The sequence below is a fragment of the Streptomyces sp. NPDC057474 genome (assembly GCF_042802555.1).
GTDB lineage: Bacteria > Actinomycetota > Actinomycetes > Streptomycetales > Streptomycetaceae > Streptomyces.
Map to the genome: position 1 here is coordinate 1 of NZ_JBHVDX010000078.1, position 40,521 is coordinate 40,521.

The 40,521-nt window shown below is 68.6% G+C and carries 35 protein-coding genes and 2 pseudogenes; 18 read left to right on the forward strand and 19 right to left on the reverse strand.

All coding sequences use genetic code 11. The features are described 5' to 3' along the window. The first annotated feature begins 180 nt into the window (after positions 1 to 180). The 4 genes from ACFU53_RS22320 to ACFU53_RS22335 are packed head-to-tail and all read left to right on the forward strand — an operon-like array spanning position 181 to position 4,635. Positions 181 to 1,254: a hypothetical protein gene (locus tag ACFU53_RS22320; RefSeq protein WP_383995030.1), complete on the forward strand. Its 1,074-nt coding sequence runs from the start codon at positions 181 to 183 to the stop codon at positions 1,252 to 1,254. A gap of 21 nt (positions 1,255 to 1,275) precedes the next feature. After that, positions 1,276 to 2,454 (forward strand): toxic anion resistance protein, encoded by a 1,179-nt coding sequence (locus ACFU53_RS22325; RefSeq protein ID WP_383995033.1) that lies wholly within the window; start codon positions 1,276 to 1,278, stop codon positions 2,452 to 2,454. Positions 2,455 to 2,474: 20 nt separating this feature from the next. After that, positions 2,475 to 4,046 carry a substrate-binding domain-containing protein gene (locus ACFU53_RS22330; protein WP_383995036.1) on the forward strand — a complete coding sequence of 524 codons (1,572 nt, stop codon included), beginning with the start codon at positions 2,475 to 2,477 and terminating at the stop codon, positions 4,044 to 4,046. A 4-nt stretch (positions 4,047 to 4,050) separates the two neighbouring features. Next, positions 4,051 to 4,635 (forward strand): hypothetical protein, encoded by a 585-nt coding sequence (locus tag ACFU53_RS22335; RefSeq protein ID WP_383995127.1) that lies wholly within the window; start codon positions 4,051 to 4,053, stop codon positions 4,633 to 4,635. A 16-nt stretch (positions 4,636 to 4,651) separates the two neighbouring features. On the opposite strand, the gene ACFU53_RS22340 is transcribed toward ACFU53_RS22335, so the two are convergent. From ACFU53_RS22340 to ACFU53_RS22370, 7 genes are all read right to left on the reverse strand, one after another. Further along, complete coding sequence (locus ACFU53_RS22340; protein WP_383995039.1) at positions 4,652 to 5,812, reverse strand: hypothetical protein; 1,161 nt, start codon at positions 5,810 to 5,812, stop codon at positions 4,652 to 4,654. An 82-nt stretch (positions 5,813 to 5,894) separates the two neighbouring features. Continuing rightward, the gene (locus tag ACFU53_RS22345; protein WP_383995042.1) at positions 5,895 to 6,683 is read right to left on the reverse strand and encodes a PP2C family serine/threonine-protein phosphatase; all 789 of its coding nucleotides are present in this window, start codon (positions 6,681 to 6,683) and stop codon (positions 5,895 to 5,897) included. 1 nt (position 6,684) lies between these two features. Continuing rightward, a complete protein-coding gene (locus ACFU53_RS22350; RefSeq protein WP_383995047.1) occupies positions 6,685 to 7,125 on the reverse strand; it encodes a hypothetical protein in 441 nt (146 codons plus the stop codon). Further along, entirely contained in the window at positions 7,104 to 8,093 is a 990-nt protein-coding gene (locus tag ACFU53_RS22355; protein ID WP_383995050.1) for a hypothetical protein, read from the reverse strand. Before ACFU53_RS22355 ends, ACFU53_RS22350 begins: the two co-directional genes overlap by 22 nt. A gap of 177 nt (positions 8,094 to 8,270) precedes the next feature. After that, positions 8,271 to 8,807 carry a hypothetical protein gene (locus ACFU53_RS22360; RefSeq protein WP_383995053.1) on the reverse strand — a complete coding sequence of 179 codons (537 nt, stop codon included), beginning with the start codon at positions 8,805 to 8,807 and terminating at the stop codon, positions 8,271 to 8,273. Beyond that, the gene (locus tag ACFU53_RS22365; RefSeq protein WP_383995056.1) at positions 8,794 to 9,783 is read right to left on the reverse strand and encodes a serine/threonine-protein kinase; all 990 of its coding nucleotides are present in this window, start codon (positions 9,781 to 9,783) and stop codon (positions 8,794 to 8,796) included. Before ACFU53_RS22365 ends, ACFU53_RS22360 begins: the two co-directional genes overlap by 14 nt. Before the next feature lie 392 nt (positions 9,784 to 10,175). Further along, entirely contained in the window at positions 10,176 to 12,002 is a 1,827-nt protein-coding gene (locus ACFU53_RS22370; RefSeq protein ID WP_383995059.1) for a phosphoenolpyruvate carboxykinase (GTP), read from the reverse strand. Between the two features lie 350 nt (positions 12,003 to 12,352). On the opposite strand from ACFU53_RS22370, the gene ACFU53_RS22375 reads away from it, so the two are divergent. The 4 genes from ACFU53_RS22375 to ACFU53_RS22390 all read left to right on the forward strand — a co-directional run bounded on the left by ACFU53_RS22375 (position 12,353) and on the right by ACFU53_RS22390 (position 16,201). Continuing rightward, the gene (locus ACFU53_RS22375; RefSeq protein WP_383995062.1) at positions 12,353 to 13,111 is read left to right on the forward strand and encodes a hemolysin III family protein; all 759 of its coding nucleotides are present in this window, start codon (positions 12,353 to 12,355) and stop codon (positions 13,109 to 13,111) included. A gap of 119 nt (positions 13,112 to 13,230) precedes the next feature. Further along, on the forward strand, positions 13,231 to 14,805 hold the full coding sequence (locus ACFU53_RS22380) for a DHA2 family efflux MFS transporter permease subunit (protein ID WP_383995065.1): 1,575 nt from the start codon (positions 13,231 to 13,233) through the stop codon (positions 14,803 to 14,805). Positions 14,806 to 14,809: 4 nt separating this feature from the next. Beyond that, positions 14,810 to 15,442, forward strand: a complete 633-nt coding sequence (locus tag ACFU53_RS22385; RefSeq protein ID WP_383995068.1) for a TetR/AcrR family transcriptional regulator — start codon at positions 14,810 to 14,812, stop codon at positions 15,440 to 15,442. 33 nt (positions 15,443 to 15,475) lie between these two features. After that, entirely contained in the window at positions 15,476 to 16,201 is a 726-nt protein-coding gene (locus ACFU53_RS22390; protein WP_383995071.1) for a Mut7-C RNAse domain-containing protein, read from the forward strand. Positions 16,202 to 16,212: 11 nt separating this feature from the next. On the opposite strand, the gene ACFU53_RS22395 is transcribed toward ACFU53_RS22390, so the two are convergent. From ACFU53_RS22395 to ACFU53_RS22405, 3 genes and pseudogenes are all read right to left on the reverse strand, one after another. Then, positions 16,213 to 16,965: a hypothetical protein gene (locus tag ACFU53_RS22395; RefSeq protein WP_383995074.1), complete on the reverse strand. Its 753-nt coding sequence runs from the start codon at positions 16,963 to 16,965 to the stop codon at positions 16,213 to 16,215. 290 nt (positions 16,966 to 17,255) lie between these two features. Then, positions 17,256 to 17,351, reverse strand: a pseudogene (locus ACFU53_RS22400) (GNAT family N-acetyltransferase); the annotation flags it as partial. A 548-nt stretch (positions 17,352 to 17,899) separates the two neighbouring features. Further along, positions 17,900 to 19,278 (reverse strand): annotated as a pseudogene (locus tag ACFU53_RS22405) (IS1380 family transposase). A 782-nt stretch (positions 19,279 to 20,060) separates the two neighbouring features. On the opposite strand from ACFU53_RS22405, the gene ACFU53_RS22410 reads away from it, so the two are divergent. From ACFU53_RS22410 to ACFU53_RS22420, 3 genes are read left to right on the forward strand one after another with little or no spacing between them, the layout of a single operon-like run. After that, positions 20,061 to 20,852 (forward strand): TIGR04255 family protein, encoded by a 792-nt coding sequence (locus ACFU53_RS22410; RefSeq protein ID WP_383995077.1) that lies wholly within the window; start codon positions 20,061 to 20,063, stop codon positions 20,850 to 20,852. Beyond that, entirely contained in the window at positions 20,852 to 21,439 is a 588-nt protein-coding gene (locus ACFU53_RS22415) for a hypothetical protein (RefSeq protein ID WP_383995079.1), read from the forward strand. Before ACFU53_RS22410 ends, ACFU53_RS22415 begins: the two co-directional genes overlap by 1 nt. A 30-nt stretch (positions 21,440 to 21,469) precedes the next feature. Further along, positions 21,470 to 21,886, forward strand: a complete 417-nt coding sequence (locus ACFU53_RS22420) for a hypothetical protein (protein ID WP_383995082.1) — start codon at positions 21,470 to 21,472, stop codon at positions 21,884 to 21,886. A 518-nt stretch (positions 21,887 to 22,404) separates the two neighbouring features. Here the strand turns inward: ACFU53_RS22420 and ACFU53_RS22425 are convergent. Next, positions 22,405 to 23,220, reverse strand: a complete 816-nt coding sequence (locus ACFU53_RS22425) for a class I SAM-dependent methyltransferase (RefSeq protein WP_383995085.1) — start codon at positions 23,218 to 23,220, stop codon at positions 22,405 to 22,407. 52 nt (positions 23,221 to 23,272) lie between these two features. Beyond that, positions 23,273 to 24,037, reverse strand: coding sequence for a GntR family transcriptional regulator (locus ACFU53_RS22430; protein ID WP_383995087.1), 765 nt, complete (start codon positions 24,035 to 24,037; stop codon positions 23,273 to 23,275). A gap of 133 nt (positions 24,038 to 24,170) precedes the next feature. Here ACFU53_RS22430 and ACFU53_RS22435 point away from each other — a divergent pair, with 133 nt between their 5' ends. The 4 genes from ACFU53_RS22435 (at position 24,171) to ACFU53_RS22450 (ending at position 25,271) form a co-directional block, all read left to right on the forward strand. After that, positions 24,171 to 24,422, forward strand: a complete 252-nt coding sequence (locus ACFU53_RS22435; RefSeq protein WP_383995089.1) for a hypothetical protein — start codon at positions 24,171 to 24,173, stop codon at positions 24,420 to 24,422. A 71-nt stretch (positions 24,423 to 24,493) separates the two neighbouring features. After that, positions 24,494 to 24,808: a hypothetical protein gene (locus tag ACFU53_RS22440; RefSeq protein ID WP_383995092.1), complete on the forward strand. Its 315-nt coding sequence runs from the start codon at positions 24,494 to 24,496 to the stop codon at positions 24,806 to 24,808. Then, positions 24,808 to 25,011 carry a hypothetical protein gene (locus ACFU53_RS22445; RefSeq protein ID WP_383995095.1) on the forward strand — a complete coding sequence of 68 codons (204 nt, stop codon included), beginning with the start codon at positions 24,808 to 24,810 and terminating at the stop codon, positions 25,009 to 25,011. The genes ACFU53_RS22440 and ACFU53_RS22445 overlap by 1 nt, the downstream gene beginning before the upstream one ends. Next, a complete protein-coding gene (locus tag ACFU53_RS22450) occupies positions 25,008 to 25,271 on the forward strand; it encodes a hypothetical protein (protein ID WP_383995098.1) in 264 nt (87 codons plus the stop codon). Before ACFU53_RS22445 ends, ACFU53_RS22450 begins: the two co-directional genes overlap by 4 nt. 68 nt (positions 25,272 to 25,339) lie before the next feature. Here ACFU53_RS22450 and ACFU53_RS22455 read toward each other — a convergent pair whose 3' ends face one another. From ACFU53_RS22455 to ACFU53_RS22475, 5 genes are all read right to left on the reverse strand, one after another. Further along, the gene (locus ACFU53_RS22455) at positions 25,340 to 27,793 is read right to left on the reverse strand and encodes a galactose oxidase-like domain-containing protein (RefSeq protein WP_383995101.1); all 2,454 of its coding nucleotides are present in this window, start codon (positions 27,791 to 27,793) and stop codon (positions 25,340 to 25,342) included. After that, positions 27,790 to 29,016, reverse strand: coding sequence for a glycosyltransferase (locus tag ACFU53_RS22460; RefSeq protein WP_383995104.1), 1,227 nt, complete (start codon positions 29,014 to 29,016; stop codon positions 27,790 to 27,792). Before ACFU53_RS22460 ends, ACFU53_RS22455 begins: the two co-directional genes overlap by 4 nt. After that, positions 29,013 to 30,704 carry an ArnT family glycosyltransferase gene (locus ACFU53_RS22465; RefSeq protein WP_383995107.1) on the reverse strand — a complete coding sequence of 564 codons (1,692 nt, stop codon included), beginning with the start codon at positions 30,702 to 30,704 and terminating at the stop codon, positions 29,013 to 29,015. Before ACFU53_RS22465 ends, ACFU53_RS22460 begins: the two co-directional genes overlap by 4 nt. After that, positions 30,701 to 31,963 carry a glycosyltransferase gene (locus tag ACFU53_RS22470; RefSeq protein ID WP_383995110.1) on the reverse strand — a complete coding sequence of 421 codons (1,263 nt, stop codon included), beginning with the start codon at positions 31,961 to 31,963 and terminating at the stop codon, positions 30,701 to 30,703. The genes ACFU53_RS22465 and ACFU53_RS22470 overlap by 4 nt, the downstream gene beginning before the upstream one ends. 213 nt (positions 31,964 to 32,176) lie before the next feature. Continuing rightward, a complete protein-coding gene (locus ACFU53_RS22475; RefSeq protein WP_383995112.1) occupies positions 32,177 to 34,219 on the reverse strand; it encodes a thioredoxin domain-containing protein in 2,043 nt (680 codons plus the stop codon). A 267-nt stretch (positions 34,220 to 34,486) separates the two neighbouring features. Between ACFU53_RS22475 and ACFU53_RS22480 the strand changes: the two genes are divergently transcribed. Further along, on the forward strand, positions 34,487 to 37,798 hold the full coding sequence (locus ACFU53_RS22480) for a tetratricopeptide repeat protein (protein WP_383995115.1): 3,312 nt from the start codon (positions 34,487 to 34,489) through the stop codon (positions 37,796 to 37,798). Positions 37,799 to 37,898: 100 nt separating this feature from the next. Here ACFU53_RS22480 and ACFU53_RS22485 read toward each other — a convergent pair whose 3' ends face one another. Next, positions 37,899 to 38,141, reverse strand: coding sequence for a hypothetical protein (locus ACFU53_RS22485; protein WP_383995118.1), 243 nt, complete (start codon positions 38,139 to 38,141; stop codon positions 37,899 to 37,901). 21 nt (positions 38,142 to 38,162) lie between these two features. Next, positions 38,163 to 39,014, reverse strand: a complete 852-nt coding sequence (mca, locus tag ACFU53_RS22490) for a mycothiol conjugate amidase Mca (RefSeq protein ID WP_383995130.1) — start codon at positions 39,012 to 39,014, stop codon at positions 38,163 to 38,165. A 249-nt stretch (positions 39,015 to 39,263) separates the two neighbouring features. On the opposite strand from mca, the gene ACFU53_RS22495 reads away from it, so the two are divergent. After that, positions 39,264 to 39,662 carry a DUF4307 domain-containing protein gene (locus ACFU53_RS22495; protein WP_383995121.1) on the forward strand — a complete coding sequence of 133 codons (399 nt, stop codon included), beginning with the start codon at positions 39,264 to 39,266 and terminating at the stop codon, positions 39,660 to 39,662. A 219-nt stretch (positions 39,663 to 39,881) separates the two neighbouring features. Continuing rightward, positions 39,882 to 40,382: a transcription elongation factor GreA gene (greA, locus tag ACFU53_RS22500; RefSeq protein WP_383995124.1), complete on the forward strand. Its 501-nt coding sequence runs from the start codon at positions 39,882 to 39,884 to the stop codon at positions 40,380 to 40,382. Positions 40,383 to 40,521: the final 139 nt, after the last annotated feature.

A 40,521-nucleotide genomic window follows, 5' to 3' on the forward strand; every position in this document is an offset into this window, starting at 1 on the left:
CCCCTGAAAAGCAGGGGCCGTTGCTTTTAGGGGCGCGGGGAACTGCGCGAGCAGCCCCCACTCACCCGCAGACGAACACGCACCCCGGAAAAGCGCCCCGTTGTGTTCCGGGACCACCACTTCACCCCCCGTTCACCCGCGACGACGAGGAACGTTGGGTTCCGGGAGCACTCTCCCCGTGTGAGACGAATCGCAGGAATCGTCCTCGCGGTACTGCTGATCGGCGGCGTGGTGGCAGCCGTCGTGGCGGGCCGGGAAACCGGGGACACGGGCACGGCAACGAAGACCGTGCGAGGAGTGATCGGGTCGGAGAAGGCGGAGTTCTTCGCCGACCCGGAGGTGGTGAAGGCCCTGGCCGCCAAGGGCTACACCGTGAAGACGGAGACGTCGGGATCCTGGGCCATGGACGGCCTGGATCTAAATGGGTACGACTTCGCGTTCCCGTCCAGCAAGGCACCCGCCGACGAGCTGGCCGCGAAGTACGAGGTCCGCGAGCCGCTGCCCCGCCCCTTCTACTCGCCCCTCGTCGTGGTCGCCCACCGGAGCGCCGCCGAGGTGCTGCGGAAGAACGGGCTCGCCACGCTCGACGAGGGCCGGGGTGTCCTCGACATGAGCGCGTATCTGAAGGCCGCCGAGGACGGCCGGACGTGGCAGGACCTCAAGGGGTCCGAGAAGTACGGGGAGTTGATGGGGCTCCTCTACATCGCCACCACCGACCCGACCACCTCCAACTCGGGCGCGCTCTACCTCGCCGCCGCATCCAACGTCGCCAACGGCGGCCGTGTGGTGGCGAGCAAGGCGGACCTGGACCGGACCGCGCCTCTCATGCACGAGCTGATCAGCGTCCAGGGCGCCCAGCAGCCGAGCACCGACGCGACGTTCCGTGACTTCGTCAGCGGGGTCGGCAATCCGCTCGTGCTGGTCTACGAGTCACAGGTCGCCGCGATGCTCACGGAGGGCCAGAGCATCGACGACCTGGTCGTCCTCTACCCGGACACCACCGTCTTCAGCGACCACACCGTCGTACCGGTCACGGACGAGGGCCGCGCGCTCGGTGAACTCCTCGGCACCGACCCGAAGTTGCGCGAACTGGCCGCCCGGCACGGGTTCCGGCCGCAGGGCACGGCCACCGAGTTCACGTCGGCGACCGCCGACCACACCACCTATCTGATGCAGAAGCTGACCGTCCGGCAGGCGCCCGTGCCCACCTCCGAGGTGCTGCACGAGATGGCGCGCCGGGCCCGGGGCCAGTAGGACTACGGGGGATCGACGAACATGACCATCGAAGACAGCAGCGGCGACAGCGCCTTCACCCTCACCCCTCCCGAGCCGGTCGCGGCCGTGCCCCGGGAAAAGGCGGGCGGGCTCGTGCCGGTCGAGGAGTCCGTGCGGACGGACATGGCCCGCAAGGCCGAGGAGTACGTGCGGGGCCTCGCCGTCCTCGACGCCCGCTCCCCGGAGTTCGCCGGCCGGGTCGGGGAGATCACCTCGCTCGGCGCGGGCGAGATGCGCACCGCCGCCGCGCAGTCCAACCGGATGCTGGAGCGGACCGTGCGCAGCCTGCCGAGCAAGGGCGGGGACGCACAGTCGCAGGTCGCGGGCTCGCTCGTCGAACTCCGGCGGGTGGTGGAGGACCTGGACCCGCGTGATCTGCAGGCGAGCAAGGGGCGCAAGTTCCTGTCCCGGCTGCCGGGTGGCAACAAGCTGCGCGACCACGTCGCCAAGTACGCCTCGGCACAGGGGACGTTGAACAGGATCGTGGGCTCGTTGCGCGGCGGGCAGGACGAACTGCGGCGCGACAGCGCCGCGTTGCAGACCGAGCGCGTCCGGCTGTGGGAGACCATGGGCAAGCTCCAGGAGTACGTGGTCCTGACGGAGGCCCTGGACACGGCCGTCGAGGAGCACATCGACGGGGTCGATCCGCAAGCGGGCGACACCCTGCGCGCCGACGTCCTCTTCCCCGTCCGGCAGAAGCACCAGGACCTGCTCACCCAGCTGGCCGTCTGCGCCCAGGGCTATCTGGCCATGGACGTCGTACGGCGCAACAACGAGGAGCTGATCAAGGGCGTCGACCGGGCCGCCACGACCACGGTCTCGGCGCTGCGCATCTCCGTGATGCTCGCCTCCGCCCTGGACAACCAGAAGAAGGTCGTCGACCAGGTGAACGCGTTGCGCGGCACCACGGAGGACCTGATCCGGGGCAACGCCGAGATGCTCGCCACCCAGAGCGGCGAGATCCAGCGCATCGCCGCCGACCCGGCCGTCGGCGCGGAGACGCTCCGCTCGGCCTTCCAGCAGATCTACCGCACCCTCGACGCCATCGACACCTACAAGGTGCAGGCCACGGAGACCATGGCCGCCACCGTCGAGTCCCTGACCTCCGAACTCCAGAACGCGACCCAGTACCTGGAGCGGAGCCGGAACCAGGGCGCACTGGAAGGGGGCCTCGGATGAGAACACCGATGAGAACGCGGATGAGAACGCGGACGAGAGTGCGTACGACGATGGCCGTCGCCGCGGCGACCGCCGCCACCCTCCTGGCCGGCGCCTGCACCGCCGCGGACCAGGGGCTACCCGATCCGGCCGAGGCGACCAAGTACATCCCCGGCACCCTCCGTGTCCTCGCCTCCAGTGAACTCGCCGACATGAAGCCGGTGTTGGACCAGGTCGAGAAGGACACCGGGATCAAGGTCCGGCCCACCTACATGGGCACGCTCGACGCGGTGGACCTGCTCAGCGAGTGGCATGCGAAGGGCTCGTACGACGCGGTGTGGCTGTCCTCCAACGACTACCTGCGGCTCCGCCCGGACGCGGCCGAGAAGGTCGTGTCGGAGACGCCGGTGATGTCCAGCCCGGTCGCGATCGGCGTGCGGAACGAGACCGTACGGACGCTGGGGTGGAAGCCGGAGAACGTCACCTGGTCGGACATCGAGAAGGCGGTGGCGGACGGGAAGCTGACGTACGGCATGACCGACCCGTCCCGCTCCAACTCCGGTTTCTCGACGCTCGTCTCGGTGGCGTCGGGGCTCTCCGACGCGCAGTCCGCGCTCACGGACGCGGACGTGACGCGGGCGACGCCCCGGCTGAAGGAGTTCTTCACGGGCCAGAAGCTGACGTCGGGGTCGTCGGGCTGGCTGGCGGCGGCGTACGACCGGCGCGGTGACGTCGACGCCCTGCTCAACTACGAGTCGGTGCTGAAGGGGAAGAAGGGCCTGACGGTGATCCGGCCGCGCGACGGGGTCGTCACCGCCGACTATCCGCTCTCCTCGCTCGCCTCCACGAGCAAGGAGGTCCGGGACGACGTACGCCGTCTCACGGACGCCCTGCGCACCCCGGACATCCAGCGGCTGATCACCGAGAAGACGCTGCGCCGCCCGGTCGTCGCCTCCGTGCCGCCCGCGGCCGGCCTCGACACCACGCGCCGGCGCGAACTCCCCTTCCCGGGCAGCCGGTCCGTCGCCGACGGACTCCTCGACGCGTACGAGAACGAGCTGCGCCGCCCCTCCCGGACCGTGTACGTCCTGGACACCTCGGGCTCGATGGAGGGCGACCGCCTCGACCGGCTGAAGACCGCGCTCACCGAGCTGACCGGCGACTTCCGGGACCGGGAGGAGGTCACGCTGATGCCGTTCGGATCCGACGTGAAGAGCGTGCGGACGCATGTCGTGCAGCCCGAGGACCCGAAGGCCGGGCTCGAAGGCATCCGCGCCGACACCCGGGAACTGTCCGCCAGCGGCGACACCGCCATCTACACCTCGCTACGGAAGGCGTACGAGCACCTCGGCACCGCCGACCGGGACACCTTCACCTCCATCGTGCTGATGACGGACGGCGAGAACACCGAGGGCGCGAGCCCCGCCGACTTCGACGAGTTCTACGGTGGACTGCCCGCCGCCGAGCAGCAGATCCCCGTCTTCCCGATCCTCTTCGGCGACTCCGACAAGGGCGAACTGGAGCACATCGCCGACCTGACCGGTGGCCGCCTCTTCGACGCCCAGCAGGGCTCGCTGGACGGCGCCTTCGAGGAGATCCGTGGCTACCAGTAGATTCATGAAGTACGTCGAGTCCCGCAAGAACCTCACCGGCAGCGCCCTCGGGATCGCCGGGCTCGGCCTGACCTTCGCGGGTATCGCTGGACCGTACTGGCCGGTCGTGGTCGTCGGGCTGTACGGCGCGGGCGCCCTGATCGCCCCGCCGGAGCGCCCCCCGCTGCCGGACTTCCCGGACCCGTCCGCCCAGCTCGACGAGTTGCGCACCGACTTCGGCACCCTCCGCGAGTACCTCGCCGGCATCGAGCTGCCGCCCGCCGCCGGCGGCCGCCTCACCGAGCTGACCGAACTCCTCACGGCGCTCCTCGACCCCGGCTGGGTCGCCGAGGTCCTCGCCCGCGACCCCGAGGGCATCCACGCCCTCTCCCGGGCCGTCCGGCAGGACGTCCCCGAGGCTGTCGACACCTTCGTACGCACCCGCTGGTGGACCCGCCTGACCCCGGGCACGGAACCGCCGGAACGCCACCTCGAACGCCAACTCAGCCTGTTGCAAGAGGAGTTGGGGGGTCTGGCGGCAACCCTGCGCGACGCCGAGGCCCGCCGGCAGGAGTCGCACACCCGGTACCTGGAGGACCGGTCGGGCTGACCGCGCGCCGACTGCCTCAGCCGAGGTTCGTCAGGATCACGATCAGCAGCACCACCCCGAGCACCACGGCCAGCACCTTCAGCCCGGCGTACGGGGACGGGGGCCGGCCGGGCGGGGGCGGTGGGACCGGGACCGACGTGGGCCGGGGGCCGTTGAACACGTCGTGGCCGGTGACCGCGGCCCGGGTGCACCAGGGGCAGGTCGGCAGGTGGGAGCCGTAGGTGTGCAGGGGCCGTACCGTGCAGGCGCGCACCTGGCCGCGTTCCTTGTCGAGGGCGCGGAGCCAGGCCTCGGCCGGGGGACGGGCCGCGGGTTCCTCGACGCCGGGGCCGAAGGCGGCCTTGGCGAGGGTGAGGAGTTCGGACGGCAGGACGGACGGGTCGATCGTCCCGCGCGGGATGGTGACCCGCTCGGGGCGGACGACATAACTGCAGCTCGCGGCGATGTTGTCCTTGACGGTCGACTCGGAGGCGCTCTCGTGCGGGACCCCGCCGAAGGGATGGTTGCCCGCGGTGAGCAGCTGGTAGACGAGGACGGCGAGAGCGAAGTCGTCGCTCTGCCGGGTCGCGGGGCCGCCCGCCTGCCGCTCGGGGGACGAGTAGTCGGTGGTGTGCATCAGGCACGGGAAGAGTTCGCCGGTGACCGGGTCGGTGAAGGCGATGGAGTCGCAGTCGAGGAAGGTGACGAAGCCGTTGGCGTCGACGACGACGTTGCTGCTGGAGAAGTCGCCGATGACGAGGTTGTCGTAGTGCATACGGGCCGTCATGAAGGCGAGGTTCCAGGCGACGCCCAGCAGGAACCGCCAGTCGGCCCGGTCCGGGAAGAGCTTGAGGCGCTGGACGCGGGTGAACAGGCCGATCACCTGGACGTGTTGGGGTTCGCCGAAGCCGCGCATCGCGTAGCCGAGGAACTCGCCGTTCGTGCCCCGGGCGATCGCGGTGGGCCAGGCCAGCTCGGGCGGCTGGCTGGCGTTGGTCGGGCGGGCGGCCAGCGGGGACATGGTGAGCATGCGGGCCAGCCGCCGCTCCTGGTCCGGCCCGGGTGTGTCCCGGTAGATCTTGACGACGATGCCCGTATCGCCCTCCACCGGGAACACGGCCGCCTGCCCGCCACCCTTCAGCGGCAACTCGGCCAGAGTGACCCGCCTACCGTCGAGAAAGACCGTGCGGCCGCTCATGGCCGTACCTCCGAGTGTTCGTCGAGCCGTTCGTCGCCGCGCAGAAGCGTCGTCCTGAAGAGTCGTCGCCCTTGAAGAGCGGTCATCGCCGGTTCGTGCGGACGGCTCGCAGCAGGGTCTTGTCGTCGGCGTTGAGAGCGGTGAGGCGGTCGGAGCGCAGGAGAGCGGCCAGGTTGGGGTCGCGGTCGTCCTCGGGAGCGGTGTCGAGGGAGCGGAAGACGGCGTCGGCGAAGGAGGTGTTCGGGGACGGGGCGCCGTCGGCCGACCGGTTGAGCATGGCCTGGGCGAGCCCGTCCGTGGAGAGGAGCACTCCGTCGACCCCGTCGTCCGCGACGCACTCGGTGTGGGTCCAGCGCGCCACGTCCGGCGAGGTCAGGAACACCGTCTCGTTGCTGTACTCACTGGCCGCCGCGGCCTGCGGCAGCAGATGGAACTGCCGCTCCCCGTCCTCCGTCCCGGCCCGTACGACGACGAACCCGTCCCCCACGGTGAGGTGCCCGATCCAGCGGGGCGCGAGCACCACCACCGTGAGCGTCGTGGCGAAGTCCTGCGCGTCGGCGCCGGTCTGGTCGAGGAAGTCCTTGCTCACGTCGTGCAGGGCGTCCCGCAGCAACTCGTGCACGGCCTCCCCCGGCCGCGTCTCCACGGCCGCCCCGGCCCGTCGGGCGAAGTGCTCCGCCGCTAGCTTCACCGCGAGCCGGGCGCCCTCCTCCGAACGGGGCCTGCTCCCGGCCCCGTCGGCGACGGCGAGCACGGCGACGGAGGATGTCGTGGCGTAGGCGCAGGCGTCCTGGCAGGGCAGGCCCTGGCGCCGGTGCCGATAGCCCTCGACGCTCAGGCCGTGGATCCGCCAGGCCGGGGCGGCGGTCACCTCACGCCTCCCAGGCCGGGCGCTGCGTCTTGAACTGGCTGAAGATCTTCTCGAACACCTCGTCCCCCGCCCCCTTCTGCTCTGCGTTGGCGCTGGCGGACATCATCTGGAGCAGTTCCCGGAACGGGAACCCCTGCAACCGGGCGTTGAACTTCGGCGCGAACGCCCGCAGCACCTGCTCCCCCATGTCCGTGATCCCGCCGACCCCGATCGCGTACAAGCGGAACCGGCGGGCGCGCTGCTCCTCGGCGAGGACGGGGACCAACCGGTGCCAGGAGTCGGTGAGATGGCCCGTCGGGTCGGTGGGAAGTCCGTCGGTGACGAGGCAGATCTGCGGCCGGTAGTACTGCAGCCCGGAGGCCCGCAGCTCGCTCTTGCGGGCCGCGACGATGTGCATCGCCAGCTCCAGCGCCTCGGTCATCAGGGTGACCCCGGCGGCCATGAGCTGCGGTGCCTGGAAGGCGTGCGCGGGTATGAATGGAGTTCGGTCCGTACGACCGCGGTCCGTGTGTGTGTCGGGCGGCCCCCCACCTGCCGTCCGTGCCGCGGCACGGATGCGACCCGCAGCCGGGTGGTGCTCTCGTCACCGCCCCCGCCCCCGCCGCGCGCCGCGTGGGCCGGCGCGGCCCGCGCGGGTCCGCCGACCGCCCGCCCGGGAGACACCGCCCAGTGCCCCACGGCCACCGGTCCCCTGGACCGCCGGATCACGATCACGAAGGCGAGCAGCAACAGGGCGAGGAGGAGACCCATCCAGAGGGCGGTCCAGGTGGCGTTGCTGTAGCCGGCGGCTTCGCTTTCGCGGGTACCGGCTCTGTTGTTCGCCTTGTCGTCCGCCCCGCCCTTGTCGTCCCCGCCGTCTATGGCGCCGTCTCCGGGACCTCCGGGGTTCGGGGGCTTCGAGACGGGCGCGGGGGCCTCGATGCGGGTGGCCATGTCGGCGACGAGTCCCCCCTCGATGAGGTGGCTGCCCTTCAGCGGCGGTGTCCGGTCGCCCGTCTCGACGATCTGGTCGCACAGATACTGCGGTACGCAGACACCCGCATCCTGCAGCTCGTCAACGGCCCACCGCGGTATCCGGTCGATCCTGGAGTCAGGGTGGACCATCCGGCCCCCGGCCAGGACCAGCAGAGCCGTGCCGCCGTCACCCGTCCGACCGCCCTTCGGCACCTCCACCACCAGCTGATGCCGACGCTTCTCCACGTCCGTGAGGATCTCGCGGTACTGCCGCTCGGGGCCGGCCAGCGACAACTCGTCGTCGAGTCTGACGACGTAGGGCTTGCCGCTCTCGACGTTCGAGACCCAGCACTCCAGCCACTGTGCGAGGGGGCCCGCACACGGCTCCGCGGCCGAGACCGAACCTCCCGGCACCACCGCGAGCAGCAACCCCACCAACGCACCGAGAACAGACAAACGCCCGATCGCACCCATCGCACCAACCCCCCGTGGCCTGAAAGGCACGCCCCCGCGGCCCTGAAAAAGCCCCTCCAATAGTGGAGCAGGCAACCGGGTGGCCGGAAGGGTTTGGAGAATTCCGCCGGTGGAGTTACGGCGACTTCCTTCGATTTACGATCAGTATGCTTTTCACTTCTACAACTTGAACACCTGATGGCAACGGCTGAACATCTGCCGCGCCCGATCCACCCAGTCATTGGCCAGCGCGTCGAAGTCCGCCTGGGTGATACGGCACGTCAGTGGCAGATCACAGACTCCGGCGAGACAGGGGCGCGGCCCACGTACGTCCCACACGGAAAGCATGGGGTTCAGTTGTTCGGTATTCCACGCGTTCGATGCGGCCGCCGCGATGGCGAGTTGATCCTGTCGCAGGAAATTCCCGTCCGTCGCGAAGACCACGAGAAGCCTTTTGGTGGTCATGAACCTCACCGTGACCACCCGCCCCGCCTCATGGAGATCGAATTGCAGGGACACGGAGGCGGTGTCGTGGACCGTGTGGTAATTCCGCCGGGCGACCCAGTTCTGCACCAACTGCCGCCAGTGCGTGCCGAGGCCGTATATCTCGGCGTTGCGCCCCGGATAGGAGTCGCGCCCGGAGTACGGGCCGCGCCCGGAGAAGGAGTCGCGGCCGGGGTGGGACTCCCGCCCCGGGTAGGAGTCAGGCGCCGTCACGGACCACCGCCCCGGCGACCATGGCGTCGGTCAGCCCGGCATCGAGCAGTGCCTGCGCGTGGAGCAGCAGACAGGAGGGGACGGACTCGCTCGTCGTACGGCGCCGGTGGCGCTCCTGCAACTCCTCGTACCGCACCTCGATGGTCCGGGCCACCTGCGGCGGCGGCCACACCTCGGCGCTCATGTCCTCCTCCACCAACTCGGCCAGGATCGCGGCGAGTCGGGGCCGGTCCTCGGGTCGCTTGGCCAGGCAGCGGGCGATGAGGGGCCGCAGTCCGGCCGGTACGCCGTCGAGCCGGGGCTCTCCTCGTACGACCTCCACACGCACGGCTTCCCCGCTGCCGTGCGGTGGGCGGCCGGTGAGCGCGTACACCAGGACCCCGCCCAGCGAGAACACGTCGCTCGGCGGGCCGACCCGGTCGCCGCGGATCTGCTCGGGCGACATGAACGGCGGAGTGCCGACGACGACGCCGACGCGGGTGAGGCCGGGGGCGCCGTCCACGCGGGAGATGCCGAAGTCGATGACGCGGGGGCCGTCCTGAGCGAGCAGGACGTTCGCCGGCTTGAGGTCGCGGTGGACCACGTGGGCGGCGTGGATGGCCTGCAACGCCTCGACGAGGCCGGCGCCGAGAGGGCGGACCTGGGCCTCGGGCAACGGGCCGTCTGCGCGGACCGCTTCCGCGAGGGAGGGGCCGGGGACGTACAGGGTGGCCAGCCAGGGGAGTTCGGCCGTCGGGTCGGCGTCGACCACGGCGGCGGTGTAGGCGCCGCTGACCACGCGGGCGGCGGCCACCTCGCGGGCGAAGCGTTCGCGGAACTCGGGTTCGGCGGCGAGTTCGGGGCGGGCGACTTTTACGGCGACCTCGCGGCCGGCGGGTGAGCGGCCCAGGTAGACCCAGCCCATGCCCCCCGATCCCAGGCGGCCGACTATCTTGTACGGGCCGATCTTCAGGGGGTCACTTACGGGTGTACGCACCCCGCTCACCTCATTTCGGGGTTCGGTGCGGATGTCCCGAGTGTCCCGCGAAATGCCGTGCCAGGCAGCCCTTTTCGCCCCCTCCGCCCCTACCCGTCCCCTCCCGGGGGCGGTGCCCCTTCGCCCCCGGCCGCGGGTCCGTCGTGGTTGTTCGCGCAGTCCCCCGCGCCGCTGAAAAAGCACAGCTGCGCCCCGTGCTTTTTCAGCGGCCCGCAGGGGCCGTGTCTTTCAGGGGCGCGGGGAACTGCGCGAGAAGCCCCACTCACCCGCACCCGCCATCGACCCCCCACCCCCCGAGCCATCCGGCGCAACAAAAAGTCCGCGACCGGCCGAGGAGACGTCGCTGGTCAGGGCAACCCATATCCGGCCGGTCGCGGAGCAAAGAGGGGGCGTCAGCCGAGACGGCTCACCAGCGCCCGGTACTCGTCCCACAGCTCCTTCGGCGTGTGATCACCGAAGGTGTTGAGGTGTTCGGGAACCAGCGCGGCCTCCTCCCGCCACACCTCCTTGTCGACGGTCAGCAGGAAGTCCAGGTCGGACGAGGAGAGGTCCAGCCCCTCCGTGTCCAGCGCCTGAGGCGTCGGCAGGATGCCGATCGGGGTCTCCACCCCCTCCGCCTTGCCGTCCAGCCGGTCCACGATCCACTTCAGGACGCGACTGTTCTCACCGAAGCCGGGCCAGACGAACTTGCCCTCGTCGTTCTTGCGGAACCAGTTGACGTAGTAGATCTTCGGCAGCTTGGCCTGGTCCTTGCCCTTGGCGACGTCGACCCAGTGGCCCATGTAGTCGCCCATGTTGTAACCGCAGAAGGGGAGCATCGCGAAGGGGTCCCGGCGCAGTTCGCCGACCTTGCCCTCGGCCGCGGCGGTCTTCTCGGACGCCACGTTCGCGCCCAGGAACACCCCGTGGTTCCAGTCGAAGGACTCCGTCACCAGCGGCACCGCCGTGGCGCGTCGGCCGCCGAAGAGAATCGCGGAGATCGGCACGCCCTTGGGGTCCTCCCACTCGGGCGCGATGATCGGGCACTGGGCGGCGGGCACCGTGAAGCGGGCGTTCGGGTGGGCGGCCGGCGCCTCGGCGTCCGGCGTCCAGTCGTTGCCCTTCCAGTCGGTCAGATGGGCCGGAGTCTCCTCCGTCATCCCCTCCCACCACACGTCGCCGTCGTCCGTCAGCGCCACGTTCGTGAAGACCGAGTTGCCCCACAGCGTCTTCATCGCGTTGGCGTTGGTGTGCTCACCGGTACCGGGCGCGACGCCGAAGAACCCGGCCTCGGGGTTGATGGCATAGAGCTGCCCGTCCTCGTCGAAGCGCATCCACGCGATGTCGTCGCCGATCGTCTCGACGGTCCAGCCCCGGACGGTCGGCTCCAGCATCGCCAGGTTCGTCTTGCCGCAGGCGGACGGGAAGGCCGCCGCCACGTACTTCGACTCACCCTGCGGGGGCGTCAGCTTCAGGATCAGCATGTGCTCGGCCAGCCAGCCCTCGTCGCGCGCCATCACCGACGCGATACGCAGGGCGTAGCACTTCTTGCCCAGCAGCGCGTTGCCGCCGTACCCGGAGCCGTACGACCAGATCTCGCGGCTCTCGGGGAAGTGGGAGATGTACTTGGTGCTGTTGCAGGGCCACGGCACATCGGCCTGGCCGGACTCCAGCGGGGCGCCGAGGGTGTGCACGGCCTTCACGAAGAAGCCCTCGGAGCCGAGCTCGTCCAGCACCGGCTGTCCCATACGGGTCATCGTGCGCATGGAGACGGCGACGTACGCGGAGTCGGTGATCTCGACGCCGATGGCGGAGAGCGGCGAGCCGAGCGGGCCCATGCAGAACGGGACGACGTACATCGTGCGGCCGCGCATCGAGCCGCGGAACAGGCCCTTCTCGCCCTGGAAGATGTCCCGCATCTCGGCGGGGGCCTTCCAGTGGTTGGTCGGGCCGGCGTCCTCTTCCTTCTCCGAACAGATGAACGTGCGGTCCTCGACCCGGGCGACATCGGTCGGGTCGGACGCGGCGTAGTAGGAGTTCGGGCGTTTGATCGGGTCGAGCTTCCGGAAGGTGCCCTTCTCGACGAGCTCCCCGCACAGGCGCTCGTACTCGGCCTCGGATCCATCGCACCAGACCACGTTGTCCGGCTCGGTCAGTTCGGCGATCTCGTTCACCCACGCCACGAGTTCTCGGTGGGTGGTCGGGACGGTTGAAGGGGGAGCCGCGATGTCGCGCGCCACGATTGCTCCTAAATGAGGGATTTTTTGTTGGAGGCCCCGTGGGGGCTGCGACCCGGATGCTTCTCGGATTTGATCTCTGGGCGCTCATCCGGTGCCGACCGCACTCATTTGATCATCCGACGAGAGTGCCCATATGTCCATAGGGCCTCACAGGTGAGCATCGTGACCATCACCACTCGGCGACCTTCACCCGAGAGGTTTCCGTGCGTCACTGCTGCTTCACCGCGGGTATCCATGAATGTGCTCGGGTATCCCCGTCGAAGACTCCGCGTGAGATGATGGCCACTTCAGGGAGCACGAACGGCCCTCACGGTCCCGTAAGTTACGGCTCCGTAGGTACGATGGAGGGCATGACAGCGTCCGTCCCCGATGCGCACCCGGAGACGCCGGCCGACAGCCGCCCTTCCGACGCGCGCTCCCTGCCGCATCAGATCGCCGACCAGATCACCGACGAGATCCACCAGATCACTGACGAGATCAAGCCCAAACTCCGGGGCTGGCTGCATCTCGGCATGTTCCCCGCCGTGCTCGTGGCCGGCCTGGTGCTCACCGCCCTCGCGGACTCCACGCGCGGACGCATCGCCTGCGGGATCTTCGCCCTCACGGCCTGCCTGCTGTTCGGCGTGAGCGCGCTGTACCACCGGGGCACCTGGAGCCCGCGCATGGACGGCATCCTGCGCAGGCTGGATCACGCCAACATCTTCCTGATCATCGCAGGCTCCTACACCCCGCTCACCATGCTGCTCCTGCCGGGCGCCAAGGGTCAGTGGCTGCTGTGGGGCATCTGGGGAGCGGCGCTCGCCGGCATCGCCTTCCGGGTGTTCTGGGTCGGCGCCCCGCGCTGGCTCTACACCCCCTGCTACATCGCGATGGGCTGGGCGGCCGTCTTCTTCCTGCCCGACTTCATGCGCACGGGCGGCATCGCCGTCCTCGTCCTGGTGATCGTCGGCGGCCTCCTCTACAGCGCCGGCGGAGTCATCTACGGCCTCAAGCGCCCGGACCCGTCACCACGCTGGTTCGGCTTCCACGAGGTCTTCCACTCCCTCACCCTCGCCGCGTTCGTCGTGCACTACGTGGGCATTTCGATGGTGGCCTACCAGCACGCATAGCCACTCCCCTTCCTTCTTGGCCACGGCTCCCGAGCCGTGGCCATTTTCGTATGCCCGGCCACAAGGCGAGAGACAGTACCGATTGACAGTGACTCCATTTTGACAGTTACTCTCATTTCATGGCTACTGTCACTCAGTCTTCCTCCGCTCGGCCCGACCCCCGCCGCTGGTGGGCCCTCGGCGCCCTCGTCGCGAGCATGCTGGTGCTCGGCTTCGACATGACGATCCTCAACGTGGCTCTGCCGACCATGGCCGAGCAGCTCGGCGCCACCACCGGGGAACAGCAGTGGATGGCGGACGCGTACATCGTCGTCTTCGCGGCCCTCATGCTCCCGGCCGGACTGCTCGGCGACAGGTTCGGACGTCGGCGGATGCTGATCACCGGGCTCGGGATCTTTCTCGCCGGGTCGGTCGTGGGCGCGCTCGCCCAGGACGTGAACGCGGTCGTCGGCGCCCGTGCCGTGATGGGTGTCGGGGCCGCGCTGGTCACACCGCTCGCCCTCTCGGTACTGCCCTCGCTCTTCGCACCCGACGAGCGCACCAAGGCCGTCGGCATCGTCTCGGCGGGCTCCACGCTCGGCCTGCCGCTCGGCCCGATCATCGGCGGCTGGCTCCTCGACCACTACTGGTGGGGCTCGGTGTTCCTCATCAACATCCCGATGGCGGCGATCGGCATCGCCGCCTGCGTCTTCCTGCTGCCCGAGACCCGGGATCCCGCCTCACCCAGGGTCGACGCCGTCTCTACCGCGCTCACCGCCGCCGGCCTCGGCTCGCTCGTCTACGCGATCATCGAGGCACCCACTCGCGGCTGGGGCGACCCCCTGGTTCTGGGCATGTTCGCCGGAGCCGCGGTACTGATCACCGCCCTGGTGCTGCGCGAGCGGCGAGCCGTGCGCCCCATGCTGGACATGGGCCTGCTCGCCCACCGCGGATTCCTCTTCAACGCACTCGCCGCGACCCTCGTCATGTTCGTCCTGTCCGGCCTGATGTTCGCCCTGCCGCCGTACCTCCAGGCCGTCCTCGGCAACGACGCCCTGGGCACCGGGGTACGGCTGCTGCCGCTGATGGGCGGCCTGCTGGTCGGCGCGCGGCTGGCGCAACCGGTCGTCGAACGCTTCGGGTCCCGGTCCGTGGTCAGCGCGGGACTGGTGGTGCTGGCCTTCGCCGCATTCCTCGGCAGCCGTACGACGGTGGAGTCCGGCTACGGGTTCACGGCACTGTGGCTGTCGTTCGCCGGGGCCGGGTTCGGGTTCTCGATCGTGCCCGCGATGTCCGGCGCCCTCGGCACCCTGCCCACCGACCGGGCCGGCAGCGGCTCGGGGCTGCTGATGACGCTGCGCCAGGTGGGCGGCGCGATCGGCATCGCCCTGCTGGGCAGTCTCCTGGCGGACGTCTTCCGCGACCGGCTCGACGTCACCGGCCTGCCCGCATCGGCGGCCGACACCGCCGGGGACTCGGTGGTCGCGGCACACGTAGTCGCCGAACGGGCGGGCGTGGCCGATCTCCTCACGTCCTCGAACGATTCGTACGTCCACGGCATGGGCCTCGTCCTGCTGGTGTGCGGCGGCGCGGCCCTGGTCGCGGCGCTGCTGGCGGCGGCCTTCCTGCCGAGCGCGCCGACGGCCCGGAGCGGGCACGGCGTGCGGAGCCCCGGCCCTGACCTGGCCATGTCGAAGCCCGATGCCCGACAATGACGGCATGACGGCCGCACGCCCCAGCACCCCCACCACCGACCGCCCCCCTCTCAGCCTCCGTGAACGGAAGAAGATAAAGACCCGCGAGGCGATCCGCGCCGCGACCTACGCACTGGTCGAGGAGCAGGGCTACGACGCCACGACGATCGAGCAGATCGCCGACCGGGCGGAGGTCTCGCCGTCGACCGTCTTCCGGTACTTCCCGACCAAGGAGGACATCGTCCTCACCGACGAGTACGACCCGATCCTCCTGGAGGAACTACGGGCCCGGCCGGCGGACGAACCATGGCCGGACAGCATCCGGTACGTGATGCGGGAAGCCGTCCGCACAGGCATCGAGGAGGACATCGCGGTGGCGCGGCTGCGCACCCACCTGATGGTCCAGGTCCCCGCGGTGCGCTCGCGCATGATGGAGAGCATGTCGGTCACCGGCCGCATGCTCTGCACCGCCATCGGCGAGCGCACCGGCCGGGACCCCGACAGCCTGGAGGTACGGGTCTGGGCGATGTCCCTCATCGGCGGTCTGATGGAAACCTCCCTCTACTGGGCCGAGAACGACCACCAGGACGACTTCGCCGAACTCGTCGACCGCACCCTGACCACTCTCCAACACGGCCTCCGGACGGAAAATCCCTGAGGCCGCACCACTCCCCCATGCCATCCTGACCAGGTGAAAGCAGCCGAGATCCACGTCGAAGTAGCCCCCGAGCTGGCCCTGTTCGTCCCCCACGGCCGCCGGGCGGGAGCGACGCCGCTGGCCACCGACGGCGTCTCGACACTGGGCCACGTGATCGAGTCCCTCGGCGTCCCCCTCACCGAGGTCGGCGCGCTCGTCGTGGACGGCCGCGAAGTTCGGGTGTCGCACATCCCGGCGGACGGCGAGTCGGTGACCGTACTCCCGGTCGAGCGCCCTCAATCCGTGCCCGGCGCCCCACTCCGCTTCCTCCTCGACGTCCACCTCGGCACGCTCGCGCGGCGGCTGCGGTTGTTGGGGGTGGACGCGGCGTACGAGTCCACGGACATCGGCGACCCCGCACTGGCCGCGCAGTCCGCCGCCGAGCAACGGGTGATGCTCAGCAGGGACCGGGGGTTGCTGCGGCGGCGGGAGTTGTGGGCCGGGGCGTACATCTACAGCACACAGCCGGAGGAGCAACTCCGTGATGTGCTGGATCGTTTCGCACCCGAGTTGTGGCCGTGGAGTCGGTGCACCGCGTGTAATGGGCTGCTGAGGGCGGCGACGAAGGAGGAGGTCGCGGATCGGTTGGAGGGTGGGACGCAGAAGTCGTACGACGTGTTCGCGCAGTGCGATGCGTGTGGGCGGGCTTATTGGAAGGGCGCGCACCACGAGCAGTTGGAGGCGATCGTGGTGCGTGCCCTTGAGGAGAGGTCACGATGAACGGGCTGGAGCTACTCGGGTGCGCTCACAGGCACCGAGGCTCTGAAATTCTTGAGCGTCACGACATTGCGCGCTGAGGTGCCGGACATCTCCAGCCGCTGTTCGAAGCGCACGACTCGGCCGGATTCGTTGACCCACACGTCGCAGGCAAACTTTTTGGTGCCTGTGGCACGCATCCTGTCGTACAGCCGAGGCTCCACCGTCCGGAGCTGGTCCTGGGCGATATTCCCGGAGAGTCGGTATGCCGGGGCTCCGTACACCTCTTCTGGCCCCTTTCGGGACTTCGGCCCGAGGTCCAGGAGCAGTTGTGCGTATGCACCGTAGTCAGCCAGGCCCGCGTTTGAGGAGCCCAGTTCCGTGCGCTGCCAATCCCCAACTGCTCCGCTGTCATCACGTGTTCGCGTGTAGGTGGCGTCCTCCAGCAGGATCGTCTCCGCACTGAACGCTTGGCCCTTCGGAACACTGTCGGTGGTCGTCAAGGTCAGCTTGCCCGTAGGGGCGGATCCGTTGAAGTTCATCCGGCCGGCCATGACGACCGTCAGCGTGGAGCTCGTATAGGTCTCGACCTCGACCTCGACCGAGTAGGGCGCTGGATCGGCGTTCTTGAGCGCCGCCTCGACGTCGAACGAATTATCAGACCCCGGCGTGGCCGATGCTCCGCTCTTCGCCGTCGGCGCGGATGCGTTCCCGGTATCGCTGGCGCCACAGCCGGTGAGCAGGACGACGGCCGCGATACCGGCCGCCGCGGTGGCCAAGTGGCGCATGACAGGGATCCTCCTCAAGCATGGCTGACAGGGCGCCGAGTCTGTCATGGGCACAGCCAAGCACTCCACTTCTTTCAACCCACCGCCATCCCCAGCGCCCCGGCCGCACCAGACTGTCGTCAACCCGTTCAAGCCTTGCCCGAGACCGCACACATCGGCGGTCGCGCGCGACGGCCACAGGTAAGACCACGGCCCCGTACCCGACGGACAACCGCCAAGTACCGGGCCGTATCGCTGAAGGCCAGAGGCGCTGAAACGGTTGCGGCCTCGCGGCGGGCGAGATCCGGTGGCTACGCCCGTGTGGTGTGGCTGAAGCCGAGACAGGTCAGTCCTTCGGCCTGGCACAGCCTGTCGGAGGGGCCGCCGACCTCCGTCTGGAGGAGTTGGCGGCGGGTCAGCCGACCGATCAGGTGCGCGTATGCCTCGCTACACCCCCACCGGCCTCAACCACGCTTCCGGGGTGCCGCCGTCGACCAGAGCAAGCCGCGACGACCGGCCCGTGACGACGGTGCGAAGCCCTCAGCTTGGGAAGCTGCGAGCATGTGGGGCCCGTTGCATCGCTGACCTGGGCGAACGGCTGGGCTGCGGCCTCGTCAGGCTCGGGTGATTTCACCGTGATTCCTCGCTGTTCCCCGCTCGATCTGGTGCGCTTGTGGTGCGGTCGGGCAACAGGCCACCGCGGGTGCTACAGCCTCAGATCTTGAGGATGTAGTACGGGTGCCCGAAATTGGTGTGCCGGGTCGTGGCTGTCGGCACCTTAGCCTCGATCGTTCATGAGTCCTCGTCGGTTTGCTGACGGGGGCTCTGTGCTTGCGAGGTGCGGAATCTCGTGGGCTGGGGCAGGTTGGTGGCCCGGCTGTCGCGTCGGGTGGGCGCCGGGGTTCCACGGCTCCGGGATGTTGCTGTAGTTCGTCGGGACGGTCGGAGCCGCTGGTCAGCCGGGGTTCGGCAGGGCCGCGAGTCGCTGGATCGCGCGGGTGATCGCATCCGTCCAGGGCCATCGGGCGGTGAAGCGGAGCCAGCGGCGGCGGCCGGTGGTGACCAGCTGGGCGGCGGCGGAGAACAGCCGCACGCGAAGCCGTTTGGGCTCCCAGCGGCGGGTTTCTGCAATCAGGGCGAGCATCGGCATCCAGGCGAGGAGGTCGAGTGCGATCTGGACGATCTCCAGCCAGATCCGGTTCTGGGCGGTGTCGTGCAGGGGAAGGTTGCGCAGTCCGGTGGCGCGGGCGCCTCGGATGCGGTCCTCGCAGCGTGCCCGCCGTCGGTGACGCAGCTCCAGGTCGGCGAGCTGGCCGCCTTTTGTGTTGGTCGCGAAACAGGTCAGCCGCAGTCCGTCGAGGTCGGTGAAGCGCAACTGGGCGCCGGGGTGCGGCCGTTCCTTGCGGACGACCAGCCGCATCCCCTTCGGCCACGTGCTCAGGTCGGGCATGTCGGTGATCTCTGCGACCCAGGCGCCGGGCCGCTCGGTGCCGCCTGCGTCGTAGGCCGGTGTCCATGCCTTCTTCGGGATCTTCAGGACGGCCTGGTGGATGGCGTCGGTGATGGTCATTCCGACGGAATACGACAGCCACCGGCCCCGGCGGGAGAGCCAGTCGTGGAAGACGTGGGTGCCGCCGGCGGAGTCGGTCCGGATCAGTGTCTGCCGTCCCCACCGCAGGTGTCTGGGCAGCTGGGCCAGGGCGAGTTAGGCGGTTTCGATGTGGTCGGTGGCGGTGTTGGAGCCGGCGTTGCCGGGCCGCAGCAGCGCGGCCACCGGTTCCCCGGACCCGGCCTCGCCGTGGTCGACGAACGCGACGAGCGGGTGATGGCCGAAGGTCTTCTTCCAGGTCGCAGTCGCATCCTGCTTCTCGGAGTGCGCCAGGACGAGGACGCCGTCGATGTCCACGATCACCGTGCCGTCGGCGGCCGGACCATCCGCACCGGCCAACTCCCAGACCCGCGACCTCACTTCGGCCAGCGCCGACCGGATCGCGGTGAGAGCCTTCGGCCGGCTGCAGCGAGAGCGTCGACGAGACGGGAGACCGTCGGATCGGAGGCCACGGGGCCGAACACGTGCGGCTCGGCCCGCAGCATGCCGACGTCGGCCAGACAGTCCCCGCCCAGCGCGACGGCCAGGGCCACATCCAGCAGGATCTTCCCCGGATCGTGCACTGCCCGCGGCTTGCGCCACGGCGCCAGTGCAGCCGATATCGCGGTGTCCAGCCCGGACTTGCGGACCGTCTCGACCAGCAGCACCGCCCCGGCCTGCGAGACCACCCCACGGCCGCCGCCCTCGACACGAACACACGGATACGACCCGCTACGCTTCTTCACCTGGAGAGTGCTTCTTTCCTCGCAGCTGACAGGACCCTCGACAAGTCCCATCGTTGCAGGTCAGCAGCACTCTCCGCTTATTTGATCAAGACCCGGACAGGCTCACTCGCGAAAGCGCAAGGTTAGGACCATGAGTCGTTGGAAGCTCTACGGCAACTGGTACGCCGACTGGGCCGGCCTCTCTATCGAGCAGCTGCGGGAGCGCCGGACCTTGGCCGCTCAGCGGGCTGAGGGTGCTGCGGCGCGTGGCATGGGTCGTAGCCCCAAGGCTGCACGGGGATGGCGTGAGCGGCTACACGCTGTCGATGACGAACTCCTGAGGTGGGTTTCCAGGGCGCGTAGCCACGACGTGAGGGTCTGAGCCTCAGTCGACGACAGCCAGCCACGATGGCGAGTGCGCCGGATAATCAAACGGGTGTGTGCCTCGTCCCACCTGAGCTTGACGCTGGTGCGGAGTCTGGCGTGTGAAGGGGGCTGTCTCTTTGCTCTCTCGACCTGCAGTGCTGTGACGCTGCATGTACGAAGTCGGCCAAGCTGACGTCTTCCCGACAAGTACGGGCAGGTGCTACATGTTGCGAGATCATTTCTCTCTTCAACAATCGCCAGCGTGACACAGGCTTGCTTAGTAGGGTCGCGGTGACCGAGGTTTGTGGACTAGTCCACTGCGTATCAGGTCAAACTGTGCCACAGTGGACATAGTTAACCTCCCTCAGTAACGGGCTGAGTACAAACGCTGTTAGTTGCGTAGTTGATGTGGGTAACCTGGACAAGGGGGTGTCGTGATGGCGAAGAAGCTGAGCTTTGCTCGACCGCCAGTGCGGTCGGTGGTTCTGAGCGTTTTCCTGCAGCCACTTGCGAAGCTTCGAACGCTTGATCTAGCGCCGCTGCGCGTTGAGTGGCGTCACCAATACCCCGAGCTTCAGGAGTTGACTCCACTTCCGTCGTGGGGCCCCCAAGAGCCGGACTCTGTACAGTTTGTGCAGTCCGGGCTTTCGTGGCCCATGCCGCTGTGCGTATTCGCCACAGAGAGCGGTGATCGGCGGATCCGATTCCAGCATGACCGCTTCATTCTGGCCTGGATTTTCGAGCCTGAAAGTGACGGATATCCAGGTTTTGATACTTTGAAGTCTGAGCTAAGTGAGAAGCTGGAGCGATTTAGCAAGCTATCTCATGAAGCGGTCGGTGAGATCCCGGAAGTCAAGCGCATCTCGGTTGAGTACACCAATAACTTGCTGGGGATCGCAGCGCACGAGGCCATGGCCGGCGTGCTGACCGGATGGAATAAGGAAAGCTCTTTCCCCTTTGGTAAGCCTGACTATTCCGGGTTCAGGGTGCATTACTGTGATTATGAAGATCACCCTAACGTCGGGGTACTGGTGGGGGTTGACTCGGCGGTAGGGGAGAGCGCCGAGGAGGAAATCCCCGACAGCTCAAATCTCACGCTAAGTGCAGAAGCGGACGTCGAATCTGGATCCGACTTCTGGGGTGCACTTGAAGAGGCGCATGATGTGGTAACTAGCGTCTTTGAAAAGGTGACTAGCGAGCGCATGCGACGCGAATGGGGGGAGAAGTGATGAATGTCTGGAGTGCTTCGGCTGCGGGTGTTGGGCGATGCACATCATCTCTCGGCTTACCGCAGGATTTTGCGCGACCCTCAAGGCGTTCTGCGCCTGCCGGGATGTGGGTCATCCGGAAATTTGCTTCCCATCTCGCTGGTGAAAGCGCTTCCCACTTCTTGCAGCCGCTCGGCGTATCTACAAAACTAGAGCTGCAGATGTACATCAGCTCTAAGCTCCAGGAACTTCGTTCGCTTGAGGTGGGCTGGGATGGAGGACACGCTGACTCTATCTCTCAAGGTGTAACCCACCAGGTCTATCGCATCCTCGACCACTTGACAGACAGTCGCAGTGTTTACCCATTCCTGACGCCTACATCCGAGGGTGGTGTTTTGACTGAGTGGCGCGCAGGTAAAGAGCGTCTGGAAATCGAGTTTACCCCTGGCGAGGCTCCCTATGTCTACGCAGTCAATGTTGACGGTAGCCTTAGGATCGACGGTCACCTAGGGGAAAAGGGGATCGCCGCCGACGCTCGACGCGCACTTAAGGACCTTTCGCTCAGGGTCTGGGCCAGTAATCCCGCGTGGAAGAGACTGTTTGTCTGAAGTGGCCTGAGCGGGAGGGGGATACTGGCCTTGGAGAGTTCGTCGACGTGGGATGACGCGTCTATTCTGGACGAGGAAGTCATCTATCGCCGGGTTCCGGATGTTCCGAATTTTCTCACTGCGGACCTCATCAGTGGAGATAGGAAGCCGAGTCGTGCTGCTTTCCAGTTCGACAGTGACGGTATATCGATCCACCGGAAAGCCTTGCTAGATGAGCACGGCCTGGGGCCTGATTCTGTAATAAAGAAGCCTGGGCAGATGGTCTTTTCTTTTCTTGCTGCTGTTCCTCGATCTCATGGTGTCGGGATCATTTATGATCCCGTAGATGAACCTCCGGCTGGCTTTGCCCACGCGCTCATTAGAGGTGAGAAACCTAGGCCCGATGACAAGGCATTGAGGGCGCGGGTTGGTGACGCGCTGGCGGAGGCGTCGGTGCGCGTTTATTGAGCGCAATCAGTCTTTCAACCGTTGTTCTGGCCCGAGCCACCGAAAGTGAGCCAGGGCGGCGGGTGGGTTGAACGCACACTTGTCACGTGTGTCTCCAGCAACCCCGTGCCGGCCTTAGCCACGCATTTCGGATTCGTCACGGCCGCAACCTCGCTCCGACTTGGGTGCTGTTGGTGACAGCTGACAGGGGTCACATGGACGGCGTAGCGGCACCTGGCGGCTGCCCAGCCGCGATGTACCCCTTCTCTCGCATCAGGCGGCTGTTTGCTGTACGCGCGGCACGGGCCCCGTCCGGGCTGGAGCGGGGCGGAGACTGGAGCGCAGGCCCGGCCGGGGGCCGGGCCGCGTGCGGGGAGCGGAGCGAGCCGCCTTGAACCAGTAGAGAAAGTTTGAATCATGCTCTCGCTGCCCTGTGTGTCCGGTCCCGGGAGATGCTTGACACTTCGGTCCCAGCTGATGGTTGACGGTGGCCGTGATCGGCTTTGCTGTGCACGTCGTTGCGGCGTGTGGGCTACCGGTCATGTCGTCCGCTTGCCGACCGCCAGCAAGTGGGAGCTCGCTGCCAGCAGTTCGGGATACGGCTCCGCCATGCGCGCGGCGGTCAGGGCTGACTCGAAGAGCGGGGAGTCGGTGAGGGGCTTGCCGGTGTGGCGTTCGGTGGCGGCCAGGAGGGACCAGGCCGGGCCTTCGATACCGTAGACCTGGGTGTTGGTGAAGTCGGCGGTGGTTACCTCGTCGAGCAGTTGGGCGCCGCTGTGGAAGTACGCCTTCGTGAACGCTTTCTTTCCGTCGTGGATCTGGGTGGCGAGGATGCCGGAGATGCTCTCGCGCAGGGGCTGCTTGTGGAGGTGCGCGAAGGCGGTGTGTTCGAAGAGGGAGGCGTAGCGGTTGATGCCGGCCGCCGCGAGGAGGCCGCCCGGTTTGAGGACGCGGTGGGCCTCGGCGAGCGCCCGGTCGCGGTCGGTGCGGTCGGGAAGGTGGTAGAGGGGGCCCAGGAGGAGCACCACGTCGTACGAGGCGTCTTCAGCCGTGAGGTTGCGGGCGTCGCCCAACTCGACTGTGGCGCCCGCCCGTTCCGCCTGGGTGAGGTGGCGGGAGATCGGGTCGACGACGTGGACGTCGTAGCCGTCCGCCACCAGCCAGCGGGCGTGGGTGCCGGGGCCGCCGCCCACGTCGAGGATCCGGGCGGGCGGGGGCGGCAGGTGACGGCGTAGCAGCTCCTGGGTGCGGACCATCTCCAGGTGTCCGTCCGCCGTCGTGGACAGCCGGTCGGCCTCGTCGATCGTCTCGGTGTAGAACCTTACGATCTCCGGCGCTACCTCAGGGGTCGTCATACGCGGCATTCTCGTGCCGAGCGGGGTGGATCTGCCTTCCGAGCCGCCGAGTTCAGGCTTCTGGTTGCTCGATCGGAATTTCGTACGCAATCTCCCAGCGCACATCCGGAACGGTGATGTTGGCCGTCTCCACAGGGCGTCCGTCGCTGTCGTAGTACGTGCGCTCGATGCGGGTCAGAAGGTCGCCGATGCTGATGCCGAGCAGGTTGGCCTCTTCCTGAGTGGCTCGGCCGGGGCGGGGGACCTCGACGGCTGTGTCGACGGTGATGTCGATGGATCGCATGCGTTCGACGACGCCTTGGCCGGCGAGCGGACCCATCTCGGGAAGGACGATCGGGGTGCCGTCGGTGACGGCCATCGGTTCCCACGACTCGGACAGTTGAACCGAGTGCCCGTCCGCCAGGAACTCGTACCGGGTGACGACGCAGGGATCGCCCGGGGCGAGGGCGAGGCGCTGGGCGATGTGTTCCGGCGCTGGGACGCGGGCCTGGCTGTGGGACTCCCAGGTGCCCCGCCTGCCCTGCTCCTTCATGTCGGCGCGGAACGGTGAACCTCCACGGCGCTCTCGGTGCCGGGACCGGACCATACGCAACCGTTCACGAGGCGCACGGACGTAGGTGCCTGAGCCTGCGCGGCCTTCGAGAACCCCCTCGATGATCAGGCGTTCCATGGCCCGCTGGGTGACGTTGCGGCCCACCCCGTACTCCTCGGCGAGCTGGGCACGCGAGGGCAGGCATTCGCCGACGGCCCATTCACCGTTCCTGACTCGATGGCGCAGGTCGTCCGCGACATGGAGGTACGGGGCCTCTCTCGGCATACGGCTCTCCGTGCTGCCCCGAAGTCGCGGGGCCGGTGGTGCGGTTGACGGCGACATTGACAAGTTACTGCATCAGGTAGAAGCTACTGAAGTAGAAATACGGAACGTGACTTCATGCTCACTCGGGGGATTCGTGTGTCCGAAGGTCGAAAGCATCGCTGTACGGCTGGCCCTCGCCACCGGCTCCGAGGTACGCCGCAATGAGAGCGCCGCAGGTGTCCGTCTGGAGGCAGACCTGCCCCAGAACCTGAGCGAGACCAAGCGCAAGGCCGTCCTCGCGGTCATCGCCGACGCCGACACGTACGGGCATGAACGCACCGCAGCCGGAGACCGACTCTGGGTGCTCATCCACAACAAGGCCGAAGAAAGCCCCGGCGACCGCTGACACGGCCCCGAGGCATGGCCGATCTGAGTAGGAGACCGACAATGCACCTTATATCACGGGCACTTACATGGGTGGAAGCGTTGCTCTTCGGGCCACCCGACCCTGCAACCAGCCGCCGCGCGGCCCGCGACACGAGCACCGGCACCGGCACCGCCCCGACCACCTCTTCGGGCGAGTCCGTGCGCCACCCCTCACCCGAGATGTGGGCCGCCTTCCTCGCGAGTGCTCGGCGCCGTAGAGACCGAACCCGATGTCCGTGGCCTCGCACCGAACTGCCGGAAATCACCGCCGAGGACATCGCCAGCACCCTCGTCGGCGCGTACGTCCTGACTCCCGAGGTGCGCCAACGGATCAGGCAGGCACGACAGTTCGCGGAGGCAAGCTGATGACCGGGGGACGGGTTCGAGCCACCGCCCGACGCGTCGAGATCCCCATGCTCCGCGCCTACCGGCTGTGGTTCGAGCACACCCGCAAGTGCGCCGACGGCTGCAAACACGTCCACACAGCACAGGACGGCTGCGAAATCGGACGGGAGCTGTGGGGCACGTACCGCCTCACGCGCATCGGGAAAGGCGGGACCACGCCATGAGTTGGACCATCGAGCGCGCACCCGGGCGGCCTGTGCGTCGTACGGATGACGACGGGATCGCCGTACCGCTGCGGCTGAACGGGACCGGTGACCGGCACCCCACCGACACCGACATGACCCTCACTCTCGCAGAGGCCGAACATCTGCACGCCGCCCTCTGCCGCGCCCTCGACGGCCAGCCCCCGCCTCCGACCGCGCCGGACTGTCGTCAACCCGTGCAAGCCTCGCCCGGGGCCGCGCACATCCTCGTTCGCGCGTAACGGCCACGGCCCCGTACCCGACGGACTACCGCCGGATACGGGGCCGATCGTGCTGACCTAATTGATCGTCAGCCGCGCTTCACATCCCCCTTCCCACAAGCCAGACCATCCCTGTTCCGGTCCAGCTTCAGCGGGTCGTCCTTGCCGTTGACCTTCAGGCGGCCGTAGTTGTTCTCCTTCAGCCATTCGCAGCGGGACGCCGTCGTCTTCTTGACCTCCGCCGGGAAGGCCGTCGGGACGCAGACGTTGGCCGTGCCGTAGTGGCGGTCGCAGCCCGAGATCGTGGGGCTGACCTTCTTCGACTTGGTCTTCTTCTGGGGGCCGGTGGTCTTGCCCTTCGGGGCGTCCGCGAATTCGTGGACGTGGGCCGAGGGGGCGTCGCCGGAGGCCTGCGCGAGGGCTGACGGGCCCTGGAGGTGGACCCATTCCGCCACCGACGGGACACCGTTGGCGTCGACCGCGAAGAGCATGTACCAGCCGGGCGGGGCCAGGTTGGGGTTGCTCGTCACGTTCAGGTCGATGTTGTTGCCGTCAACCGAGAGGGGGAGGTCCACGAAGCGCTGGTTCGGGTCGGAGGAGTGCGTGACCGCTGCGGGGCGGATCAGTTCCGCCTTGGCGATCGGGCGGTCCACCGTGATGCGCTGCGTGTCGCCGTACACCCACTCCTTGTCGATCACCGACGTGATCTTCGGGCGGGCGCCCTTCAGGAGGTACGGCGGGGTGTAGATCGACACGTCGTGGTTCCAGGTGCCGTTGCCCGGGTTGTCACCCGTGGTCATGACGCGGCCGTCGGGGAGGAGGAAGGCCGAGGAGTGGTAGCCGCGGGCCTCGGGGTCCGTCGCCACCGGGTCGAAGGTGCTGGTGGCGGGGTCGTAGATCGACGTCTCGAACACCGGGTCGGCGCGGTTGTGCAGGGCGCCGCCCGTCTCCAGGACCTTGCCGTCGGGCAGCAGGACCGCCGAGACGTACATCTTGCCCTGGTTGCCGGTCTGGGCGACCTTGCCGTTGCCGAGGTCGACCGTGCCCTGCGGGATGGGCGGGCCGGCGACGTACGCCGGGTTCGCGGCCTTCAGGTCGATGACGTCCGTCAGCCGGTTCGCCTCGGGGTTGGACTCGATGTTGCCGCCGCCGATCGTCAGGACCTTCTGGTCCTGGGCCGGGGGCAGCAGCACGCTCGCGGACTGGTCGCGCTCGTCCTTCCGCTGCAGGCCCGGGATCTGGGTGATCGTGTTGGCGCCGTAGTCGTAGATGGCGCTGCCCGTGCCGGGGATGTTGTTGCCGAAGACATGGCTGCCCGAGTAGAAGAGGCGGCCGTCCTGCATGAGGATCATCGACGGGTACAGGCCCCAGTACGACCAGGTCTGGTTGACCTTCCAGAGTTCGAGCCACTTCTGCTCGGCGTCCGACCACAGCTCCGCCGCCACCGAGCCGGTGGAGTCCTCGCGCAGACCGCCGAACGAGATGACGTCACCGTTGCCGAGGATCGTCGCCGACGGGTACCAGTGGCCGTCGTTCATGTCGTTGGTCTTGCTGTAGGTCTCGGTGACCGGGTCGAAGATGTACGAGTCCTTGTAGCCCTCGTAGCCATGCGAACCGTCCGCCGCCGGGTACGCCTTGTTGCCGCTCATCACCAGCACACGGCCGTCGTCCAGCTGCACATGGCCCGCGCAGAACATGTCGTCCGGGGTCGGGATCTGCTTGTACGTGCCGTTCTTCGGGTCGTACACCGCCGAGGTGAACGTGCCCGCCTCGAACATCTGCTCGCTGTTGCCGGAGCCGGCGATCAGCAGCACCTTGCCGTTGTTGAGGACGACGGAGTGCATGGAGCGAACGGGGTTCTGGGTGGGCAGTACGTCCCAGCGGCCGTTCTGGCATTCGTCCGGCGTGCCCGTGCACTCCGGCTCGGGGACGGGGTCGGCGACCTGGTCCATCGTGTAGTCGTCGGTGGTGACGGAGCCGGTGCCGTAGACGGAGACGCCCCAGGTGATCCGGTCGGTGCCCGCCGGGATCTCGGGGGTGCGGACCGTCGCCTCGGTCCAACTGCCCGCGATGTCCAGCGTCTTGAGGTCGGTCCAGTACTGCCAGCCGGCCGTGGTGTCGTGCCGGAACAGGGTGACGGACGTGTCGGGGGTCGTCGACTTGTACCAGAGCGCCAGGTCGTACTGCTTGCCCACCGTGACGGAGGGCGCGCAGGCGGCCGACTCGGTGATCAGGGCCTTGCGGTCGCCGGAGACCCGGCGGGTCAGCTCGACCTTCATGGCCTTGGTGCCGGAGTGCGCTCCCGCCACCGTGGTGAAGGTGAAGTCGTTGTCGCCCCAGCCCGACTTCTCCCAGCAGTACGGCATGCCGTCACTGCCGGCGGTCTCGAAGCCGGGGTTCTGGATGAGGTTGGCGGCGGACGCGGGTTGGGGCGAGACCAGCAGGAGGCCGGCGGCGAGCGCTCCGACCGCCAGCAGGGCTGTTCTTCGTCTGGGTCTGGGTCTGATACGGATCTTCAAGGGGTTCTTCAGGTGGATCTTCACGCGGCTCTCCTTGCCGGCTCGGCCTGCTTCTCCTCGCCGCGCTCCCCACGGCGAGACGTCTTTCGCGGCAGATAGACCAGCGCCTCGGTCCCCACGAAGCGCAGCACGAACGTCGTCACCAGGGCGAGCGCGGTCGCGGGCAGCGCCCCCATCTCGAACCGGCCGACGAACAGGGCGATCAGCGGGATACGCAGCACCAGGTCGGCGTTGGCGAGCAACGCGAACCGGCCGATGCGGTCCCACCCCTTGCGGTGCTTGCGCCGCTCGCGGAAGCACAGGTGCTCGATGAGGAAGAAGTTCCAGAGCACCCCGAGCTGGTTGGCGAGGATCTCGGCGGGGACGTAGTGCATGCCGGCCGAGGTCAGGGCGTACAGCCCCGCGAGGTTCGGCAGGAAGCCGGTGACACCGATCAGCCCGAAGACCGTCATGCGGGCCAGCGGCGATGCGGTGCGCAGCCCTACGAGGTGGCGCAGGAACCTGAGGCCCTCCTGCGCGGTCGACTTGGATTCGCCGGCGTACCGGTCCTGGAAGACGAACGGCACCTCCGTGACCTGCCGCGGGCGGCTGCGGACGGCGAGTTCGAGGAGGATCTTGTAGCCGAGCGGCTGGAGGATGTCGGCGGTGACCGCGCTGCGACGGATCGCGAAGAAGCCGCTCATCGGGTCGCTGATGCCGTGCAGCCGGCGTGGGAAGAGGGACTTGGTGAGCCAGGTCGCCCCACGCGAGACGGCCACGCGGTAGCTGCCCGCGAGTCCGGCCCGGCTGCCGCCCTTGATGTAGCGGGAAGCGACCACCAGACCCGCTGACGACCGCTCCCCGGTCGCCACCAACTCCGGTACCAGCGACGGCGGATGCTGGAGGTCGCCATCCATGACGACGATCCAGTCGGACGTGGCCGCCTTGATGCCCTCGACCACCGCGCCGCCGAGTCCGCCGACCGGTTCGTCGCGGTGCAGGACGGTCACCGGGAACGGGCAGTCCTGCGCGGCCTCGTTGATCACATCGGGGGTGTCGTCGGTGGAGTCGTCCACAAAGACGACCTCGCAGGGCAGCCGCCCGGGCACCGTCTCCGTGATCTGGTGCAGCAACTCCCGTACGTTGGCGGACTCGTTGAAGGTCGGTACGACGATGGTGACGGCCCCCGGCTCGGGGATTTCCGCCCCGCGTACGGCCGGGTCGCCCAGCTCTTCGGGGGCGGTGGACTCGTAGCTTCCGCTGTTCATCGGTCGCCTCCAGCGGCCTCGGTCTCGCGGATTCGGTCGTTTCCAGCGGCCTCGATCTTGCGGATCTCGATCCGGTCCTCGCCGGTGCCGAAGGTGGCGACCGGCGTCGAGTTCTCCATCGCGCCCTTGACGTTGGGCAGGTCGACCGCGTCGCGCCGCACGGTGGGGGAGGCGACCACGTAGTCGAGGTCGCGCCAGCCGCGCGGCATCGTCTTCGTCACCGCCGGGTCGAGGTCTGCCTTGTAGAACCAGATGACGCCGAGCCCGGGCTTGTAGCCCTCGTGGACGAGGTCGAGCCAGAGCGCGTCGTCGACGAGGACACGGGTGCCCGCGGGGTCGTCGACCTCACTGCCGAGCCACTTGGCGGCTTCCTGGTAGGGCGCGTTGGCGTTGAACGTCATCGCGGTGTGGTTGCCGTCGTACCAGCGGGGGACGACGTACACCGCCGCGGCGGCGGCCAGGGCGACGGCGACCGTGCGGCGCGCCCAGGTCAGGGCCCGTTTCTCGGTCGCGTCGCGCCACCTGCGCAGGACGCCGTGCGCGACGCTCGCGGTGCCGCCCGCGAGGACGAGGGCGAGGAAGGGGAGAGCCTGGAGGACGTACATCGCGGGCAGATAGCCGGGGCGCAGGGCCATTCCGGCGAGGATCGCGACGGCGAGCGCGGGTCCCGCAAGGGCTCTCGCGGTCACCGACCAGCGCCAGGTGACCAGGAGCAGCAGCGCGCCGGCGAGTCCGCCGAGGGGCAGGACGCGGTCGTAGTAGAGCCAGGACTGCAGGACGCCGTAGGAGCCGGTGCCCTCGGTGAGGATGAAGCCGGAGCCGGGGCGGCTCATCTGGTAGACGATGCCGTCCCACAGCGACACATGGCCGGCGCCGGGGAGCAACTCGCCCTTGAGCAGGGCGAACAGCGGGTACGAGACACCGATCAGGGTGCAGGCGGTGACGGCGCCCGTGATGGCGAACTTCCGGGTGTCCCGGTGGCTGTGCCGCCACATGGTGAGCAGCACGGCAGGCAGGACGAGGAGCATCGTCTCCTTGGTGAGCACGGCCGCGGCGGCGGCCAGCCCCGCGCCGAAGTGGTGCCAGAGGTGACGGCTCGGTGAGGCGGCGAGGCAGAACGCGAGCAGCGTCCACATCACCGCGATGTTGTCGAGGAAGATCTCCCGCTGGAGGACCACCGACAGCGGGGACAGCCCGAAGAGGGCCATGCCGAGGCCGGCGGCCCAGCGGGGCAGCGAGAGGCGGCGGCCGAGGACGTAGAGGAGGACGGCGCTGACCGCGCTGATCACCAGCATCACCACGCGCATCGAGCCGACGGTCATCGACTCGGGGGCGAGCTGGGCGGGGATCCAGGTCAGTGCGGCGAGCTGCATCCAGCCGAGGGGCGGGTGGTCGTACCAGTAGGTGTAGTGGGCGAGCCCCCTGCCCTCCTGCACGGCCCAGGCCTGTGCGAGGTAGGTGCCCTCGTCGTCACTGAGGGTCGGGTAGTCGGCGATGTTCCACCCCTGCACGATCATGATCGCGACGAGGAGGAGACCGCAGAGGACGAGGTCGGAGCGCGAGTCGCGCAGGCGTTTCGGTGCAACAGGCACCATTGTTCGACTGGTCGAACCGACTCTGGGCGCAGCTGTCCGCTGCGCGGGGACCTTGACTTTCGTCTTGGTCGCCGCGGGAAGTGTGGAGGTCACGCAGGAACGTCCTCTCGGTTCACGTTCGCGAGATGTGCGCCGACGTGACTGGTCAACTCCCAGTCGTTGCGGCCGCGTTGCTCACGCCAGACCGCGCGTACGGCGGCGAAGGCGAGGAGCACCTGGTAGAAGGGGCCGCCCACGACGAGCTTGGCGTAGTGGACGAACCTGACGCGGAGCCCGTACTGCTTGCCGAAGTCGTGCAGTCCGACGAGCTCGAACACGAAGGTGACGAGGGCGGTGACGGCCGGCAGGAAGGTGATGAAGGCGACGCCGACGGGCACGTCGAGGAAGACCGCGATGGCCACGTTGAGCGGGATGATCACTCCGGAGATGGCCTGGAGATACGGCGTCATCAGCGTGTAGCGGGCCAGCAACCGCTGCCGGAATCCCGGCAGTTGCTTCCAGTCCTTCTTCCGGTAGACCTGGAGGAAGCCCTGGTTCCAGCGGGTGCGCTGTTTCATCAGCGACATGAGGCTGCCGGGGGTCTCCTCCCGGGTCACCATGTCGGAGTCGTAGGCGACGACGACCTTCTTGCCGACGCTCGACAGCCGGACGCCCAGGTCACAGTCCTCGGCGAGGCAGTTGGGGTCCCAGCCTTCGGCGTCGCGCAGCACATCGGTGCGGACGAAGACGGTGTTGCCACCGAGCGGGATGAACCCTTTCTGCGCGTGCAGGTGCAGCCGGGACCGGAACCAGAAGAAGTACTCCAGGCAGTTGCGCAGGCTGTACCAGCTGGAGTTGAAGTTGATGAGCTGCACTCCGCCCTGCACGACGTCCGCGCCCGTCGTGCGGAAGGCGTGGTCGACGTGGGTCAGCAGCTCGGGATGGACCTGGTCCTCGGCGTCGAAGACCCCGACGACGTCGCCGCGACAGTGCGGCAGCGCCGTGTTCATGGCTTTTGGCTTGTTCTTCTTCTCGTGGTGGTCGACCACCACGCGGACCCGCGGGTCGCGCTCCTCGGCGGCCCGTGCCACGGCGGTGGTCTCCGGGTCGTCGTGCCCGACGATCACGATGATCTCGAAGTCGTCGTGGCTCGATTCGAGCAGTCGTTGGATGGTGTGGTCCAGCACGGCTTGTTCATGGCGTGCGGGCAGCAGCAGCGAGAACGACACATGCTCGTCCCCGTCCGGTCTGCTGAACCGGGTGGAAGCGAGCACTTCGGGCGTACGCCACGCGTGCATCTGCCACCACAAGGTGAAGGCCGCCATCCAGAACAAGGCCAGCGAGACGACAGCAATGAAGACAGACGTCAGCAAGATAGATCCCCCCGGATCCCAATACCCCCTGTCGCGGCAGGAGTTACTCCCGCCGCGTCGCTGTGGAGAGACTAGGGGGAAACTGTGAACCCTGGGGACCCTTCCGATAAAAAGCGTGTTTCCGTTCGGTAGAACATGTAGTCGGAAGTGTCCGAACACCGGCCCGTTTCCGGGCAGTTGTTCGATCTTGCCCCGGTCCCTGACCGGCGAGTTTCAGCCGGTCGAGGCTGTTCCGAGGGTCGAACGCAACCGGTCGACATCGGTCGTGGGAGCGTCACATGTGAAGTTACGGCAGACATACGCGGTCGGTTCACCGCCGACGAGCGGACGGTCGGCCAGCAACGGCAGCTCGTCACTGTCCGTGCTTCCGACGGCAACCACCGCACCCGGCGCGGTCCCCAGCAACGCCGTCCGGTGCAGTTCCTTCGTCCCCGGATGCCCCTGCGGCCCGACGACCGCCACCTCGCGCGGCCCGTCGAGCAACGCCTCGGCGGTCGCGAGTCCCCACCCGATGAACCTCGGAGCGCGCGGCCCCAGCGCCTTCACCACACCCAACGCCCGCTCGGCGGCGGTCCGATGGGGCTCGGATCCGGTGTGCGCGGCATAACTCAGCAGCGCCCCCGCCGCCGCACTCCACCCGGACGGTGTGGCGTTGTCGGTCGGATCCTGCGGCCGCCGGATCAGCTTCTCCGCGTCGACGGCGGTGTCGTAGATCGCTCCCGACTCCTCATCGACGAACCGCACGAGCACATGGTCGAGCAGGAACCCCGCGAACTCGAGCCATACCCCCTCCCCCGTGACCGACGCCAGCGCCAGGAACCCCTCCGCCACATCCGCGTAGTCCTCCAACACCCCCGCGTTGGCCCCCACCTGCCCGTCCTTGCTGGTCCGCGCGAGCCGCGCCTTCTCGTCCAGGTGCAGTCGTACGAGGAGGTCGGCGGTGGCGATCGCGGCGTCCACCAGGTCGGGGCGGTCGAAGTAGGCGCCGGTCTCGGCGAGCGCGGCGACGGCGAGCCCGTTCCAGGCGGCGACCACCTTGTCGTCGCGGCCGGGGGCGGGGCGGCGCGAACGCGCCTCGTTCAGCCGATTCCTGACCGACTCAACCTTTTCGGCGTCGAACACACCCTCGTGCTGCGGAAGTTGCAGCACGGAGGCCCCCTCCTCGAAGCTCCCCTCCTCCGTGACCCCGAAGTGGAGCGCGGCGAGCCGCGCGTCCTCCTCGCCGAGTACCTCGGTCAGCTGCTCGGGCGTCCAGACGTAGTAAGCCCCTTCAACGTGCTTCCCGGTTCCGTCATCGCTGTCGGCGTCCAGCGCGGAGGCGAACCCGCCCTCGTTCGTCCGGAGTTCACGGACCATGAAGTCGGCCGTCTCCAGGGCCACGCGCCGGGCGAGTTCGGAGCCGGTGGCCCGCCAGAGGTGGGCGTAGACCCGGCAGAGCAGGGCGTTGTCGTACAGCATCTTCTCGAAGTGGGGCACGACCCACTCACGGTCGACGGAGTACCGGGCGAAGCCGCCGCCGAGTTGGTCGTAGATGCCGCCGCGGGCCATGCGCTCGCACGTGTCCTGCGCCATCTGCAGCGCGCCCTCGGATCCGGTGCGCGCCGCGTGCCGCAGCAGGAACTCGATCACCATCGACGGCGGGAACTTGGGCGCCCTGCCGAACCCACCCCGCGCCGCGTCGTACTCCCGGGTGAGCCCGAGCAACGCCTGCGCGAGCTCGTCCTCCCCGGGCACGTCGACGGCCGCGAACTTCAGCTCCCGCCCGGCCAGATCCCGCACGATCTTCCCGGCGACCTCGATGACCTCGTCCCGCCGACCGGTCCAGGCGGCCCGCACACCCTCCAGCACCTGCTGGAAGGACGGCATCCCATGGCGGGGCGCCGGCGGGAAGTACGTCCCGAAGTAGAACGGCTCCCCCTCCGGCGTCAGAAACACGGTCATGGGCCAGCCGCCCTGCCCGGTCGCCGCCTGCACGGCCTCCATGTACACCGCGTCGACGTCCGGCCGCTCCTCCCGGTCGACCTTGACGCTGACGAAGTGGGCGTTGAGGTACTCGGCGGTCGCCTGGTCCTCGAACGACTCATGAGCCATCACATGACACCAGTGGCAACTCGAATAGCCGACGCTGAGCAACACCGGCACCCCCCGCCGCCGCGCCTCCTCGAACGCCTCGGCCGACCAGGGCCACCAGTCCACCGGGTTGTCAGCGTGCTGGAGGAGATAGGGGGAGGTCTCGTGGGCCAGTCGATTCGCCATGGGCACCATCATTCCCCAGTACCCGGGAATCGCAGTTCAGCACGGGGGCGCGTCCCGTTCTCCGCGCTGGCGCACTCGGCGCGCCCCAACGGGGGCGCGGGGAACCGCGCGACGAGCCACGACGAACCCGAAGTCGGCGAACAGCCCCAGTACCCCACGGCGAAACCCCGTCCCTCGACGCCGGCGGCGATCACGCCCTCTCGCCTAGTCACACCGATCGGCCCACACTGGCCAGAGGCAGCCGTTTCGGCGAAGGGGGACGTTGTGATGCGGGACAGCCACCGGGGGGAGGCCGAAGGGCTGTTGGTCCGGGCGGTCGAGGAGGAGGTCCGCAGGTCGGGCGGCCGTACCGACGGAGTCGTCCTGCTCGGCCGCGCCCGCGCCGCGCTGGACACGATGGCGCAGAACGCCGCGGAGGAGTACGAGGCGTACACCCGTGCACTGGACGAGTCGGAGGTCGGCCGCCTCACTTTCGGCCAGCGCTACGCGAAGGAAGGCTCCGGAACTCCCCTGCTGGTCGCGGCCGTCGCCGCCGGCACGGCGGTCGTGGCCGACCTCTCCTTCGGCGTCGACGCCGGCACCGCCGTGAGCACCGGCCTGATCGTCGGCATCGCGAGCGCCGTGGCCACGGTCCTGAAGGTGACCGCCTCCCACGTGCCCGCGGCCCACCACCGCGCGGGCGCTCTGGGCCAGCCCGGCGGCCCCGAGCAGCTGCGGCTGCAGTGGCTGACGGCGCTGGAGGTGCGTGGGATACGGCCGTTCCTGGACCAGCAGCGCGTACTCGCCGCGTCCACGGCGAAGAAGAAGGCGCCCCAGCTGCGTGGCACCGACAAGAGCGCGGCGGCACGGCGGCGCAACGTACTGGAGCAGTCGTTCGCCCAACTCCCCGAGACCGACGACCGGTTCGCCGGCCGGCGGGCGGAGATGGGGAAGATCCGCCAGTGGGTACAGGCGGCCCGCGCCGAGACCGAGACCCGGCCGACCGTCGTCGTACTGCACGGTGCGCCCGGCTCCGGCCGTACCGCACTCGCCGTCCGCGCGACCCACGAGCTGCGGGACTACTTCCGCGGCGCCTGCGTGGTCGATCTGCGCGCCGACAGCCCGCAGGAGACCCCGCTCCCCACCCGGGACGCGCTGATGCATCTACTGAATCGTCTCGGCGCCCCCCGCGACCAGCTCCTCTTCCGTGAGCGCACGTCCCAGGACCAGCAGGTCAAACGGCTCGGCGAGTTGTACCACCAGCACCTGACCGCCCTGCCGGTGACGATCGTCCTCGACGACGCCTCCGACCCCGAGCAGGTCCGCGCCCTCGTCCCCGAACGCTCCGACAGCCTCGTCCTGGTCACCGCCCGCACCCCGCTCGCCCTCCCCGCCGATCTGCCCGCTTGGGTCCACCAGCTCCCCGTTGAGGCGCTCGACGGCGACGGCACTCACGAACTGCTGAGCACGGCGGCGCAGGACGGCTCGGTGCTGTCGGCGGGGGCGGCGTCCACGCGAGCGCCGGCGGGAGCATCAGCGGGGTCCTCGATCGGTGTTTCCACGGGGGCGCCGACCGGAGCGTCCGCGGCCGCCAGGTCCGCCTCCTACGACACCGAATCCGTCGCCCGGATCCGGCACCTGTGCGGCGGCCTCCCCCTCGCCCTGCGCATCGCCGGCTCGTCCCTGGGCCCGCGCACGCCGGGCCAACTGGCCACGGACCTGGGCGCGTACGGCCCGGTCGAGTCGGTCGAACGGGCCCTCTGGCTCCGCTACACCGACCAGTCGGAGCCCTCTCGCCGTCTGCTGCGCCGCCTGGCGCTGGCGGGCCGCGCCTCCCTGGGCGCGGCGGCCGCCGCCTCCCTCCTCGCCACCGACGAGACGGAGGCGACCCGCCACCTCACCGCGCTCGCCCGCGCGGGCCTGATCGACCATGTCCACGGCAACCGCTACCGCCTGCACGACCTGGTCCGCGCCTTCGCCCACGCCCGCCTTCTCGACGAGGAGGAACAGAGCGAGCGCACGGCCGCGCAGGAACGCCTGATCGTCACCTACGCCGACCTCGCCGACTCCGTCCTGCGCCTGGTCGACGGCAACATGTCGACCCGCTCGGACCGCTTCGGCCAGCACGGCTTCGTCTCCCTGGACGAGGCGCTGCGCTGGCTGGACGACGAGACGAGCTTCATCACCTCCACGCTCCGGCACGCGGAGGGCGTGAACCAGGCGGCGGTCCTCAGCCTCCTCGGCGCCCTGTGCGACTACTGCCTGCTGCGCGGCGACCTCTACCGCCTCGGTGAGCTCAGCGAGCTGGCCCAGTCGGTCGACCAGGGCCTGCTGACCCGCTCGGTCCAATGGCGTACGGGTATCGCGGCCCGTCAGCTGGGCGAGCTGGACAAGGCCCGCACGACGCTAGCGTCGGTCGTCGACCTCTACATGGAGACGAACCACGACGCGGGCGCCGCCCGAGCCCTGTGCTCCCTGGGCATCACCCTGCATCACCAGGGCAATCTGACCGAGGCGGCGGCGAAGCTCCTGGAGGCCCTCCAGCTGCAGTCGGTCCCCCAGCTGGCGGCGGACCGCGCCTGGACGATGCACGCCCTGGCGGCGGTGGAACGCGACCGCGCCCACCTGGCCGACGCACTGGACCTGTTGACCCGCGCCCTGGTCATCCACCGCCAGCAGGAGTCCCTGCACGGCGAGGGCTGGGCGTACTTCCAGCTGGGCCAACTGGTGCTGCGGATGGGCGACGTACCGCGGGCGGAGAGCGAACTCCGCACCGCCCTGGACCTCTTCGGCCGTACCCGCGACGCCCGCGGCCAGGCCTGGGCCATGACCCAGCTCGCCCGCGCCCGCATCGTCGCCGGCGACCCCTCCGCCGCCGTCGACGGCCTCCGCCAGGCCCTCTCCCACCACCGCGACAACGAGGACGCCCGCGGCGAGGCCTGGAGCGGCTACTACCTGGGCCAGGCCCTGGAGGAGACCGGCAACCTCGACCAGGCGGTACGCGAACTGGAACGCTCCCGCACGATGTTCTCCCGCATGCGTGACGTCTACGGCCTGGCCTGCGCGAGGCACCATTCGGCCCGCGTGACCCGCGACCAACGAGCCGTCCAGACCGGCTCTCTGCGCAACTCCGGCTTCGCCCGCCAACTCCTCGTCGACGCCCGCGCCGACTTCCAGCGCATCGGCGTGGCCCACGGCGAGGCCTGGACCTGCCTGGAACTGGCCGTGGTGGACGCGGGCAACGCCCGCACCCCCCAGGCCCTGGCCCTCTGCGAGGAGGCGACCCGTCTCTTCACGTCCTACGGGGACCGCCGCGGCGAGGACTGGGCCCGCTTCCTGAAGTGCACCCTGCTGCCGTACGCGGCCCCCGGCGGAGTCGAGATCGGCACAGCCGTGGCCCAGGAAGACCTGGCCCACCTCTCCCGCACCGCTCATCCCCTGCGCGACGAAAAACTCGCCGAATACATCGAGGCGTATCAGCTGCTGCTGGAACGAGGCGTGAACCTGGAGAGCGGCTGGCGCGCCTGGACCCTCGGCATGGTCCCGAACCGCCACGCCCGGGAGGTGATGGGGGTACCGGTGGCGGGCGGGCATGGGTGAGCGAAGGACTCGGTGATCGGCCTCCCGCGGCGATGCGCCGTGACTCCGTGACACCTGAGCGGTGTCACGGAGTCACGCCGTCGAGCCATCGCGTCGGCGATCAGCCCTTCGCCGGTGTCGTCTTCCCGCCCGCATCCGTCGTCGTCTCCTCGACGGATGCGTCCGGCGTCTCCTTGAAGTCGACCTTGCCCATGTGCTTGTTCATGGACTTCATCAGGCCCCAGACGGCCAGGGCCATCACCGCGAAGACGATGAAGCCGAGGACGCCGGGGGTGACCTTGTCCTTGTCCAGCTCCTCGGCGAGAGGAACGGCGAGGTGTGTGACTGCCAGGCTTACGCTCATGTCTGGCATTGTCCCCCAGGGCTAGCGGATGCCCGCAAAGAGGTCGTCCTCGGGGAGCGAGGTGTCCACGAGGGACTTCGCGAGCTCGTACTCCTCGGTGGGCCAGACCTCCTTCTGGATCTCCATCGGGACCCGGAACCAGCCGCCGTCGGGGTCGATCTGCGTGGCGTGGGCGATGAGGGCCTTGTCACGGATCTCGTAGAAGTCGGCGCAGGGGACGTGCGTGGTGAGGGTGCGGTCCTTGTGCTCGGACTCGTCCCAGCGCTTGAGCCAGTCGCCGTAAGGGGACTCCATGCCGCGCGACACCAGGGCGTTGTGCAGCGCCTCGGTGCGGGGACGGTTGAAGCCCTGGTTGTAGTACAGCTTCTGCGGCTGGTACGCCGGGCCGTACTCGGCCTCGGGGTACTTCTCGGTGTCCGTCGCGCCCTCGAACGCCACCATCGAGATGTTGTGGGTCATGATGTGGTCGGGGTGCGGGTACCCGCCGTTCTCGTCGTAGGTGGTGATCACCTGGGGACGGAACGCGCGGATCTTCCTGACCAGCTCGCCGGCCGCCTTGTCGACGTCCTCCAGGGCGAAGCAGCCGTCGGGAAGAGGCGGAAGGGGGTCGCCCTCCGGGAGACCGGAGTCGACGAAGCCGAGCCACTCCTGCCCGACGCCGAGGATCTCGCGGGCCTCGTCCATCTCCTTCTTGCGTACCTCGTGAATGTGCTCCTCGATGTACTTGTCGCCCAGTAGTTTCGGATTGAGGATGGAGCCGCGCTCCCCGCCCGTGCAGGTCACGACCAGCACGTCCACCCCCTCGGACACATACTTCGCCATGGTGGCCGCACCCTTGCTCGACTCGTCGTCGGGGTGCGCGTGCACGGCCATCAGTCGCAGCTGGTCAGTCAAGACTCATTCCCTCGTCACTCGGCGCCCGGCCTGAACTTCGATGACTCGGCCCGGCGCGATCCGGTGAGTCCATACTGCCGTCCCGCTCGGACACCCGTGTGGGGCGGCCGTCAGGCGCTGGGCGGGGGGCTTCTATAGTGACGGCATCGGGGGGCGGGATATTCCCGGTCCAGAGCGTGGACGCCCCTGCCGGAAGCACGCTTCCGGCCCCTTTCCGAGAGGACGACCATGACCACGGCGAGCACGCGGCTTCCCGAGGGCCGCTACGGCCGCTCCGCGGACGAGCGCGCCGACCGCAAACTCAAGGTCATCGGCAGCGTCCTCGGCGCGGCCCTCCTCGTCCTCATCGGCTGGTTCGCCTACCACTACGTCGTCGGCAACAAGATCAGCGTCGAGATCTACACCTTCGACACCTCGGCCACCTCGGTGAAGGTGCACCTCAGGGGCGACAAGGACGCCGGTGTCGAGGGCTACTGCACCGTGCGCTCCCAGTCTGAGGACGGCGCCGAGGTCGGCCGCGCCGACTTCCGCTTCGACGCCGGCATTACAGACATCGACAAGGTCGTCACCCTCAAGACGACCTCGCGCGGCACCACGGCCGAACTGCTCGGCTGTCACGTCGGCTGAACCCCGGCCCCGAGGTGCCGGCTGGAGACCGCCCCGGGGCACCGGCTGGACCCCGGCTCTCCGAATCGATGCCCTGACCTGCGTCGACGTAATGCTTGTGGTTTATGTCCTCCCCCTTCCGCCACTGAATTGTTAGGCTCGTGGTTTCGCCCACTCGTGAAGGAACATTCTTCTGGGTAGGGCGATGCTTTGTATTCCCAGTACCTACGAGGAGCACCTGTGACCCAGACCAGCGAGAACGTCACCTGGCTGACCCAGGAGGCGTACAACCAGCTCAGGGCCGAGCTGGATCACCTGTCTGGTCCTGCGCGCACGGAGATCGCCGCCAAGATCGCGGCCGCGCGCGAGGAGGGCGACCTGCGCGAGAACGGCGGGTACCACGCGGCCAAGGAGGAGCAGGGCAAGCAGGAGCTCCGGGTCCGCCAGCTGACCCAGCTCCTGGAGAACGCCAAGGTCGGCGAGGCGCCGGCGTCGGCGGACGGCGCGGTGGCGCCCGGCATGGTCGTGACGATCGCCTTCGACGGCGACGAGGACGACACCGTGACCTTCCTGCTCGCCTCCCGTGAGTACGCCAGCTCCGACATCGAGACCTACTCGCCGCAGTCCCCGCTCGGCTCGGGCGTGACCGGCAAGAAGGTCGGCCAGGACGCACAGTACGAGCTGCCGAACGGCAAGTTCGCCTCGGTGAAGATCCTCAAGGCCGTGCCCTACCAGAGCTGAACGCGTAACCCCCGCTCGACCCGTGGCCCCCGGCGCCCCTTCGGGACGCTGTTGGTTAATTCGGGGGCTGGTCCTGCTTCGCCCCGTTGAGCATGAGCTCGGCGGGGCGAAGTGCTGCGAAGTGGCTGGTTCGGGTGCG

Bases quoted from the DNA above. Each gene is read 5' to 3' on its own strand.
- ACFU53_RS22325 (WP_383995033.1), top strand. From the start codon at position 1,276: ATGACCATCGAAGACAGCAGCGGCGACAGCGCCTTCACCCTCACCCCT.
- ACFU53_RS22330 (WP_383995036.1), top strand. From the start codon at position 2,475: ATGAGAACGCGGACGAGAGTGCGTACGACGATGGCCGTCGCCGCGGCG.
- ACFU53_RS22335 (WP_383995127.1), top strand. From the start codon at position 4,051: ATGAAGTACGTCGAGTCCCGCAAGAACCTCACCGGCAGCGCCCTCGGG.
- ACFU53_RS22340 (WP_383995039.1), bottom strand. From the start codon at position 5,812: ATGAGCGGCCGCACGGTCTTTCTCGACGGTAGGCGGGTCACTCTGGCC.
- ACFU53_RS22350 (WP_383995047.1), bottom strand. From the start codon at position 7,125: ATGGCCGCCGGGGTCACCCTGATGACCGAGGCGCTGGAGCTGGCGATG.
- ACFU53_RS22375 (WP_383995062.1), top strand. From the start codon at position 12,353: ATGACAGCGTCCGTCCCCGATGCGCACCCGGAGACGCCGGCCGACAGC.
- ACFU53_RS22380 (WP_383995065.1), top strand. From the start codon at position 13,231: ATGGCTACTGTCACTCAGTCTTCCTCCGCTCGGCCCGACCCCCGCCGC.
- ACFU53_RS22385 (WP_383995068.1), top strand. From the start codon at position 14,810: ATGACGGCCGCACGCCCCAGCACCCCCACCACCGACCGCCCCCCTCTC.
- ACFU53_RS22395 (WP_383995074.1), bottom strand. From the start codon at position 16,965: ATGCGCCACTTGGCCACCGCGGCGGCCGGTATCGCGGCCGTCGTCCTG.
- ACFU53_RS22410 (WP_383995077.1), top strand. From the start codon at position 20,061: ATGGCGAAGAAGCTGAGCTTTGCTCGACCGCCAGTGCGGTCGGTGGTT.
- ACFU53_RS22415 (WP_383995079.1), top strand. From the start codon at position 20,852: ATGAATGTCTGGAGTGCTTCGGCTGCGGGTGTTGGGCGATGCACATCA.
- ACFU53_RS22425 (WP_383995085.1), bottom strand. From the start codon at position 23,220: ATGACGACCCCTGAGGTAGCGCCGGAGATCGTAAGGTTCTACACCGAG.
- ACFU53_RS22430 (WP_383995087.1), bottom strand. From the start codon at position 24,037: ATGCCGAGAGAGGCCCCGTACCTCCATGTCGCGGACGACCTGCGCCAT.
- ACFU53_RS22445 (WP_383995095.1), top strand. From the start codon at position 24,808: ATGACCGGGGGACGGGTTCGAGCCACCGCCCGACGCGTCGAGATCCCC.
- ACFU53_RS22450 (WP_383995098.1), top strand. From the start codon at position 25,008: ATGAGTTGGACCATCGAGCGCGCACCCGGGCGGCCTGTGCGTCGTACG.
- ACFU53_RS22460 (WP_383995104.1), bottom strand. From the start codon at position 29,016: ATGAACAGCGGAAGCTACGAGTCCACCGCCCCCGAAGAGCTGGGCGAC.
- ACFU53_RS22475 (WP_383995112.1), bottom strand. From the start codon at position 34,219: ATGGCGAATCGACTGGCCCACGAGACCTCCCCCTATCTCCTCCAGCAC.
- ACFU53_RS22480 (WP_383995115.1), top strand. From the start codon at position 34,487: ATGCGGGACAGCCACCGGGGGGAGGCCGAAGGGCTGTTGGTCCGGGCG.
- ACFU53_RS22485 (WP_383995118.1), bottom strand. From the start codon at position 38,141: ATGAGCGTAAGCCTGGCAGTCACACACCTCGCCGTTCCTCTCGCCGAG.
- mca (WP_383995130.1), bottom strand. From the start codon at position 39,014: ATGGCCGTGCACGCGCACCCCGACGACGAGTCGAGCAAGGGTGCGGCC.
- ACFU53_RS22495 (WP_383995121.1), top strand. From the start codon at position 39,264: ATGACCACGGCGAGCACGCGGCTTCCCGAGGGCCGCTACGGCCGCTCC.